This is a genomic window from Novipirellula aureliae, from assembly GCF_007860185.1.
In the GTDB taxonomy this organism is placed as follows: domain Bacteria; phylum Planctomycetota; class Planctomycetia; order Pirellulales; family Pirellulaceae; genus Novipirellula_A; species Novipirellula_A aureliae.
Genome location: NZ_SJPY01000002.1, coordinates 807,475 through 865,145 on the forward strand (window position 1 = coordinate 807,475; position 57,671 = coordinate 865,145).

General features: G+C 52.8%; 33 protein-coding genes (2 of these 33 only partly in view). 26 read left to right on the forward strand and 7 right to left on the reverse strand.

Features of this window, described 5'->3' with window-relative positions; genetic code table 11:
• The 5 genes from Q31b_RS08700 to galB form a co-directional block, all read left to right on the forward strand.
• Positions 1 to 3,426 carry the 3' portion of a redoxin domain-containing protein gene (locus tag Q31b_RS08700; RefSeq protein ID WP_146599264.1) on the forward strand. 1,452 nt of this gene lie to the left of the window's left edge, so only the last 3,426 of its 4,878 coding nucleotides appear in the window; its start codon lies off the left edge, out of view; its stop codon occupies positions 3,424 to 3,426.
• 364 nt (positions 3,427 to 3,790) lie between these two features.
• The gene (locus Q31b_RS08705; RefSeq protein WP_146599265.1) at positions 3,791 to 5,161 is read left to right on the forward strand and encodes an alpha-L-fucosidase; all 1,371 of its coding nucleotides are present in this window, start codon (positions 3,791 to 3,793) and stop codon (positions 5,159 to 5,161) included.
• 50 nt (positions 5,162 to 5,211) lie between these two features.
• The gene (locus Q31b_RS08710) at positions 5,212 to 7,698 is read left to right on the forward strand and encodes a glycoside hydrolase family 95 protein (RefSeq protein ID WP_390622314.1); all 2,487 of its coding nucleotides are present in this window, start codon (positions 5,212 to 5,214) and stop codon (positions 7,696 to 7,698) included.
• A gap of 61 nt (positions 7,699 to 7,759) precedes the next feature.
• Complete coding sequence (locus Q31b_RS08715; RefSeq protein ID WP_146599267.1) at positions 7,760 to 9,118, forward strand: hypothetical protein; 1,359 nt, start codon at positions 7,760 to 7,762, stop codon at positions 9,116 to 9,118.
• Between the two features lie 268 nt (positions 9,119 to 9,386).
• Positions 9,387 to 13,211 (forward strand): beta-galactosidase GalB, encoded by a 3,825-nt coding sequence (galB, locus tag Q31b_RS08720; RefSeq protein ID WP_197171199.1) that lies wholly within the window; start codon positions 9,387 to 9,389, stop codon positions 13,209 to 13,211.
• 26 nt (positions 13,212 to 13,237) lie between these two features.
• Here the strand turns inward: galB and Q31b_RS08725 are convergent, their stop codons facing one another.
• Positions 13,238 to 14,695, reverse strand: a complete 1,458-nt coding sequence (locus Q31b_RS08725; RefSeq protein ID WP_146599268.1) for a sulfatase family protein — start codon at positions 14,693 to 14,695, stop codon at positions 13,238 to 13,240.
• Positions 14,696 to 15,482: 787 nt separating this feature from the next.
• On the opposite strand from Q31b_RS08725, the gene Q31b_RS08730 reads away from it, so the two are divergent.
• A complete protein-coding gene (locus Q31b_RS08730; RefSeq protein ID WP_146599269.1) occupies positions 15,483 to 15,950 on the forward strand; it encodes a PA2169 family four-helix-bundle protein in 468 nt (155 codons plus the stop codon).
• Positions 15,951 to 16,109: 159 nt separating this feature from the next.
• The gene (locus tag Q31b_RS08735; RefSeq protein WP_146599270.1) at positions 16,110 to 18,113 is read left to right on the forward strand and encodes an AI-2E family transporter; all 2,004 of its coding nucleotides are present in this window, start codon (positions 16,110 to 16,112) and stop codon (positions 18,111 to 18,113) included.
• A gap of 129 nt (positions 18,114 to 18,242) precedes the next feature.
• Here Q31b_RS08735 and Q31b_RS08740 read toward each other — a convergent pair whose 3' ends face one another.
• Positions 18,243 to 18,683, reverse strand: coding sequence for a CsbD family protein (locus Q31b_RS08740; protein ID WP_146599271.1), 441 nt, complete (start codon positions 18,681 to 18,683; stop codon positions 18,243 to 18,245).
• Between the two features lie 518 nt (positions 18,684 to 19,201).
• Between Q31b_RS08740 and Q31b_RS08745 the strand changes: the two genes are divergently transcribed.
• The 6 genes from Q31b_RS08745 to Q31b_RS08770 all read left to right on the forward strand — a co-directional run bounded on the left by Q31b_RS08745 (position 19,202) and on the right by Q31b_RS08770 (position 29,060).
• Positions 19,202 to 19,438 carry a hypothetical protein gene (locus Q31b_RS08745; protein WP_146599272.1) on the forward strand — a complete coding sequence of 79 codons (237 nt, stop codon included), beginning with the start codon at positions 19,202 to 19,204 and terminating at the stop codon, positions 19,436 to 19,438.
• Positions 19,439 to 19,496: 58 nt separating this feature from the next.
• The gene (locus tag Q31b_RS08750; protein ID WP_146599273.1) at positions 19,497 to 19,904 is read left to right on the forward strand and encodes a hypothetical protein; all 408 of its coding nucleotides are present in this window, start codon (positions 19,497 to 19,499) and stop codon (positions 19,902 to 19,904) included.
• Positions 19,905 to 20,277: 373 nt separating this feature from the next.
• The gene (locus Q31b_RS08755; RefSeq protein WP_146599274.1) at positions 20,278 to 25,506 is read left to right on the forward strand and encodes a PAS domain S-box protein; all 5,229 of its coding nucleotides are present in this window, start codon (positions 20,278 to 20,280) and stop codon (positions 25,504 to 25,506) included.
• A gap of 209 nt (positions 25,507 to 25,715) precedes the next feature.
• Positions 25,716 to 26,438: a proteasome-type protease gene (locus Q31b_RS08760; RefSeq protein WP_146599275.1), complete on the forward strand. Its 723-nt coding sequence runs from the start codon at positions 25,716 to 25,718 to the stop codon at positions 26,436 to 26,438.
• A 78-nt stretch (positions 26,439 to 26,516) separates the two neighbouring features.
• A complete protein-coding gene (locus Q31b_RS08765; protein ID WP_146599276.1) occupies positions 26,517 to 27,347 on the forward strand; it encodes a transglutaminase-like domain-containing protein in 831 nt (276 codons plus the stop codon).
• 165 nt (positions 27,348 to 27,512) lie between these two features.
• Complete coding sequence (locus Q31b_RS08770) at positions 27,513 to 29,060, forward strand: sulfatase family protein (protein WP_146599277.1); 1,548 nt, start codon at positions 27,513 to 27,515, stop codon at positions 29,058 to 29,060.
• A 45-nt stretch (positions 29,061 to 29,105) separates the two neighbouring features.
• On the opposite strand, the gene Q31b_RS08775 is transcribed toward Q31b_RS08770, so the two are convergent.
• The 4 genes from Q31b_RS08775 to Q31b_RS08790 all read right to left on the reverse strand — a co-directional run bounded on the left by Q31b_RS08775 (position 29,106) and on the right by Q31b_RS08790 (position 36,726).
• Positions 29,106 to 30,086 (reverse strand): 3-keto-disaccharide hydrolase, encoded by a 981-nt coding sequence (locus Q31b_RS08775; RefSeq protein ID WP_146599278.1) that lies wholly within the window; start codon positions 30,084 to 30,086, stop codon positions 29,106 to 29,108.
• 51 nt (positions 30,087 to 30,137) lie between these two features.
• On the reverse strand, positions 30,138 to 33,587 hold the full coding sequence (locus tag Q31b_RS08780; protein ID WP_146599434.1) for a PVC-type heme-binding CxxCH protein: 3,450 nt from the start codon (positions 33,585 to 33,587) through the stop codon (positions 30,138 to 30,140).
• A gap of 449 nt (positions 33,588 to 34,036) precedes the next feature.
• Positions 34,037 to 34,696 carry a response regulator gene (locus tag Q31b_RS08785; protein ID WP_146599279.1) on the reverse strand — a complete coding sequence of 220 codons (660 nt, stop codon included), beginning with the start codon at positions 34,694 to 34,696 and terminating at the stop codon, positions 34,037 to 34,039.
• Between the two features lie 32 nt (positions 34,697 to 34,728).
• Positions 34,729 to 36,726 carry a histidine kinase gene (locus Q31b_RS08790; protein ID WP_146599280.1) on the reverse strand — a complete coding sequence of 666 codons (1,998 nt, stop codon included), beginning with the start codon at positions 36,724 to 36,726 and terminating at the stop codon, positions 34,729 to 34,731.
• Positions 36,727 to 37,509: 783 nt separating this feature from the next.
• Here Q31b_RS08790 and Q31b_RS08795 point away from each other — a divergent pair.
• The 10 genes from Q31b_RS08795 to Q31b_RS08840 all read left to right on the forward strand — a co-directional run bounded on the left by Q31b_RS08795 (position 37,510) and on the right by Q31b_RS08840 (position 49,506).
• Complete coding sequence (locus tag Q31b_RS08795) at positions 37,510 to 38,718, forward strand: DUF1559 domain-containing protein (RefSeq protein WP_146599281.1); 1,209 nt, start codon at positions 37,510 to 37,512, stop codon at positions 38,716 to 38,718.
• A 160-nt stretch (positions 38,719 to 38,878) separates the two neighbouring features.
• Entirely contained in the window at positions 38,879 to 39,037 is a 159-nt protein-coding gene (locus Q31b_RS28070; RefSeq protein ID WP_197171203.1) for a hypothetical protein, read from the forward strand.
• Positions 39,038 to 39,434: 397 nt separating this feature from the next.
• Positions 39,435 to 40,652 carry a DUF1559 domain-containing protein gene (locus tag Q31b_RS08800; RefSeq protein ID WP_146599282.1) on the forward strand — a complete coding sequence of 406 codons (1,218 nt, stop codon included), beginning with the start codon at positions 39,435 to 39,437 and terminating at the stop codon, positions 40,650 to 40,652.
• A 162-nt stretch (positions 40,653 to 40,814) separates the two neighbouring features.
• Positions 40,815 to 41,000, forward strand: coding sequence for a hypothetical protein (locus Q31b_RS08805; protein ID WP_146599283.1), 186 nt, complete (start codon positions 40,815 to 40,817; stop codon positions 40,998 to 41,000).
• Between the two features lie 466 nt (positions 41,001 to 41,466).
• A complete protein-coding gene (locus Q31b_RS28925; protein WP_231617408.1) occupies positions 41,467 to 44,085 on the forward strand; it encodes an alpha-L-fucosidase in 2,619 nt (872 codons plus the stop codon).
• Positions 44,086 to 44,370: 285 nt separating this feature from the next.
• Positions 44,371 to 45,411: a glycoside hydrolase family protein gene (locus Q31b_RS08820; protein WP_146599284.1), complete on the forward strand. Its 1,041-nt coding sequence runs from the start codon at positions 44,371 to 44,373 to the stop codon at positions 45,409 to 45,411.
• Between the two features lie 145 nt (positions 45,412 to 45,556).
• The gene (locus Q31b_RS08825) at positions 45,557 to 47,035 is read left to right on the forward strand and encodes an arylsulfatase (RefSeq protein WP_146599285.1); all 1,479 of its coding nucleotides are present in this window, start codon (positions 45,557 to 45,559) and stop codon (positions 47,033 to 47,035) included.
• 142 nt (positions 47,036 to 47,177) lie between these two features.
• Positions 47,178 to 48,056, forward strand: coding sequence for a damage-control phosphatase ARMT1 family protein (locus Q31b_RS08830; RefSeq protein ID WP_146599286.1), 879 nt, complete (start codon positions 47,178 to 47,180; stop codon positions 48,054 to 48,056).
• A gap of 236 nt (positions 48,057 to 48,292) precedes the next feature.
• Positions 48,293 to 48,730: a DUF134 domain-containing protein gene (locus tag Q31b_RS08835; protein WP_231617409.1), complete on the forward strand. Its 438-nt coding sequence runs from the start codon at positions 48,293 to 48,295 to the stop codon at positions 48,728 to 48,730.
• Positions 48,731 to 49,116: 386 nt separating this feature from the next.
• Positions 49,117 to 49,506: a NifB/NifX family molybdenum-iron cluster-binding protein gene (locus tag Q31b_RS08840; RefSeq protein ID WP_146599288.1), complete on the forward strand. Its 390-nt coding sequence runs from the start codon at positions 49,117 to 49,119 to the stop codon at positions 49,504 to 49,506.
• A 439-nt stretch (positions 49,507 to 49,945) separates the two neighbouring features.
• Here Q31b_RS08840 and Q31b_RS08845 read toward each other — a convergent pair whose 3' ends face one another.
• Positions 49,946 to 50,152: a hypothetical protein gene (locus Q31b_RS08845; RefSeq protein ID WP_146599289.1), complete on the reverse strand. Its 207-nt coding sequence runs from the start codon at positions 50,150 to 50,152 to the stop codon at positions 49,946 to 49,948.
• A 610-nt stretch (positions 50,153 to 50,762) separates the two neighbouring features.
• On the opposite strand from Q31b_RS08845, the gene Q31b_RS08850 reads away from it, so the two are divergent.
• The 3 genes from Q31b_RS08850 to Q31b_RS08860 form a co-directional block, all read left to right on the forward strand.
• Positions 50,763 to 51,839 carry an exosortase/archaeosortase family protein gene (locus Q31b_RS08850; RefSeq protein ID WP_146599290.1) on the forward strand — a complete coding sequence of 359 codons (1,077 nt, stop codon included), beginning with the start codon at positions 50,763 to 50,765 and terminating at the stop codon, positions 51,837 to 51,839.
• A gap of 125 nt (positions 51,840 to 51,964) precedes the next feature.
• Positions 51,965 to 54,241, forward strand: coding sequence for a polysaccharide biosynthesis tyrosine autokinase (locus tag Q31b_RS08855; RefSeq protein ID WP_231617410.1), 2,277 nt, complete (start codon positions 51,965 to 51,967; stop codon positions 54,239 to 54,241).
• 141 nt (positions 54,242 to 54,382) lie between these two features.
• A protein-coding gene (locus Q31b_RS08860; RefSeq protein ID WP_146599291.1) for a hypothetical protein crosses the window boundary here: on the forward strand, positions 54,383 to 57,671 show its 5' portion. The gene runs 1,628 nt beyond the window's last position; the window shows 3,289 of its 4,917 coding nt (coding positions 1-3,289); the start codon lies at positions 54,383 to 54,385; its stop codon lies off the right edge, out of view.

Below are 57,671 nucleotides of genomic sequence, written 5' to 3' on the forward strand. Positions count from 1 at the left end.
AAAAAACGCGGTGCGTTCACGGTTATCCCATGGACCGATCAAGAAAAGACGGAAAATCCAAATCGACGCGGTATTGTTCGGGTCGCTGCCGGCGGCCGTACGCTGGAGTACCCGGACGGAACACCTTTTTTTCTTACCGCGGACACATGCTATTCCGCATTGACAAAGATCTACCCCTGGTCCTCGGCCACCGGAAAATCCGGACTTTCGCTGCAAGACTTTGTTGCCCAACGAAAGGCCCAGGGATTCAATAGTCTTTCGATTATCTCCTGTTTCCCTTCCGATACGAAAGTGAACCTTTGGCAGGCGAGCTTGCGTGGGGAAAAGATTGCCGAAGATGACTCGACCCCCTTTGAAATGCACGATGATTCGATCAACCCGGCAAATTTTCTGCGCATCAATCCTGCTTACTTTCAACTTGCGGATCGTAAGATGCAGTTTCTGTCGGACAACGGATTTGTCCCCTTGTTGGAGACCGTCCGACGCCACGAGAAGTGGTATGAGGAGGACGATGAAGAGAAAGCTGCCTTCACGAACTTTGTGCGATATTTGTGGGCACGCTGGGGTTGCTATAACATGATTTTCGATTGGCTGCACTGGGACAACGACCCGAGTGTCTATGCATCCTGGCTACCCATGCTAAGAGAGGCTCACGAGACCCTGGGGAGCATGCCTTACGGGACGCCCAAAACGGCGATGAGCTATATCACCTGTTTAACGAGTTGGCACAAAGATATCCCGCAGGCGCTGGACATCAATAATGTCAGTAACTGGCCGCGGACCACCGAACAGTTCGACCACCAAATCGATCTGTTCAACGTCACACCACCGGTGCCTACCCTGAATATTGAGCCATTTTATCCTGGCTGGAATCATCCGCCCTCGGGTGGTCTAACCCATACCGAGTTTGCCATGCTCATTGCCTATGGATCTGTCTTGAATGGCGGTCTGGCCGGTCATGTATGGGGAGATATCTATTGGGGCGGTGTCGCTACAAGAACCTACTCCGATGAGGACGTCCGTATCAAAGCCGCTGAACCACATGCCCTTGGCATGAACAAATTCAAGGCGGCCCGCATGGGCAATCTGAAAGCATTTATGCTGGATACGGGCCACGATTACCGCAAACTCAAACCCGCCACGTTTACTCATCTAAAGAACCACCAAGAAAAGACCATTGCTCTGGCTATCAACGATTCGGCGGATGAAGCCCTAGGATTCGTAGCCGCGCGCAGACCCCAAAGTGTCATTCTTGATCATTTTCCTGCGAACAAGGACTACACATTACAGTGGTGGGATATTGATAAAGGCCAGTGGCAGGGAAAAACCGTCGTCACCACCAGTGCTGCGGGGACAGCGGAACTTCCCGCGACACCCGATCCCAATCGATCATGGGCATTCCGATTGCTTCAGAATGCAGAAGACTCTACGGTAACCATTGCAATAAACACTTCGTCCGCCCCGGAACGGTTCGGGGCAGAGAGGCTCAGTGAGTCCCTTCGTCGTTTGCAATTGGAACCTGTGGCGGTTAACAGGTCTGTTGATGCAACAGAAGACATCCGGGTAGAGATTGTTCAACCAAGCGACTTTCCTCTGATTAAAAAAGAGGGGTTCCGCTTGGGGAATGCTTCCGGCCGAATGGTGGTTAGCGCGATCGACAGTACGGGTGCAATGTATGGCTTGATGGAACTAGCCGAACAGATCGATCTGAAAAAGGACCTGTCGAAGGTGGAACCGGATCTGCAAAATCCACGTTTCCCTTTCCGAGCCATCAAATTCAACCTTCCGTGGTCTTCCTATCGCAGATTCTCTGCCCTGCAGGTGAACGAACCTTTGTGCAGAGACTTGGAAATGTGGGAATCCTTTTTGGACATGATGGCTGAAAACAGATTCAACACATTAACGCTTTGGAACATGCACCCCTTTCCCTATCTGATCAGGGCAAAAAACTTTCCCAAAGCGACTCCATTTTCCGATCAGGAACTGGCCGAATGGAAGACGTTCTGGACCACTCTGTTCAAGATGGCAAAAGATCGAGGTATTGAGACTTACCTTGTCAATTGGAACGTTTTTGTCTCCGAGGAATTCAAGAAACACTATGACGCCGCCGGCATCTCTGATATGGAAAGATTCCTGGGCAACATCAAGGACACCGAAACCATTCGTCAATACACCCGCGAAAGTATCACTCAGGTTATCAATGAGTATCCCGATCTTGCGGGGCTGGGAGTTACTCTTGGCGAAAGAATGCAGAACCTGGATTCCGAACAGCAAACCGACTGGGTGGAAGATGTATTCTTTCGCGGCATCAAAGAAGCCGACCGGCCGATCAAATTCATTTACCGCGCGGCCTTAAAAGGGGACCATGCCGTCCATCGAGCCACGATCGATCATTCCGGATTGCCGCATCCAATCTGGGTCGAGCTAAAATTCAATTGGTCCCATGGCCATTCCACGCCTACTTTGGTGAAAGCGCACGGAGGAGGTACTGGCGAAGAATACTGGACCAATCCAGCGCCCAGCAAACACAAGATGTGTTGGATGATACGCAATGAAGATTTCTTCAGACTCCGATGGGGCGAACCTGATTTTATCCGGGCACATATCAAACAGAACGGCCAGAACTTTGTCGGCGGTTACTTCGTCGGTTCCGAAACCATGATCCCCGCTAAGGACATCTTCCATCAACCTGATCACGATCACGTCAACTGGAAATATGCCTTTGAACGTCAATGGTTGTTCTACAAAGAATGGGGGCGATTACTTTACAATCCCGAGACTCCCGATGCGGCTTTTTCGAATGCTTTCGATGTCCGATATGAAGGCTCGCACGGCAAGGAGATGGTGGAAGCATTCAAGCTCTCCACGCGAACCAATCAGCGTATTCTCAGTTTCTTTCCAGTGGCCCAGGATGCGACCAACTATGCGGAAGGATTTCTGGGGCTACGGAAGTTCCTTACCGTTCGCGACGTGATTAATTCGATCCCCACCGATCCCAACTATGTCGGAGTGGAAGAGTATGGAGATGGATCGAGAGGTTTTGGCGAGAGGCTAACGCCCATTGAATTGGCTGCAGCCTTGGAGGCGGATGTGGAAAAGGCGATGGCGATTGCAAACGGCATTTCGACCGAGAATCCCACTTTGGAGTGTGAAATCGAGGACGTCAAAGCATGGAGTCATCTAGGATTGCATTTCGCTAAAAAGCTTCGCGCTGCCGTGGCCATCAACCAGAAGAAAAAAACGGATGCCGTTCAGTACATCACCGAGGCACAACAGCACTGGGCCGATCTGGTAAGCGTTACCGAAACGCATATTGTACCCGGCTTTGTTTACGGCGAGAAACGCGGCGAACAAGGACATTGGCATTGGAGCGCTTATCAGGACGAAGTGGATGCCGATGTGGAATGGGTCCAAGATGCGATGTGAGCCGTGATCGATGATGAGTGATCGCAACCCTCAATAAACAACGAAATTGCAAATGGTTGTTTTGGGGGAACACCAATCGTCGCCAATCACCAATCGTCGCCAATCAAAACGTATCTTCACGAATCGTATTCCCCTTCTTCTTACTTATTGGTGAGAATTCGTGAAGAGGAGTGGTTAAAAACAAAACCGCTTCGTGGATGCACGGAAGTTCCCAGGTTTTGGTATAAAGAAAACGGTTAGTCAATGCGACCCTCACCACTTATACCATCCAAAGCTGGTAATTCGAATTGCCAGAGCTAGAATGCAGTGAGTCCAATTCCATCCCGCGTTTTCATCTTCGTTCCTCGTTTGACCTATCAATAGCATGCTCAAAAACACCTGCCTATTTTTATTGATTGTTTCGTTTGCCAACATCACGCTCGGGCAAAGTTCCTCCACAAGCGGCACAGCGATCGACCAGAAAAGTCGCTTGCAATGGTTTCGCGATGCCAAATTTGGAATGTTCATTCATTGGGGAGTCTATTCCCAGGCTGGGGGCGAGTGGAACGGAGAAACCAATCACCATGAGTGGCTGCAACTGACAGCCAAGATCCCCCTGGCGGAATACACCGAGTTTGCCAAGTCGTTTAATCCAACGAAGTTCGACGCCGACGAGTGGGTCAAGACTGCCAAAGATGCAGGGATGGAGTACTTGGTGATTACGTCCAAGCATCACGATGGTTTTGCGATCTACGATTCGGCTAGTAGTGGTCACGACATCGCGGACGTTTCCAAGTTCGATCGTGATCCGTTGAAAGAGCTGGCGGACGCTTGCCAGAAACATGGCATTCGCTTTTGCGTCTATTATTCGTTGGGACGAGACTGGGAGGATCCCGATGTGGCTACCGGACGCGGTGACAAAGTCGGATTCCGCAGCAACCTGATCGACTTTCCCAACGAAAGCGAAAAGGTCTTTGAGCGATACTTTGAACGCAAGGTGAAACCACAAATTCGTGAACTGCTAACCGGCTATGGCCCCATCGGAATCCTCTGGTTCGATACCTACGAATTGATCAGCAAAGAACAGAGCGTTGAGTTGAAGGCGTTGATTCGTGAGCTGCAACCGGAGTGCATTATCAACGAGCGGATCGGTCACAACCTTGGCGACTACAAGGTGTCTGAACAGACGATCCCCGAAGATGGTTCCTATGATCCATGGGAATCCTGTATCACGATGAATGGTCACTGGGCCTACAATAAAGCGGACTCCAATTGGAAGAGCCCCAAATCAATGATTGAAAGTCTGGTCGACATCGTCAGCAAGGGAGGAAACCTTTTGCTCAATGTTGGTCCGACGGGCGAAGGCGTCATCCCGCCGCCCAGCGTCGAGCGACTGTCATTGATCGGAGATTGGATGGATGTCAACGGCGAAGCAATCAAAGGTTGTGATCCAACTCCCTTCGGCGAAGAACTGGGCCGGAAGGAAAAGGACAAAAACGGCAAGCAGAAGGTCGTTGGTAAACTCCCATGGCGAGCAACGACCAAGGGCGACAAGATCTATATCCACCTCTTTGAATGGCCTACGGGAGAGTTGGTCCTTCCGACGATTGATAAGAAGATTCAAAATGCCTACTTCCTTGGCCACCCCTCCGACTCGCTGAACGTGAAGCAGTCGGACGGACGTTCAACTATCACGATGCCAGCGTCACCCGTGAAATCACTCGTTCCCGTCATTTGCCTGGAGCTGGCTCGTTAGAAGTCGCTGAAAACAATCCAAGCCAACACCAAGGAAAGACTCCCGGAATGATGATTAGAAGATCGGCAGCCCTACTCGTGATCCTCATGGCGTTTGCAACGGTCACCGTTGCCGATGAACGTTATGTCCTGCAATACGATGCACCAGCCAAAGACAATCTGCTGGGCGCGCGAACCGGAAAGCCCAAGGGGATTGGCTACATCCAAACCGCGCTGCCGCTGGGCAACGGGCGACTCGGAGCGATGTTTTCCGGTGGTATCGATATCGAGCATCTGCTGATCAATGACATCACGTTGTGGATGAATAGCAAACGAGGTTTGGACGCTGTGGCTCAGTCCGGAACGCGAATGGTTGCAAGTACTGATTTCGAGACCGTTCGAAAAGCGTACCGGGACGACAAATACGGCACCAAGGAGGGCAGCATGGAAAGCCTGTCCACGAAATATTTGAGCAGTACCGAGCCGCTGGGGAACTACGCGCCGTTTACCGATCTGTTGATTTCCAGCGGACACGATCCGGCATCGGTTCGCGACTACCGTCGCTCACTCGATTCACGCAACGGCCTCGGAACCGTCAGCTATTCGATCGGCAATGGGAAATACAAACGAGAATTCTTCTGTAGTTATCCTCACGATGTGGTGGTGGCCCGTTATATTGCCGAAGATGCGACGCTGGACTTGACGATTCAAACCACCACTCAGCACACGGGGGCGAAAGTAAAGGCAGCGGGCAACCGGATCGTCCTGAGCGGTAAAGCGAAGATGGTTCAGGACGATGTCGAGTTCATGCAGATCGTGCAGGTCGATGCTGGCGACGCAGACGTTGCGTCGCAGGCTGATGGCTCGATCAAGATTTCAAACGCCAGAAAAGTGACAATCTTTTTGGCGGGCTATTGTGATTACCTGCCGGTCTACCCGACGTTCAAAGGTCGGGACTATCGAGGGGATTGCGAACATGCGATTGACGCCGCTGCCAAGCTTGGGTTTGAGAACCTCAAAAGATCGCATGTCGACGATGTTTCGGCCGTGATGAACCGTTGTCGGCTGGAACTCGATTTCCAGCCGTCTGGATTGACCACCGACAAGCTCGTGGCCGGCGATGGAAGTCTGGAACTGGAAAACCTGTACTTCCACTACAGTCGCTATCTGCAACTGAGCTGCTCGCGTGGGGCACCGGTTCCCTCCAACCTTCAAGGACTCTGGAACGCGGACCTGAAACCGGCGTGGAACTGCGATTATCACACCGACATCAACGTCGAGATGAATTACTGGATGGTGGACCCGGCAAACCTGTCGGAATCATTCCGTCCCTTCACGGAGTGGACGAAAATCCTTGCTGAATCAGGCGTCCATACGGCACGCGAAACCTTTGGTGTCCACAAGGGCTGGAGTATGGGGCTGAACGGCAATGTCTTCGGCTTCACCGCCCAGAATGTCCATGGGCGTCGCAACCAGCAATCTGGGCATTGGCTTTGCCAGAACCTGTTCGATCACTATGCCTTCAATCAAGATCGGGCATATCTCGAAGAGATCTATCCGATCCTAAAGGGTGCGGCGGAGTTCTTCGTCGAGTTTCTCGCTCCATGGAAGGACGGCACCCTCGTCGTCTATCCCACCTGGTCTCCGGAGAATAGTTACCTTGTCAAACCGCATGGCAAACTGAACAAGCAGGTCTACGGCGCTTCGTGGGATCAACAACTGGTGCTAAATCTATTCACAGATTGTATTGAAGCCTCCACGGTTCTCGGACGCGATGAGGACTTTCGAACAACCCTACAAAAGATGATCCCGAAACTCTGCCCCCAGAAGATCGGCCAGCATGGCCAGCTGCAGGAGTGGCCCGAGGACTGGGACAGCCCAACGGACACGCATCGCCATATCTCGCATTTGATTGCGTTACATCCAGGCCGTGACATCTCGCCTCTGACAACGAAAGAGTTGTACGAGGCTGCTCTGGTGACGATGAGGCACCGGGGCGACGAATCCACCGGCTGGAGTACCGGGTGGAAAACCTGTTTCTGGTCGCGTCTGCACAACGGCGACCGGGCGCACAAGATCTATGAATTCCTGACCTCCAAACGTGCGTACCCGAACCTGTTCGATTTTCATCCGCCGTTCCAGATCGACGGCAACTTTGGCGGGGCGGCGGGAGTGTGTGAAATGCTGCTACAGAGCCACCTCCGCAGCGTGAATTCCGATGCGAAAACGATCGAGGAAGCCGCGTTTGTGGCCTACCAAATGGATCCAAAGCAATCGAGGCATTTTGTGCCAGTCGTTCCAGACGAATCGCTGGCCGACGCACCCTATATTCTGCACCTGCTTCCGGCGCTGCCGTCGGCTTGGCCCAACGGAAAAATCAACGGACTCAAGGCACGCGGCGGAATGGAAGTCGACATCGAATGGAAGAACGGACAGCTGGCTCAGGCAACGATTCACGCAGGCCGGGATGGGGCATTCCGCATTTACGCCCAAGACCAACTGAGCGAGCTGATTTCGCTAAAGAAGGGCCAATCGACGGTCTGGCCGCCGACGAAATAGCCCATAAATGAAGTAGACAACGCGGTCATCGACTACGTACCGGCAGTCAGGAAACATCCCTATGAAAAAGACACTCATCCTACTGGCGATGCTTGCTTGGCTACCGGCTGCACGGGCCGAATACAGCGAAGTCATGAATCCGAAAGCTCCAACGAAAAACCTTGCAACGGACGGTGGGCTGATCGACGACAATGCCCAAAGCGACCAGAGCGAGAAATTTCAGAAAGCGATTGATGAGCTTTCCTCCGCGGGTGGTGGAAACCTCACCATCCCGAGAGGAACGTATCGGTTTAATGGAATCGAAATCAAGTCGAACGTGCATATTCTGATAGAGGCCGGAACGGTCATCAAGCCGATTGTGACTCCCGGTTCAAAATCGGGTGTGTTCAGTATCGATGATAAAGCAAAAGAGAAGTTTGTTGAAAATGTCAGCATTCGAGGTGTGGGCGGCAGATACACGATCGACTATTCCAATGCAGGACTGGTCGCCGGCCCGCGTTTCATCCGTTTTGGAAAGGTTCGCAACTTCCTCGTCGCCGATGCGAATATTCTCGACAGCCGTACGCCTTATAGCGCGATGACCTTCACCGTTGCCAAAGAGGATGGTGCGAATAAGTGGGAAGTCTTCCGTCCGACAAACGGAACCGTTCGCGATTGCAGCGCATTCGATTCAAGCCACGGTTATGGATTGGTCCAGGCTCACGGCGGGGAAAACCTGCTGTTTGAAAACCTCTATTCTCGTGGCGGTGTGACTTTGCGTTTCGAAACCGGCGCTGGGGGCCAGTACGCTGGAGTGCATGAAATCTACGGAAAGAACATTGTCAATGAGAATGGATCCGAGGCCGTCGTGCTGTTCCCTCATGCCGTGCAGAATGGAAATGTATACATTGATGGTGTGAAATCGATCAGCAGTAAATGGGCGGTGGCAATTGGCGGTGGTGGCCCGCCAGCGAAGAAAGACATTGCAAATGACCCGAATGCGAAACCGGGCATCTTTGGCAGTGAAAGCTACGTGAAAAACGTCCACGCTGTCTTTGGGACGACAGCGCAGATTAGTAAGAAGTCGGCCCACGAAACGCCTGAGGAGTACATCAAAGAGCTGAAAGTGATGCCGGGGGCGGCCTACTTTGTCGGACCATCGGTTGGCGTCTTTCGTCTCGCGATACAAAACGATGCCTATAAAGTAACCATTGAGAACGTGACGTCCGAAGGGTTTAAGTACAACGATGGAATCGTCACCTCCGACGGAACTGAATTGCAGGGATCCGCAAGATGGGAGTTTGCAAAGAAACTACCTGGCCATGACGAGCTCGCAGACAAGAAAGCGATGAAGAACTATCAAAAAGGGGACAAGACCGAACAGGGCACTGAGCAAAGAGAAGAGAAGAAGAACGAGCGGGTCAAGAAGAAAGATCGTTAAGGAGCGAACCTAGGCCGGAGGCCGAAACATTCCCTGCCGGTGGCGTGAGCTACCGGAATGGATCGGATCGCCTTTGATCCGGTGGTTTATGCCAGCGGCAAGGCGATGTCGGCCTCCGGCCTGAAAGAAATGCTACGACTTCAGCAGTCTCCTTCGGGGTCGAAAAACACTTTAACATTCATTGACTGTGGGAGCGCTACGCGACCCACGGCTAGTGGCTTGGAATCCCTATCGGGATAGAGAAATTCGTGAGTAAATGATTATCAATATGAAAAACCTTCTCCTCCTACTGGCCACGCTCGCCTGGATTCCCACGGCAAACGCTTCGTATACCGAAACCATGGATCCACACGGGTTGACTAAAAACCTCGTAACGGAACTTGGAATGGTGGATGACAATGGCCAAAGCAATCAGAGTGACAAACTGCAGAAGGCGATTGATACGGAATCGGCTGGCGGTGGCGGAATCTTGTTTTTGCCCAAGGGGACTTATTCCTTCGGAGGGATCACGATGAAGTCCAATGTGCATCTGCTGATTGAAAATGATACCGTGATCAAACCGTATTGGCCGACCGGTACAAAGACGGTCGTCTTTTCTCTTGATGGCGATGAAGGGCATATCGAAAACGTCAGCATCCGTGGAGTGGGCGGTAAATTCATCGTCGACTATTCGGATCGCGGCAGTCATCCAGGAGAAGGAATACGAACAATCAATTGCAGGGGCGTCCGAAATTTCTTAATTTCCGACCTGCTCGTGAAAGACAGCTTCACGACCTACTGCGCAGTCATCTTTACTCCTGTGAAAACGAGCGGGACGGACAAACCAGAGGTGTCGGGACCAACCGACGGCTTGGTGATGGACCTAATCAGTACCGACTCCAGTCCTGGTTACGGTTTGGTTCAAATGCATGGTGGAGAAAGAATTCACTTTATGAACCTCGCTGCCTACGGTGGTGGTGTTACTTTCCGATTAGAGACGGGTGCCGGAGGAGAATACGCAGGTATCCGGGACATTACCGCCAAGAACATTTACTGCGAAAACGGCTTGACCGCTGTCATGCTCGGCCCACATACGGCTCAAAATGGCATGGTAAAGATTGACGGTGTTAAAGCAAAAAGTTGTGCTTGGGCTGTCAAGATGGGTAGTGGTTTTGTGGAAAAGAAACATGAGGGTGATCCCAAGTTCCGTCCAGGGCGGTTTGCAGATGGAACGACGGTGAAAAACATCCACGCCATTTTTGGAACCAACGCAGCGATATCGACGAAGGGGTTGGGCAGCGTTCCTAAACCCTACCTGAAAAATCTCAGGTTTGATGAAAACGATCGGAAACAAAAACGGGTCAGAGGTCCATCGATCGGCGTTGTCAGGGACGGTACCGAGGGCAGCTGGGTTCCAGTCATCGAGAACGTTTCTTGCGAAGGATTTGAATACAACCAAGGCGTTGTGAAAGGAGGCAAGGAGGGCCGTGTCAACTGGAAAGAATGGATGGCCGGAACACCACTGCTCAAGCAGATGGAAGCGTTCCTGGCAAAACAAGCCGAGACGAGTGACAGCAACGCAAAGGAGAGAAAGGGGAAGAACCGCACGAGGGACAAGGCAAACACCGCACCCGCTTCGACCGTGGAGGAGGCCCCCCCCGTCAGCCCGTCGGTTTCGGTTGCCGAGAGCGGACGGGAAACGATCGTCTTCAACGAAGGTTGGCGATTCGAACGCTTTGGTTGGATGCCAGACGGTTCCCTACGAGCGGAACCACAGGATCTGCAAGTGCCCTCGTTTGATGATTCCTCATGGCGAGTTTTGAACCTCCCTCACGATTGGGGAATCGAAGGTCCGTTCCGGGATGACCTCCCTAACCGAACCGGAAAACTGCCATGGGCTGGCATCGGTTGGTATCGAAAGAGCTTTCCGTCTCATGAATCGGACGCAAGCAAACGCATCTTTATTGAGTTCGATGGAGCCATGTCTGGCACTTCCGTTTGGCTAAACGGCGAGTTTATTGGTGAGTGGCCGTACGGATATTCTTCTTTTCGTTTTGAGTTAACCGATCACCTCCATCCCGGCGAACGGAACACAATCGCCGTACGATTGGACAATAAACCCGAATCATCGCGATGGTATCCAGGCGGCGGAATTTACCGAAACGTTCGAATCGTCAAGTGTCACCCGGTACACATTGGCCAATGGGGTGTCGCAGTCACGACGCCAACCGTCACTCATCAAGTCGCAACGGTTCAGATCAGTACCGAAGTGGAAGGTGCTGATGAATCCACCAAAGTACAGCATGAAGTTCGTTTGATGGCCACGTCCGAGGTTGTGGCGAACCAACCCGGTGCCAATTGCACCATCCAGATCGACGCGCCGAAGCTTTGGGACTTGGCAACACCCAACCTTTATGTTCTCAAGACCACGATCAACCAGGATGACATGGTCGTTGATGTGGTCGAGACGACGTTTGGCATCCGCAGCATCGAATTTGATGCCGACCGAGGGTTCCTGCTAAACGGAAAGGTTGTGCGAATGAACGGAGTCTGCCAGCACCACGATCTCGGGCCATTGGGATCGGCGGTTAACACGCGGGCAATGGAGCGGCAGATCGAAATCTTGCAATCGATGGGCTGCAATGCCATTCGGACTTCCCATAATCCGCCAGCGCCTGAATTATTGGATCTTTGTGACCGTATGGGAATGTTGGTGCAGGTCGAGGCGTTTGACTGTTGGAAAACGGGCAAGATTCCGAATGACTACAGCCTTCATTTCCCGCAGTGGCACGAAAAGGACTTGCGCGCCATGGTGCGTCGAGACCGCAATCATCCCTGCGTCGTGATGTGGAGCACCGGGAACGAGATTCGCGAACAAAACCACGAAGCCGGTCACGCGATTTCGCAACGTCTGACTGACATTGTCCGCACCGAGGACCCAACCCGTCCCGTAACCGCCGGTTGCAATATGCCTGCAGCCGGCTTCAACGGTTTTGAGAAAACCATCGATCTGTTCGGCTACAACTACAAGCCTCAGCTTTACGGAAAGTTCCGCCAGACGCATCCAGACCAGCCGCTCTACGGCAGCGAAACGGCGTCGACGGTCAGTTCTCGTGGCGAATACTTCTTCCCGGTCTCAAACAACAAGAGCAAAGGATCAGGCGGCTGGTTCCAAGTCAGCAGCTACGACCTTTCTGCGCCGCCATGGGCCAACAATCCGGACATTGAATTCACTGCACAAGATAGATTCCCGGGTGTGTTCGGTGAGTTTGTCTGGACCGGGTTTGACTACTTGGGTGAGCCGACCCCCTACAACAACGATGCCACCAACCTACTGAATTTCTCGGATCCTGAAGCGCGCCAGCGGATGGAGACAGAGCTCAAGCGACTCGGTGACCATATTCCCCCACGCAGTTCCTATTTTGGAATGATCGACCTTTGCGGATTTCCCAAAGACCGATTCTATCTCTACCAGGCGCGCTGGCGACCGGAGCTACCGATGGCTCACATCTTGCCTCACTGGAATTGGCCAAACCGTATAGGCAAGGTAACGCCAGTGCATGTCTACACCTCCGGCGACGAAGCAGAACTGTTCCTCAATGGAAAATCGCTAGGCCGAAGGAAGAAGGGCGAGTACGAATACCGTTTGCGTTGGGACGAGATCGTCTACGAGCCTGGTGAGTTGAAAGTGGTCACGTACAATCAGGGGAAACCATGGGCGGAATCGAGTGTAAAAACGACAGACGACGCGGCCAAGATCGAACTCGTGGCCGATCGTACGGTGATCACTGCTGACGGAAGGGACCTGTCGTTTGTCCGCGTTCAAGTTTCGGATATTGAGGGACTGCTCGTGCCACGATCCGACAACCGAGTTCGGTTCACCCTTGAAGGCCCCGGAGAAATCATTGCGGTGGGCAACGGCGATCCCACCAGTCATGAATCCTTTCAAGCCGTGAACCATAAGGTCTTCAATGGTCTTTGTCTTGTGGTTGTTCGTTCGAAAAAAAACAAACCGGGTGACATCAGTCTGACCGCCGAATCAGACGGCCTGCGAGGCCATCAAATCAAACTGAAATCGACAAAGAAGCGGAAAGGATTAAACCGAGCACTCTAATGTGGGCGGTTCATGATGACGTTATTTTATTGTTTGCCATCTTCAACATCATAGAGTTGTCTCAGTTGGCTCAGCTCGTTCTTCAATTTCTCAACGGTGGCTGAATATTCTGGATTGCCGTAGACATTATTCATCTCGGACGGATCGTATTTTAGGTCGTACAATTCCCACTCTTCACCTTCAGGCACATCCCTGCCGTAAAAGCGGATTAGCTTGTAACGTTTATCGAAGACCCCTTCATGGCGGCGGACACTGTGTGTTGCTGGATATTCGTAGTAGTGGTAGTAGAGCGAGTCTCGCCAGTCATTCGGCGTTTCTCCTTTCAGCAGCGGAACGAGCGATTCTCCCTGCATATCATCAGGAATCGAAGCACCGGCTAGATCGAGAAAGGTCTCCGCGAAGTCAATGTTCTGTACCAAATCGGTATTGACCGATCCTGGCTTGATCTTACCAGGCCAGCGTGCCAACAGGGGAGTACGAAACGATTCCTCATACATGAAGCGTTTGTCGAACCAGCCGTGCTCACCCATATAGAAACCCTGGTCGGACGAATACATCACAATGGTGTTTTCAAGCAGCCCCTGATCTTCCAATGCCTGAAGAACTTTTCCGACGCTTTCATCGACCGCCCAGGTGCAGCGAAGGTAATCCTTCATGTAGGTTTGGTATTTCCATTGAACCAGTTCTCGGCCTTCCGGCTTGTTTTCCGCAAACCAATCATTCCGTTTCTTGTAGCGTGGGGTTTTGTTTCCGATCTTCAAGTCCCCCTTCATGCTCATGGTTTTCTCGATCGTCATATCCTGCTTGTGGGCGGCCGTTCCACGGGTGGCATAATCATCGAAGAGATTGGCCGGTTCCGGAATCGTGATGTCTTCATAGAGGTCCATGTGGCGGTCGGCGGGATGCCAGTTTCGATGTGGCGCCTTGTGGTGCACCATCAACATGAACGGTTTGTCTTTCTCACGCTCGTTTTCTAACCAGTTCAACGTGCGTTCGGTGATGACGTCGGTCACATAACGCCCCGGGTACGTCGTTTTTCCGTTTTCGGTGACAAAATCGGGGCTGTAATATTTCCCCTGACCCGGGAGCACTTCCCAGTAGTCGAAACCCTGCATCTTTCCGCTCAGGTGAATTTTGCCAACCATCGCGGTCTGATAGCCGTTCTTCTGTAGGATTTTCTGGAACTGCTGCTGGTCATGGTCAAACGAGCCTTGGTTACCGTATTTCCCATTCCTATGGCTGTGCTTACCGGTCAGCAGCGTGGCGCGACTCGGTGCACAGATTGAATTGCCCACGTAAGCGTGATCAAAACGCATGCCCTCACGTGCAAGCCGGTCAATGTTCGGCGATGGATCCAAAGATGCAAGAGGGCCGTCATAGGCTCCAATCGTTTGGTAGGAATGGTCGTCCGAAAAGATCCAGACAATATTGGGGGGGGTCTGGGCTGCAGCTTGAATCGCTGCCATGCCCAATACGAAGGCCATCGCAAACCCTATTGAAAATCGACGCTGGTACGAGCTCATCCACGTGCTTCCAAAATATTTCATAAGTCCTTGTTCCATAATCTTTTTTTGCTGCATGATATAAAAAGTACCGCGAACCTCTCAACGGCAACCTGATTCGCCCAATCGACCTATCACGGACCCGTGGAATAAACATTCCGTTTATTTCTAAATGGACGTCCCACCAGTCTATTTTTTGCGTCTTCGAGTTTTGAGTTTAGCAGGCTTGCTATTCATTCTAGGGCATCGGATTGAAGCCGTGCGTTGACTTTCTCATTTTACGCAGCGAACTCCGCAGCGGTAGCCAGACGCATCCAAACCAACCGCTAAACGGAAGCAAAACAGCGTCGACGGTGCGTTTTCGTGACGAAGACTCCTTCCCGGTCTGCCCCAGTTATCCGTAGGGAAGTCGCTCCTTACCTCCGTTTGACAGGGCGTTTCGATTTTACCCGGACAAACTTACTCTGACAAACCACCAGGGAGTTGCAAATCCTAAAGGAAAATTATTTCCATGCCTCAAAAACAACTTCCTCAACTTCCTACTAACCCACAAATGCTTCGAAAGAGCCTTGCTTTTAGGCTTAGCCGTTCGGTGGTCGTTTTGAACTCAGTTCGATCAATGAGCAAACAGTCCTACGACTCGAAAGGGCCCAAACCGTGGGACGCTAGCGGCCAACTGCATGCGGCACGGTGTTTGCGTTCAGTAATAACCAGCGCCGCAACGTCGCGAGTGCTTTTTAAAACATCTCTATTTTACCCGGAATAAACCATGGCACTCGAAACAAAAACCGACCTCAATGAAAACACCATTCAAAAGCTTCAAAAGTTGATTCGCGCCAACATCGACTCTTACAACGGTTTTCACGAATCTGCAGAGGAGATTGATGACTCTAGACTGAAGGTACTCTTCAAAGAACTCGGTGACGAACGATCCGCGATGGCCAGCGAATTACAAAATTACGTCGACTTCAACGGCGATGATGCCGAAGACGATGGCAGCGTTGCCGCCAAGACCCACCGCATTTGGATCAATATCCGAAGCAAGATCAACGGTGGCGATCCCTACGTGATCCTGATCGAAGCCGAGCGTGGCGAAGACCACATCAAAGAAGCGTACGAGGATGTGCTGAAGGAAACGGCTGGAAGTGCAATGAACGATGTTCTAACGGAACAGTACGCAAAGGTGAAAGCTGGTCACGACAAAGTTCGAGACCTACGCGATGCCTACAAGAAATAAGTAGGCTGCTTATCATTGCCATCGAAAAGGCGAGCCCTCTCGCTCGCTTTGACGGTCGCGACGAACCGGCGAAAGGATCAATCCGCCGTCTCGTCGCCGGAGGCGTTCTTGCATCCATGCCGTAAGCAACGAGGAATCTTTCCATCCACGAAACATTGAATGACGAACCCTAAATCGGATCTTGCGACCATCGCCGCCGTCGCACAATTGCTGGCAGTCATCTTGACGGTCGCCGCGTTGTACTTCGCTCGTGATGTGTTTATCCCGCTAGCACTCGGATTGTTGTTGTCATTCCTGCTAAGCCCCATTGTCAATCGATTGCAACGATGGGGCATTCCGAACGTGATGGCAGTTGTTTCTACAGCTGTATTAGCATTCCTGTTTTTGGCGGGTGGATTCACATTGATCGGTCGTGAGCTGACGACACTGGTCAGTGACCTGCCAAAACACAAAGGTGAACTCGTCTCAAAAGCTCGAAGCGTGGCTGGGATGACCTCTGGGGTTGGTGGGTCACTGGGAGAACTTGCAGAGGAGGTCTCCGACGCGATGGGTGGGACGGAAGAGCTAAAAACGGAAATAGAGGAAGACAGGTCATTCCTACAGAGATGGACCGATGAGTTATTACCCACTCCGACAGGATCGGTTGACAAGGCAACCGATGGCAAGTCCATCGCTTCACCCATTTACGTTCAAGAGGTAAACGACAGCAATTCGCTTGCAAGTTGGGCAACGACGGCTGGCACCGTTCTAGGTCCACTTGCAACAGCGGGTTTGGTAAGCGTGTTCGCTCTGTTCATGCTCGTCCATCGTGAAGATTTGCGAGACCGAACCATTTCGATTGTCAGTCACGGTAACTATGTGACGACGACGGATGCGTTGGATGAGGCCGCCGGTCGAATCAGCCGGTATCTAATCGCGCAATCCATCGTGAATACGTCTTATGGTTTTGTCCTCTCAGTTGGTCTGCTCATCATCGGCGGAACGTTGACCGAGGACGGCATCTTTCCCAATGCGATCCTATGGGGTGTGTTGGCAACGTGCCTGCGTTTCGTGCCGTACATCGGCCCCACCACTGCAGCCGTCTTTCCAATGGCGATTGCCTTGTCGGTCTTCCCCGGCTACAGCGTAGCACTCGCCGTACTGACCCTCATTATCACAATGGAATTGTTGAGCAACAACGTTCTCGAACCTTGGCTCTACGGGGCCAGCACAGGCATCTCGGCCGTCGCCGTGATTGTCGCAGCGGTGTTTTGGGGCTGGCTCTGGGGACCCGTCGGTCTACTGCTGTCGACCCCACTGACGGTTTGTCTGGTGGTCTTGGGTCGGTATGTGCCTCGTTTTAAAGTGCTATCCACCCTGTTTGGTGAAGAAGTCGAGATCAAAGCGGCTATGCGTTTCTATCAAAGACTGCTTGCGAGCGACCATCATCGCGCTAAGCAGATGCTATTCCAGCATGTGAACGAGAACGACTTTGATGCTACATGCGATGAAGTTATCATCCCGGCGCTGAAACGCATCCGACTTGATCACAACAACGAGCATCTCAGCAGCGCTGACGCCGATCGCTTGTTAGCATTGGCTGGCGGGCTTATTTCGCAACTTAAAGAACACGTCCACTCTACCGCTGAAGTGCCCAAAGAAGTGCCCAAAGAAGTGCCCAAAGAAGTGCCCCAAGAAATACCCGTAGAAATACCCGTAGAAATGCCCGTAGAGAAGCTCGAAGATAAGCCTGGGTCTAGCGTTTACGACGATCCATCGATTCCGACGATCATCGGTTGTACTTCCCATCACTTCAGCGAAACATTGCTATTGAACCTACTACGCATCGGTGGCGTCGGACATTACCAGCTCGACCACATCGAAGACGACATGCTTCCTCAAGAGATTGGACAACAGATTGTGCAACGCGAACCTGCCGCCGTTGTGATTATCGTCTTACCGAAAGGCGGATTTGCGCAAGCCCGCTATCTTTGCAAATCGATTCGTGGTGAAGGATACGTCGGCCCCATCCTTGTCTCTTGTCTCGGCAAATTCAAGAACCATGACAAGCTTTTCGTCAAGTTTCGCAAAGCGGGTGCAACCAGCATGACCACGTCTTACTCGAAAACACGATCCAAAATCGATTCCATCCTCAAACGACGCGCCCCCACCCCCGTGGCGTAGGCTTCCAGCCTGCGGATAGTCCGGCAGTTGCACGTGCTTGGTCGAGCCGTTGTTCGGCTCGCTCAGGCTTCCAGCCTGCGGATAGTCCGGCAGTTGCACGGCCCCAGGCTGGAATCCCACGTGCACCGACTAGCGACTCCAGCGTTCTCGCCATGACAATTCGCGTTCACGTCGGGCTCCGATAGAAATGCCTACCATGACACCGAGCAACACACCAACTCCTGCCGCGGCAACAATCGATTCAATCGGTCGCCGTGACAACGCTTTGACGGAGTGATCATATCCATGTCGTGCAGTCTCGGTAACGTGTTGATAGCCTTCACGTATCGTTTCACTTGCGTTCTCGGCCATGGCGTTCACTTGATCGACGAACGATCCTTCGCAGCACTCGTCCAAAAATGCTTCGACCTGTTCACGGGACTGGCCGGCCTTTTGCTGGATCAATCCGGAGAGTTGGTTGAGATCGCCTTCAACTTGTGCCAATTCCTCGTCGGTGATCTGTCCATACCTCTTCTTGACCGATCCTACGATCGAATCCCATTTGCCGCTCATTTCTCTTTTCGTAATCAATTTCCTGCATCCTGTGTTTGTGGGGACATGTGTCTAAAGACATCCAGTCTTGACCAAGATTGCAAAACATGTGCCGATGAAGTGCGAGAGCGTATGAGTCGTAAAAAGCGTTGTGGATCACGAGACACGAATGGGATGTTCATCTGGAATGTTCATCCTAGCTGAGCGTTATTCATTCATGCTGCCTCGATTGCAGCCAGCGAATAGCAGGCCTCCAGCTGATGCACGCCCAAATACGCATGCGAATTTTAATGGCATGGGCTTTGCTTTGGCATTGCGTTGGATTGGACAACGCAGGACACGCAAAGCAACGCTTAATAAGCAACGCTCAATCATCCAATCAAAAAAACAACCTGATCTTCGTGGCGTAGGCTTCCAGCCTGCGTTCAAAATACGGAATTCTTCGTGGCGTAGGCTTCCAGCCTGCGTTCAAAATACGGAATTCTTCGTGGCGTAGGCTTCCAGCCTGCGTTCAAAATACGGAATCTCTATCTCTACCCCCAAAAAGGAATGACGGAATGTCTGAAACGACCAAATCAACCGAACACGTTAAAGGTGTGGCTCGCGAACTTGTCAACGATGCGACAGACAGTCTTGCGACCGGTGCACGCGAATTCAAAGACCATTACGTTTCCGAGCCAGCGAAAGACTTGTTCGGCCTAGCAAAAGACTACGCAAAAGAAAAACCTGAAGTTGCCGCCGTTTGGGCGTTCGGCTTGGGATTGATCGTGGGCTGGAAGATCAAACCTTGGTAGGGTCATCCGGCAGAAGAAGTCATGGTCAAATAATATAATTCAGTAAAGGGAACGATCGGTGATAAAATCGAAACAGCTCATACCTCGATTCGCAGAGGCGATTTCGCGACTGGGTGGAGACGAGGGCTTACTTCGTGAAATGGCTGCGATTACATCGGCAGACCTTCCTGAAGTTATCAACGAGACCGATCAAGCGTTGTGTGCTGGGAAGTCCGACCAAGCTGCTTCCGGCCTACACAAACTCAAGGGAATGCTCAGCACTTTTGAAACGGGTGGAGCAACAATCGAGATTGAAGAAATGTTGAGTTTTGCCCGGCATCGAGAAGTTGCCAAGGCAAAGACTAAGTTCGATCATCACCGATCGGAGATCGACGAACTCGTCGCGGAAATCGCCTTGATCGCAACTGAATCGTTTTGTGGGTCTGGCTTCCAACCAGCCCTTCCCATCCGGTTTCGCAAACCTTGAGGCGTCGGCCATGGGAGGTCTCATGATTTTACCGGCTATCAGCGAGTGGTGACGAAGCATCTTCTGTGAATTTGCCAAGTCGTGTTCAATTCGTTCGGATCAATCGTGCGACTGTACGGTAAACAACCATCGTGGTTAACGATCCTCCAACCGGCCGCTTTTTCAATCGGCCGCAATCGCTCGGAGCGTGCAGAAGCCGTCCGCTCCCTGCGAATTCGTCTTGGGCACGCGAGTTGCGTGGCGGCCATTACCATTCCGCAAATACGATTTGCCAGCTCGTCCATGATTTTTTGTCCACACGCCAGCAGCGAGTGATTATGGACACGCGGGCTTGAGGCCAACGCCACGTTGCATCGATCCAGACAAGTCCCTGATGAACCAACCCTCCAAGAATACGAAAACATTTCACCGTGACATCACGAAGACCCCGCGTTGCATTATCGGTATCGGTGCGTCCGCGGGTGGTCTGACGGCACTAGAATGTCTATTTGAGCAGGTGGCCGAAAACACGGGTGCCGCTTTTGTCGTGATTCAGCATCTATCGCCAGATTATCAAAGCCACATGGCCGAATTATTAGGCCGCAGAACGAATATGACCACGGTCCAGATGACGGAGGGCACAACGTTAAAGCCCAACACCGTGTACTTGATGCCACCTGGAAAGCACGTCGAACTGGACGATGATCGGCTGAAGTTGTTGGAGCGATTCGACGATGGCGAGTTGAACCTGCCCATTGATCGGTTCTTCCATTCCCTTGCAAAGCAATCCGATCGGCCGATCGCTTCGGTCATCCTTTCGGGGACCGGCAGCGACGGCAGTCACGGTATTCTGGACGTCCGGCAAGCGGGCGGTTTGGTGCTGTGTCAGGACGAGGACTCGGCTCAGTTCAATGGCATGCCACTCAACGCCATCAAAACTCAGTCCGTACACATTGTCGCGCCCGTCCCCGAAATCGCCGAGGCATTGACTGCCTTTGCGGAAGGAACGTCACTTGAGGAGGTTGTTGCGCGCCGAGCGCCGTCGATCGAACGCAACGATCTCGATCCGATCTACAAAAGATTAGAAGGATGCTGTGGCGTTGATTTTGGACGTTACAAACACGGAACGTTTTCCAGACGACTGTCGCGTCGGATGATGTTGAGCAAGACAGACGAGTTGGACCGTTATGTCGCTTTGCTTGACAATGATCCCAGAGAATTATCGCGATTGGCCGACGATTTGATGATCGGCGTGACTCGTTTTTTTCGCGATCCAGACGGATACCAACGGCTGTCTGGACGTTGTCTCCGTACGCTTGTCTCATCGAAAAAGGAGGACGATGAATTGCGAGTATGGATCGCCGGTTGTGCGACCGGTCAGGAGGCGTACAGCATCGCAATGCTGATCCAGGAGGAGAAGCAGAGACGGGGGGCAAAATTTGCCACAAAGATATTTGCGACTGACGTGCATCCCGACGCGATCCGATATGCACAGCAAGGCGTCTACCCCGCCGAGTCGATCACGGAAATTCCGAAACACCTCCGGGATCAGTTTGTCACGCAGCACCCCGATGGCTTCGAAATCATCAAAAGTGTCCGTGATTCGATCGTTTTCGCACGCCACGATGTGCTGCAAGACGCTCCGTTCACGAACATGGACCTGGTCACCTGTCGGAATCTGTTGATCTATCTGCTGGAAGACGCGCAGGAAAGTGTGCTTTCTGCATTCACACATGCCTTGAGGACGCGAGGCGTGCTGTGGCTCGGTCCGAGCGAAACACCTGGGAACGTGGAAGAGCAGTTCGCGACACTCGACAAACACTGGCGGCTATTCCAAAAAGAACGCGAATCGCGATTACCGCTGGATTTGAAACTTCGCAAACGTCCACCGACCAACGCCGCTCTTTCGATTCGTCCAAGACCATCTCGTGCACCATCTCCAGCGCTCGTGATGTCCTACGACCGAATACTGGAAGAATACGCGCCGCCCGGAATCTTGTTCGACCACTCGTTGCAACCGCTGCAAGTCTTTGGGGATGTCTCCCGATTCACCGTTCGGCAAGCGGGACGATTGAGCGGGACCGTCGAGGATATGCTCGCCGAACCGTTGCGTTTGCCTTTGATGGTTCTTCTGCAACGCATGCATACCAGCCAAAAAGTTGTCGAGACCGAATCGGCCATCTTACAGGGTGAGCGAGTTGAGTTACGGGTCGAAGCGTTTCATCATTCCAATATTTCTGAAACCCACTATTTGCTCCGCATCAACTCGACATCTTCGTCAACGGAAAACTCGCTTTTCTTGCCGTCGGCGGTTGATCCGCAAAACAACGCAGCCAATCGAGAGATTTCGTTGGTACCTCCGAAGCTAGCGGCAATGGATGGCAACGAAGCGTCGGAGATCGCATTGCTTCAAGAGCAAGTGCGAATGCTCGAACTGGAACTCGACTACACGCGAGAGAACTTGCAAGCAACGATCGAAGAAGTCGAGACGACGAATGAGGAACTACAATCGAGCAACGAAGAGCTAACCAGCAGCAACGAGGAACTGCAAAGCACGAACGAAGAGCTGCACAGCGTCAACGAAGAATTACATACGACCCACTCGGAAAGTTCGCGTCGGCTCCAATTGCTGACCGAACTGACGACCGACCTGGAAAGCGTCATGCGTGAAAGTGACGTTGGAATGGTCCTCGTCGATCGGGAGATGAGTATCCGTCGGGTCACACCTGCTGCAGAAGATATTTTGTTGCTCCGAGGCAAAGGCGTAAAAGGGGAATCCTTGACAAACTATGCGCATGCCCTCGAAGGCGCCGACCTCATCGAGATCGCTCAGCGCGTCCGCGACACGAATCAACCGGTCGAGGTCGAGGCGACCGATCGAAGAGCGGATCCGGTGCTCTTGAGAGCGACACCCTATCGTGATCGCTCCGGCGTCCTGTTGACCATCACCAACCTGAAATCCGTCAAAGACACCGCGGACAAGATCCGCAAGCTGAACTCAATCGTTTCGGATAGTACGGACGCGATCATCGGTGTTGAGTTGACGGGTCGTGTGACAAGTTGGAATCGGGGTGCCACAAAGCTTTTCGGCAACGCTTTGGATGTCTCCAAAAACGTTGAGCTTGCCGATGTATTGCCTGATTCGGTATTTGATCCCTGTGATGTCTTGGTTCGCGAACTGTCGCGTAAGGGAGAAGTCGCTCCAAAAGAAATCTCTGCGACCATTCTCGGCAAGAAGCTCACATTGTTAATTCGTGTCACCCCGGTGCTAGACGACTACGAACGTGTTTCCGCTGCGGCGATCACACTCTATGACGTCACATTGATGCGTGCGGCCGAAGAGCAACTGCGATTGCGGACGCGAGCGATCGACGCAGCGAGCACTGGCTTCATCATTGTCGACGCGTTAGCCGAAAACCTACCGATCGTTTACGCCAACAAAGGTTTTTATAGTCTGACGGGCTTCCAACCAAACGACATCATCGGCCGCAATTGCCGATTTTTGCAAGGGCCACGTACGGACCCCGCTGACGTTCAAAAGATCCGTGATGCAATTGCCGCGCGTCGAGAGTGCCGCGTGACATTGCTGAACTATCGCCGTGATGGCACCGAGTTCTACAACGATCTCATCATCACACCCATTACCGATGACGAAGGACGCGTCACGCACTTTATTGGCGCACAGAATGATGTGTCCGCCGTTGTCCAAGCAAAGCGAATTCTCGAGTGTAGCGAAGCGGAATATCGCAGCACCTTTGAGAACGCAGCGATCGGAATCGCGCATGTCGGGTTGGATGGCGAATGGCTTCGCGTCAATGAAAAACTGTGTGAGATCGTTGGATACTCGCGTGAAGAATTGCTCTCCAAGACGTTCCAAGAGATCACGCATCCCGATGACTTGGACATTGACTTGGTCCAATTTGCTCAAATGAAACGCGGCGAAATCCCCGGCTACTCGATGGAAAAACGCTATCTCCATCGCGATGGCCACGTTGTTTGGATCAATCTGACGACCTCACTGCGGTTGGATGTGGATGGGAATCCCGAATGCTGCATCTCATTGATCAACGATATCTCCGCTCGGAAAGAAACGGAGCAGAGACTTTCCGCTTCACGCGCCATCATTTCCGAAGTGATCCAACGAAGTGACGATCCGTTTGTGAGTTTCAACCAGGAAGGCGTGATCCAGGTTGCCAATCGGGCCGCACACCATTTGACCAAGCTATCGGAGAACTTAGTGGGTCGGTCTTATGAAGAATTGTTTGCGAACGAACTAGAATCTCCGCTGCTGTCGGTACTCGACCGCGTGCGTCGCTCGCAGCGAGGCGAAACAACCGAATACTTCTCCCAAACACGCAATCGCTGGTACGATGCCCGTGTCTTTCCGGTCGAAGGAGGCGCGGCTCTTTACATGACGGATGTGACCGGACGCAAAGAAACCGAGAATTACCTAGAAACGGCTCGTGCAGCGGCGGAAGAAGCCAGTTTGGCCAAGAGTAAGTTCCTGACCAATATGAGTCACGAAATTCGGTCGCCAATGTCGGCCATCATCGGATTCAGCGACATCGCGCTTCGAGACGTGCGTGAAGGGAAAGAGGTACAAGCCGAACACCTCGAAACCGTTATCCGAAACGGCCGATTCTTGCTCGGTATCATCAACGATATCCTGGACTTGTCCAAAGTGGAAGCCGGCAAACTGGAAGTCCGCAAGGCACGCTTTAGCCTCGTGCCAATGTTGGCCGACATCAGCGAATTGATGCGGCATCGTAGCGATTCAAATGGTATTCCGTTGACGTTTGAGTTTGCAAGCCCCGTCGTCGAACGAATTCACAGCGATCGTTCACGGGTCGAGCAAATCCTGGTCAATTTGATTGGCAATGCAATCAAGTTCACTCCCAAAGGCAGCGTGAGAGTTGTGGTGGACATGACTTCGCCCGACCGAGACCATCTACGCTTTCGAATCATCGACACAGGAATCGGAATCTCTCGAGATAATCTGTCCCGACTATTTCAAACGTTCAGCCAAGTGCACGATGAAAAGATCGTCGGCGTCGAAGGAACGGGATTGGGATTGGTCATCAGCAAACGTCTCGCCAAAATCCTTGGTGGTGACATTACGGTCGAGAGCTTTAAAGGGAAAGGAAGTTGCTTCACGTTGCTGTTGCCAGTGGAAAGCTCTGGCAACTTGGTGATGCCAAACGCAGCAGACTTGAAGCCAGAGTCGACCAGTTCTGGAAAGCTAGAGCAACTCCGTTGTCGTGTTCTCGTTGCTGACGATGCCCGCGATGTGCGAATGGTCACCACTCGAATTCTATCTCGTGCGGGGGCCGAGGTAGCCGAAGCGGTGAACGGTGCCGATGCGGTAAAAGCTGTTATCAAGGCGGAAAGTGAAGAACGTCCATTCGCATGCATTTTGATGGACATGCAAATGCCGGTTTTGGACGGGCGAGCAGCCACGGAACGACTTCGCGACCAGGGTTTCACGATGCCGATCATCGCGTTAACGGCCGGAGCAACGTCGGATGAAGTCCAAAAAGCCATTGCGGTCGGCTGCACCGAGTTCATGGCGAAACCTGTCGACTCGGCAAATCTGATCCAACGCGTCGCGGTGCTCACGAAGTAATGCCATGGCGTAGCCGTCCAAACTGCGTTACGTTCCTCGTAAGTAGGGCAAAATCCTACCCCACGGTTTGGCGCAGCCTACCCCACGGTTTGGCGCAGCCTACCCCACGGTTTGGCGCAGCCTACCCCGCGGTTTGGCGCAGGATGTGCAGTACACCGTCTTCCTACCGTCTTCTCTAGCAACCACTCAACTCGTAAATCGAATTTAGTATGACGTTCTGTGTCGGAATCAAAGTCAACGATGGCATTGTCGCGCTCGCCGACACCCGGATCGTTCGCGGTAGCGAGCAGGTCAACAAGCGGAAACTTGCGGAGTTCCAGCATGCGGGGCAAGCACTCTTTACGATGACCAGTGGGCTACGATCGGTTCGCGACAAAACGTTGACCTATGTTGATGAAGCACTCCGAGGCGAGGATGTCGTTCGCGATCGCTTGTACCAATTCACCAACCTGTTTGGCGACCAATTGCGGCGAGTGAAAGCGGAAGATGGGCCGGCACTCGCCGCCACCCATCACGCCTTCAACCTGCACGCAATCATCGGTGGTAGATTACCAGCCGACGAGAGCCCGCAACTCTTTTACGTCTATCCCGAAGGCAATTGGGTCGAAGTCGCAATGGATTCTCCCTACTTCATTATCGGGCGCACCTATTACGGAAAGCCGATTCTCGACCGGTTACTGACGACCGATACGCCGCTGCCATCAGCCATCACTCTTGCGCTTTTGGCCTTCGATGCAACTCGCACAAGTGTGACGGATGTGGATTATCCGATCGACGTGGCGGTGCTTGTCAACGGCGATTCGGCTCCGCGTTTTCATCGCTACACGGAAGTCGATTTGATGGATACGATTTCGCACTGGACCCGAGCTCTTTCTGATTCCGTTCACAACCTGCCGATGCAATGGGCTTCCCCCCTTCTCCCTACCACCTAACAATGAACGTGGCAATGGCTTCCCGCCTGCGATAGATAGACGCAGACGAGAAACCCATGCCGCATGAAAGGACAGCGAATGACGCAAATACAGATCGGCAGCAAACTCGTCTATGAGGTTCGTCAACCAACGATCTTTCTGCTCAAGATCACGGCGGCGACGACGCCGCACCAAGTGGTGAGCAACGAAACGTTGACCTTCGATCCAGCGATCAACGTCGAGAACTGCCAAATCGGCTTCGATGGCAACCGCCTTCAGCGAATGGTTGTTCAACCGTGTCAAATGTCGATCACTTATCAGGCGACCGTGGATTTGACATCGGAGATTGAACAACCAAGTAACGTTAGCGAATCCCAGGCCTCGCAAATGCCGCCTGAAGTTTTGACCTACATGAATCCAAGCCGATATTGTGAAAGCGATGTTTTGGCGAAGTTTGCATTCGAGGAGTTCGGTCAATTGAGTCCAGGCTTCGGGCGTGTCCAAGCAATTTGCGATTGGGTCAACAGCCACCTCGAATACGTTCCCGGCACCACGACCGCGACGACGACCGCGTCCGATGTTTTGTTGCAACGGACAGGTGTTTGCCGTGACTACGCACATCTAGCAATCAGTCTGTGCCGAGGAGTCGGCATTCCAACCCGCTATGTATCTGGGTATGCGGTCAATCTGCAGCCGCCCGACTATCATGGATTCATCGAAGCGTTCTTGGATGGCCATTGGTACTTGTTCGATCCGACACGCTTGGCATCCACTCTCGGTCTCGTACGCATCGGCGTCGGACGCGATGCGGCCGATGTTGCATTCTGCACGCTAACGGGTAGTGCAGCAATGCTGGAGAAGAATGTATGGGCAAAATCGTCCGACGGTGGCCTTCCGTCGGTGCCGGACCCAGCGGTTTCGACGGCGTGAAGTACCAACACGGGTTTGTATCAGCCAAGTTTGACCCCGCAGCCACAACCTGTAATTTTGCACACCGTAGCTGATAACAAGCCAGTGCTTGAGAAGGCTCAAATAGGATATAATTTCAGACGTTTTCCTACGACCGCCAAGCGAATCACCAAGAGTAAAACGAAGATGAAGACCAACCGGTTGCCACGTTCCCGAATGCTTACCCTGTTCGTCTTTCTGCTGGTCACGGTATCGGCCCGGGCAGAAAAACCGAACGTCATCGTCATCATCGCAGACGATCTCGGGTACGGCGATCTTTCCTGCTACGGCGCGAAGTCGCTTACGACGCCCAATATTGATCGGCTTAGCGACGAAGGCTTGCGATTCACCAGCGGTTACTGCTCAGCATCCACCTGTACGCCAACGCGGTACTCACTATTGACGGGGACCTATGCTTTTCGTGGCGACCGCACCGGCATTGCACCGCCCAATGCGCCAGCGATCATCAAGCCGGGAACGGAAACCGTCGCGTCACTGCTTCAGCGGGCCGGTTATGCCACGGCAGTGATCGGCAAATGGCACCTTGGACTCGGTGGAGAAAATGGCCCTGATTGGAATGGCGACCTGAAACCAGGTCCGCTGGAAATCGGATTCGACACTTGCTTTCTGTTGCCAACGACAAACGATCGCGTACCCCAGGTTTATGTTCATGATCACCGAGTTCCTAATCTCGACCCAGCCGACCCACTGTGGGTGGGCAACAAAAGGCCAAGCCCGGAACATCCCACCGGCATCTCGCACCGTAGCACACTGAAAATGGATTGGTCACATGGTCACAATTCAACAATCCACAACGGCATCAGTCGGATCGGCTTTTACACTGGCGGTCATGCCGCACGTTTTCGCGATGAAGATCTTGCCGATAAATGGATTGAAAAGTCCGTCGAGTTTATGGAACAGCATAAGGCCGAGCCGTTCTTTCTGTTCTTTGCTGCTCACGACATCCACGTGCCTCGCATGCCGCACGAACGGTTTCAAGGAAAGACATCGCTTGGCTTCCGTGGTGACGCAATCATCGAACTCGACTGGTGCGTTGGCGAATTGATGAAGACCCTCGATCGACTGAAACTAGCCGAAAACACACTCGTCGTCTTTTGCAGCGATAATGGCCCAGTGCTAGACGATGGCTACAAGGATGAGGCGATCGAGAAGATCGGCAATCACCGCGCCGCCGGTCCCTACTCGGGTGGCAAATACAGCATCTATGAAGGCGGAACGCGAACACCGCTGATCACACGCTGGAAAGGTCGCATCCAGCCGGGTGTGAGTGACGAACTGGTTTGCACGATCGATCTCGCGGCCAGTCTTTCCGCTCTCGCCGAGCAGCCACTTCCCGACGACGCTTGTCTAGACAGCTTCAATGTCCTCGGCGCACTCTTAGGTGAAAGGGATGCCAAAGGCCGCGACCACCTCGTCCAACAGGACAACGGCAGCAGCGGGACGTATGGTTTCCGTGCCGGGCCATGGAAGTTGCACCGATACGACAAGAAGAAAGCTCGCAATATCGTTGTCGAGACGGAGCTTACCAACACGAAGGTACCTCGGTTCCAACTGTTCAACCTGAACGATGATCCGGCCGAAACGAAGGACGTGATCCAAGACCACCCCAAGGTTGCCGATCGCCTCAAACAACAACTTGCCGAAATCATCGAACAGGGACACAGTCGCCCGTGATCGCCCGTGATCGCCCGTGATCGCACAGAGTCCGCAGGAATGAAGTTACTTCGCCGCTTTCGCTTCCGAGCGAGGATTCAGGAAGGTTTCTGCAGGCACGCTCTCGTCGAATTCCTTGATCCGAATGTCTCGGTAGAGGATTTCTGCCGTTTCGGACTGAAACCCAATGATCCCTTCACCGGGCTTAAGGTTAAAAGCCATATTGACGACTTCACCGTTCAGCTTATGAATCGCATACTCTCCGCCCATCACGATGATTTCGCAGGAATTCCATTGGTCATTGAGGGCGTTAAAGTTGCGAGTTACTTTTGCGTTATATAGCCAACTTCTTCCTACGTAAGACTTTTGCTTCGTGAACAGGATCCCCCCATCATCGGGATGCAAATACTGGCTGTTTTCCGGATTAAAATACCAGTCATACTCCTGCCCGGGAACCTTGATGAGATCTCCTGTACGATTTCGATCGTCCTTGGGTAAGTATTGAATCTGAAATTCTATCCCGGTAGGGTAAACCTTGTCATCGGAGATGTGATAGTAAACCCCAGCGTCCCACGGCCACTTGTCAAAATAATTGGCCTTCTTGCGGCCCCATTTGTAGTCGAATTTGAGATGGTACCTGGAGTAACTTTTCTTGGTGTAAATCATCCCGATCGTTCCATCGGTTCCCTTATTGAGATCAATTTCATCGGGCCAACTATCATCGAAGACATGAATCATCCCATCATCAATCGCGAAGACCTTCTGACCTAACGCTTCGTCACCCTCCTTCAGCTTGATATACCAGCCGTCGTAATTCTCACCGTTGAAAATGGTGGTAAACCCAACTTCCGCCGCCTTTTGTTCCTGGGTCTCAGGGGTAGCGGACGCCTGTTCTGCCTGTGCGGATAACGTCCCTATCAGGAGCCCCACGAATATGCTGCCTTGAAATATTCTCGAAAATTGCGTCATGCGTTCCAATGTCTCGTTACGAAGAGTGATTAAATTGATTGCGAACTCAATCCCGGTGAAGGGATCCAGTGTCGCCACGATCGTCCAGGCCGGTGGCCTAGACGATTCCCATGTCTGCTCGGTTGCCGATCAACGCTCGCGGATCTCGATGATGTACTTCATCAAGTCATCAAACTCGCTGCGGTCTTTGAGTTGTCGTGCCAAGTTCTCAGGCATCAACGAGACCTTCGATTCGATGACCTCTTCCACATCATCCTGAGGGATCTTGATCGGATCGGGAGCCGCCAGGTTTCGCAAGACAATTTCGTCATCGTTGTCTGCGACGCGGACACCGGTAAGCAGTTTGCCGTCTACGGTCAACACGCTCACCTGCGCGAAATCCTTGTCGATCAAAGCGGATGGACGGAGAATGGCGTCCACCAATTGTTCGGCAGTCAGTGGGGTCATGACCGTGGTCAAATCAGGCCCCAGCCGTGCCGCGCCACCCGGTGGATCGTGACAGGCATAGCAGGCCGCCGAGGATTGGTAGAAGACCAGTTTGCCCCGCTGAGCGTTCCCACGTTCAATCGCGATTCTAGCAAGCTCAGATGGCGTCGATGAAAGCAGCCCCGCCTCCAAGGCCTCATTGGAGAACTCTTCGACCGCCACCGCGTTGGCTGCATCCATGAACTCCGGTGCGAACGGATGTTCGCTGAGCAACTCATCGGGCGTGTAGAAAGTCGAACGACTGCTGGTTTCTGCGCGAATACGTTCGACGGTCTGGGCACTGATCGGTGAGGCCTCGTTGCCCCACGTGTTACGGACAAAAGTGAGTACCGCGGCCAACTCCTCGTCCGTGAGCAGTGATTGGAATGCGGTCATCGGAGGGACGCCGCGAGCGGGATCAAATGTCTTTCCGTGCAGCGACAGTTTCCCCCAAAGACCGTGCATCGATAGCTTGACCAATCGTTCTTCGTCGCCGGTCACCCAAGGGCTATCGACCAGGGACGGGTAAACGTTCGCGTTCCCTTGTCCGTGTGTCAGATGGCAGGTCGCACAGTGCGACTCACGTTGATAGATCTGAGAACCTAGTAGGTACGTCCTGCGATCTCTACGGTCAAGATGTCTTGGAGCAGAGAACTCCACGAACTCCGATTCCGCTTCGGAGGCGAACCCCTGTGCCCCGGTCGTGTCCACGTTCTCCCAAAAGTGTTTGACCGTCTTCGCTGCAACCACCGCATGTTGGACATTCGATTCGAGTAGCAAGTTGAGTAGGTCTTCATTGCGGAAACCGTGTTGTTGATGCAACCAGAGGGCTTCGAGCAAATGGTGGGCTTCCGTTTCGTCGTTCGGATCGAAGTCCTTGTACCACTGGTGAGCGGCCGCGATGACGGCATTGGAATCGCGTGCGCTCAGCTCGACACGCGTGCGATGTCGAACACCGTTGGTAGGATGCTTCAGATTTTCGAGCAATGCCTCGATCGGCTCCCCGGCGATCTTGACCGGTTCCTGCAACGGCCGATCTTTCACAGTCAAACGTAGGATGCGCCCATGGGCATGATCGCGATTAGGGTCACGAATGTTATGTTGCATGTGACCGATGATTGCATTATGCCAATCCGAAACGTACAACGCACCATCTTCGCCGACAACCGCATCGGTGGGCCGGAAATTGCGGTCTTGGCTGTTGATCAGTTCGAGCCCCGGAGTACCCCAAACCTGTCCGAATTCTCGCGATTTGCCATCGCCCTCGCGGTCGAGCGAATACTGTTTGACGCCGAGAAATCCAATCGTGTTGCAAATCAGAAAGTCGTTCTGCAGCTCATCAGGAAAGTGTTGCGAGGACAAAATCGCGTTTGCTGCGACCGGGCGGAACTCCTTCGTCAACAAGGTGTGCATCTTGAACCCTTTGCCTTCGGGCCGCACTTGATAGGACTTGCCGCCCGTACCATCATTGGCGTAGCAATAACCCCAGTAATCAAAACTGGTCCCGTGAGGGTTGGGGCTATTGGCGGCGTGCGGCGTGATCGCAAACGTACGTGGATCAAACCGGTACATACCCGAGGCACCGATATTCAGATTCTGTTTCCACGGCGTTTCGTGGTTGTGAACCAAGAAAATACCGCTTTGCCAATAGATCCCGCCATCCGGGCCGTAGATCAAATTGTTGGCCGCATGGTGCGTATCCGAGGTGCCTAGCCCCTGCAGCAACGGGTAACGCACGTCCGCTATGTCGTCCCCGTCAGTGTCTTTTAAAAACAATAAGTCGGGGCCGGAAGTAACGATGACTCCACCGCCCCAGAACTCAAATCCCAACGGGTTGTGGACCGTCGCGAAGATCTTCCGCGAGTCCGCTTTGCCATCACGGTCGGTGTCCTCGAGAATCATCAGACTGTCTTTGAGTTCCGTTCCTGGTTCCCATTTCGGGTACGAATTCCAACTTGCCACCCACAACCGACCCTGCCCGTCGACCTGCATCTGGACCGGGTTGGCCAAGTCGGGAAACTGGACTTCGGATGCAAAGACATTCAGTTCATAGCCGTCGGGCACGTCCATCTTTGCGATCGACTCCTCGGGCGATAGATAGTCGATGTTTCCTTCTTTCATGGGATTGGAACTTCTGCTGCCCCCGCCAATGTTGGAGATGACTTTGACCGGCGGCGGCACGTTGCTGTCATCGATCACATATTCCTTCCCGGCAACCGCTGCCCAGATCGCTTCATCACGATTGGCCGTCATCACGTCGAGCATCTCAAGTTCATGTTTGAGAACATCCCCATTGCTTTGACCATCAACAAACCTCAGCGTCGAACGTGAGCCCCAGATGTCGTTACCGTCCGTGGCTCGGTATCGATTGTGCCAATGCCAGTTCTTGTCCTTAACCGCCGCGTAGATATCGCTCAAAGACTCTTTGTTTTGAGGTTTTTGGTCAAGCAGTGCTGCGGAAATGATTTCGGCGAGCTTTTCATATCCTCGCTCGTTGAGATGGATGCCGTTGAGCGTGTACGGCTGCGTCGTGCTCGCAAACAGTTTCCGTGTTGGCGAGAACAGATCAACAAACGACACCCCCGCCTCCTCGGCAGCCTTGGACGTTGCGTCGGTATAGATCGCCAGATTGGTGTTCAATTCCGTGCCTTCTGGCAAATGCGGGTCATCCAGATTCTGGTAAGCGATCGGACTGAACAAGACAAATCGAACTTGCTCGCCTTTCTCCGCCATCAACTTACGATAACGCTGGACCAGTGCGACCAACTCACCCCGATACGCATCCGCACCTTCGGGCCCTGCGAAGGATTCGTTGTACCCGTAAAACGTGAACACAACACTCGGCGAAACATGCTGCAAATACTCCTCGTCGTTGGTGAATCCTTTACTGCGAGGCTTCTTGTTGACCATGTCACCCGAGAAACTCATGTTTCGGAAACGAACATTTTGTCCCTCGAGTTGACTTTGTAAGTACGTCTCAATCCAGGGATCATGCTGCATCCGATCAGCGAGGCCATTGCCATAAACGGCAACGACATCGCCTTCTTGAAATTCAAAGGTCTCGGCAGCAATTGGCTGGGAGGACATCCAAAAGACGGAGAAACCGGAAATCATCCAAACGAAAAAAGCACGTATTGAATGCAAGGAAAGACAGGTTCGGGGCATATTCGAAACACCGGGTATTGGAGGATAGGGGGACAAACGACAGGAGGACTGGACCGCAACACAGCACTTGCGGGCGGTAGGAACGGGGGAAGGAACCTTCGATGAAACAAAGGCATCATCAAGTATAGCCGACAACTGATTATGTATCATCCTATTTCAGTTTGAAAGCCAATTCTGCAAATTGTATCACTATCGGAGGTAGAATGCGCTCGTGCAAACGAGGTGAACCGCGTTCCCGGTGGTGCGAATAACTGCGACTTTAACAAACCGTCCCCTCTCTCTATCCAGGTCGTGCCGCTTTTGAGTGCTTGTTTTACAAGCGTTTACGCTTGGTGTACCTCCCCCGGCGCAGCCGGGGAAGCGTCAAAGAATGAAGGCCTCGGATAGATCTCTGAAAGTTAGTTGGAAAAAAGTCCCAGTCGATGAGCTTGGTCGACCGCCGAAGGCGCATTGCTGACCTCGAGCTTTCGATAGATATGCGCGACGTGTGTGTCAACGGTTGAATATCCAATTCCCAACGTTGCGGCAATTTCCTTCTTAACCAACCCTTCGGAAAGTAGCTTCATGATTTCGAACTCTCGTTCCGAAAGCAGGGATTGCTCTTCCGCCTGCGACGGTTTTGGTTGCAAGGCGTTCACCAAATACTTTGCGACGCTTTTGTCCAAGGGGGCACCGCCATTGATGACGCTTGCAATGCTTTCCGTGATCTCATCGAGCGTTGCGGACTTCACGAGATAGCCCGCCGCTCCCAAGGAAATCGCGTGCAACACGTCCTGCTCTCGATCGGATTGAGACAGCACGATGATTTTCGTCTCCGGTGCGGCCTCGCGAATCACCGGGATCGCCGCAATGCCATCCATCCCCGGAAGTCGCAAGTCTAGCAGGATCAATTCCGGATGCTCTTCGTCGGCAGCCTGTTGTAGTGTACGAAGCGCGATTTCGGCAGTACCGAAATGGCTCATCAGTTGCACCCCCGGCTCTTGCTCGAGCGCGAGTCGGATAACATCCCGGTACTCCGAATTGTCTTCGATCAGCATGATTCGGATGATTTTATTCATAGGGTTCTCACTTAGGGCGGCAATCGTTGTCTTCAAATCACGGTAATTCGGTTTAGCCGCAGATGAAGCGTTACCGTTGTTCCACTATCAGCAGACTCAATCGCAGAGACCTTCGCGCCAAGTAGATGGGCTCTCCGACGAAGAGACTTTGGTATTTGCTCAGGTTGAGATTCGGAAAGGCCACAACCGTTGTCCGTCACCATCAGACGCAACTCATTTGAGTCCGTTTTCAGACAGGTGGATACTCTTGTCGCGTGGGCGTGCCTCAGGATATTCGTCAAGCACTCTTTGTAAAAGAGGAGCAGTCCGACGCGAATCGGAGGTTTCAAACGCCGCAATAGGTCTTCGCCTTCAAAAGTAAGTTGATGATCCATATCCGCCAGGAATCGTGCCGAAGTGCGTTGCATGTCGTCAACAAGGTCTCCAAAAAGACCTTCCGATTCGAGCATGTTGGTGCAGTACCTGGCCGCCGCACCACTTCGTTGAGTCAACTCACGGATACGTATCAGCATCTCTTTCAATCGCTCAGGTGACTCGGTTGCCGTTTGCGCCAGATCGCCGAGCAATCCAATCGCGTGCAAATTGGCGCCGAGTTCATCATGCAGATCGGCGGCGATCTGTTCCCGCGTTTTTATCAAGGCTCGCCGCCGCATCACTCGTTCCACCCCGATCGTGCAAGCGACGACAAAGACAAGCAATCCAACCATCCAACGCAAGCGATTCAGATTTGCTTTCTGAAGCTGATAACGCTGCTTCAGTTCGGCAGCGATCCGTGGGCGTTCTGTTTCCAGGTCATGGCGTCTTGCCAATTCTCCGAACCATTGACGAATCGGCAAGATCCTCCCATACAGGTTGTATCCATCGGTGAGGGTGGTCAAGGAACGCAACCGGCTCATCGGCAAAAAATTGGCACTCGACGTCTTGCCCATCGCCAGGTTCCATCCGTCGCAAAGGATCTCGATTTCTGCGAAACCGATCGCCGTCTCCTGCGGAGAGGCTGCGGACGAAATGTCGTACGGCTCGGTGGCGACGAAACGCACGTATCGACATTTCACGTCAGGAAAACGCCGCATGATGATCGGGCCTGCATCGAAAGCCGATTCGACACGATACTCCATCAACGGCTTCGCATCGGAAAAATCGGCCCGGTTCGCCCCCTCAACAATCATTCGGCGGGGAATTCCAAAATCTTCTGGTTTGGCTTGTGGCACGGTATCGCTGAGATCAATCGCGTGCAACCGAATGCCATTGAGACGACGAGTCGATTCAAGGTCGATGGTGATCGTGGGAGATTCACCGCTCCCGGCCTTGCCAACAAAGGCCAGGCTCTGCTCGCCATCGGATGCGTCCATCAAATAGGGGACGAACCCGTCGACAAGGTAATTTTTATGTCTCGGCGTCCCCAAGGAGTCCGGATCGCACGACGAAACGTAAACGCGTTGATGCAGTGCCACGTTCTGCTGACCACTAAAAACAAAAATCTCTGCCATCTGCAAAATGTGCTTCCCGTCCCAACCGCGTGTCGAGAGTACCGAGGCTTCGACACGTACCCATCTGGCCACAATCGCTGGAAACGAAACCACCACCGGCGCAACACGAGGCAGCAGCGAATCGTTCGCCGAATAGCTGGCGACGATTGTACCTTCCGCTTCTTCATCGTTATCGCTACCCACTCGGACGATAAATTCGAGCGGGAATCCATCGGCGCGAAAACCTCCATTGGAATCACGCCAAATCGCAGGAACAAGAACGATTTGGTCGATGACAACCTCCTCAGCCAGTTCAATCTTAATCCATTGGGCTTGATTCTGATCGGACTGCGGAAGGGATCGATAGCCAACGGCACCAACGCCAGTTCTCATGCTCGGCTTTGCCAACGAATGCAGATTTCCGTCAATCGTCGTCAGCCGTCGTTCCAGGGACGAGACCGATTGCTGACCTAAATTCGAAGAGGCGCTCTCTCCATCACGCGAGACCCCGCCAATCGCAAAAGCAATCGCTATGATCGCAATCGCTGCGACAGCGATCATTGTAGGTATCGGACGAAAGGATGTAGGAATCAAAGGTGGTTATGTTTTGGTTTGGTTTGGTTCGAATCAGGCGTGTGCTAACGATTGGATGATCATAACTTGTGATGCGGATTGATCACACACCGAAACGAATTATCGAGTGCTTTGTTTCTTGATCGGAGCCTGTGATGCCAGCCGCACGGGATGCCGATTTTATTGCTGCGCGTTTTAATCGTAGCGTAAGTCGTCAAAAATTTCCCTTTCCAGCGTGGACGAAACCTTTGGCGTTTTTTTCAGCTACCTCAATAGTTTAGCCGCCATTCCACGCAGCTAGCCCGGATGATTCTTTAGCCGTTTTGGCGATAGCGGGCTGCTGATTTAATCGTTTAACGCTTAGCCGAAGGCGTCAGTTCTTCCGTAAGCGGTCGCCTATGGCTTGGCGTTAAACAATAAGTGGAGTCAAACCGATTAAATCAGCAGGCCGCTAACGCCAAAACGGCTAATACGCAGACTGTTTTTTGAGCAATGAACGTAAACGCTTGAAGGCGTAGACGTTAGCAAAACAATTTGCAAGCCCATGAATCATCCGGGCTAGCTCACAGAAGGGGAAGGAACCTACGATTCCTGGCCCTCTCGTTCCCCGCGAAACGCGGAAAAAAATCCCTCTATCCTGTGAATACGGGATGTTCCACGAGCTTCACAACGCCCACAATGCGATCTTTAAGGCTCTTCTATGTCTCGACAACCTCCCTTAGCAAGGTCCGGGACTAAATTCCTTTCCTCATCATCAATCAAGGTTTTCGTATGAAGCGTTCCAAAGTCAAAAGTGGCTTTACACTCGTCGAGTTGCTCGTGGTGATTGCGATCATCGGGGTGCTCGTTGGACTGCTCTTGCCGGCGGTCCAGGCGGCTCGGGAAGCGGCCCGCCGAATGAGCTGCAGTAACAATTTCAAGCAGATCGGGCTTGGATTTCACAATTACCATTCGGCCTTCAATCAACTACCGGAGCACAAAGGTGGCACGTGGATACCAGGCAACAATAACACCTGGGCATCGAGAGCGACCCACAACGGCGGACGACTGAGTGTTTTTGTCGGATTGATGCCGTTCATCGAGCAGCAAGCCGCTTGGGAGTTTATCTCCACCGCGCCCGATATCGCCTTTCGTCCAAACCCGATGGGGCCAACGCCTGACAAGGATTATTACATACCTTGGGCGACTGATTTCGCAACCCTTCGATGCCCAAGTGACCCCGGATTTGGACTGCCCTCGCTTGGGCGATCCAACTATGCCGCCTGCTTAGGTGACAGTCCCTTCCGTGGATCTCATGGAAAATTCGACCGTTATTTTAGCGTGTCTTCGGAACGTGCTGAGCAGACTCAGGCGGCGCAGCGTGGCGTGTTTGTCCCGCATCGTGCGATGACGTTTCGCGACATCCTTGATGGCTTGTCGAATACGATCATGGCCGGAGAGATCGCGACCGATCTGGGTGATCTCTCGACCAAAACGAGGGCCGTCAACAATTTAGCGATGAAAGGAGAAGCGACCAATCCCCACACAGGATCGCCAAGTCTGTGTGCGAATCACGCGGACATTGACCCCAATCGGCCACTGTTTTGGATAAGTGATGCGAACACGTTGGGAGCGGATGATGGTCGAGGGTATCGCTGGGCATCGGGTAATCCTGTTCACACGGTGATGAACACCATGCTGCCGCCCAACTCGCCTGTTTGTTTGCTCAACGATCGTGAGGTGGGTGATCAAAACGGCGCAAGTAAAGCCAATGCCCAAACTCGTTCCGGCGTCTTGCCGCCGAGCAGTCAACATCAAGGTGGTTGCCATATTTTGATGAGTGACGGAGCCATTAAATTCATCGCCGACTCCATTGATGCTGGAAATCAAACTGCTGTTCCGATCGGGATCAACAATCAACCCGGATCGGCAAGCCCGTACGGGCTGTGGGGGAAACTGGGAACACGTGCATCCAGGGAAGTGATTGACGAAGAAATCTAAAATCTCGTCTGGAAAATTCACAAGCGCCGGCAAAGCAACTGCTGGCGCTTGGGCGGACGATAGGATCCGACGGTCCTCGGATTCCGTATTACTCGAGGGCACACTGCTGCCACACCTTTTTTCAAAAACAAGAAATTTCCTCAAAACAAGAAGAACACCGATGAAACTCTTTTACGCTTTCGTTCTGTTGACCTTGATGGTGCATGTGGTTGGTTGTGGAAAACCCGCCTCACGGGCTGTCACCGATGGTGCGGACCAAGCCGAACTCGACGCTTACCATGAATTGCAAAGAATCAAGGCGGAAGGCGCGGATGATTGATACAGCGGTCCGGTTCGCTGCGTCGGATGTTGTGGTCGCAAGGGCCGCGCCAAGTTGGCCCCGTACTCAAACATGCAGACGTTTCCAGGCTCAAAAGATTTCGCCCCCCCTCCCCCTGAATCCACTCGCCACCCCCTGGACTCGCTCGGCTGCCGTGACGGAGAAAAGGCTGCAAATCCTGCGCAAAGCAAGCTCATATGCGTTTTGCCGAAGCCAATAAAATGATCAAAACATTTCCCTCGAAACGCGAAAAAAATCTCTTTATCCTGTGAATGCGGGATGTTTCGCGAGTTCCGCAACGACCACAATACACTCCTTAAGGTGTTATGACGTTCGGGGTCACTCCATTATCGAGATTCAGACTCCATTCCCCCCCTCTTCCATCAAAGGTTTTCATATGAAGCGTTCCAAAGTCAAAAGTGGCTTTACACTCGTCGAGTTGCTCGTGGTGATTGCGATCATCGGAGTGCTCGTTGGACTGCTCTTGCCGGCGGTCCAGGCGGCTCGGGAAGCGGCCCGCCGCATGAGCTGCAGTAACAATTTCAAGCAGATCGGGCTTGGAATCCACAACTACCACGCAAGTTTTTCCCAGGTTCCTACTCACGGGTCGGGCTCTCATCCCGACACAACCGCTGGTAATTGGTATTGGGCATCGAGCGAGAAATCCTCTCGAATTCGGTTGAGTATGCTTGTTGGCATCTTGCCCTTCATCGAGCAGCAAGCCCTGTGGGAGACCATCAGTAATCCGAATCAGCAACGAACCGACGAAACGGTTCAGTCTCCGCCCTGGCCTCCAATGGGGCCGACACCAGAGAACATTCAGTACATCCCATGGACCACTGACGTTTCGACCTTCCGCTGCCCCAGTGACCCTGGTTTTGGGCTTCCAGCGTTAGGTCGGACCAACTACGCCGCATGCCTGGGCGACTCGATCAGAGACCTCCACAAAGGGCCTTACACAAACGCAACAGGCCCGTCCCGAATTGCGATGACTGAGGAGAGTGCTGAAAATGCACGCGCTTACCACCGTGGTTTCTTCAAGCCTCGCGACGTTGTCAAGTTTAGGGATATCCTGGACGGCCTATCAAATACGATCGCGATGGGAGAAACCGTGACTTACCTCGGCGACCAAGACACCCGAGGGATCCCTCCTGAAAAGGCGACGGACCAGAACTGGGCATACCTTGGCAATGTGTATGGCAATCCATCTTACTGCCTCGATACGGGCGCAATCGATCCGGAGCGTCCGCAATTTTGGGGTCCCGATGCGATTCAAGTCACCCGGGCTACCCAAGGCCGCGGCTACCAGTGGGCAAACCAGGGTGCACTTTACTCAGGCTGCTCGACAATACTCCCGCCCAATCGAGAGTTGTGCGGACCTAGGAACTCCGATGCGGTCACATTGTCTGCGACCGTATCGAGCCAACACCAAGGCGGTGCCCATGTCTTGATGGGCGACGGCGCAGTGAAGTTCATCACGGATTCCATTGATGCGGGCGACTCTAGAGCTCGCATGGTTTCAGCGCTTAGCCATGCAGGCATGCCGAGTCCGTACGGGCTTTGGGGTGCATTGGGAACGCGTGCGATGAAAGAAGTCATCAATGAAGAGTTCTAGTTTGCCTCTCCGTAGCCCGTGAATGGTGATCACTGAAGCAGGCGCTCGTTGCACTGAGTCGCCTTGACGTCACCAAAAAAAAATAGAGCGGCCTCAACTGGGGTCGCTCTATTCATTCCTTAATTTGAACTACCTCATCCATTTTTTACCCCTGAATTATCTATGAAGATCGTATTTACTTTTAGCATTCTGCTCACCGCTATGATCCTTTCGGGCTGCGGCAAGCCCTCGTCTCAAAAGGTTACCGATGGTATTGAACTTTCTGATATCCAAGCTTACGAAGAAAACCAAAAGAGGCTGGAAGGGTTAATGGAAGGCCCGGAAGCCGAGATGCCGCCGGGGAATTGAACGGCTGTCATCGTTTCTGCCAGGACTCGCATCCAACGATGCTTCGTGGCACGATCTATTTCCGATTCCAACTTCATCTTTCGATTCTTGTGCTTTCGTTCTGCTGACCTTAATGGTGAATGTGGTTGGTTGTGGAAAACCCGCCGCACGGACTGTAACGGATGGTGCGAACCAAGCCGAACTCGACGCTTACGGGCTGTCGGTTTAGCCGTTTAACGCTTAGACGAAAGCGTCAGATTTCCCACAAGCGGTCGCCTATGGCTTGGCGCTTAACAATAAGTCGAGTCAAACCGATTAAATCGGCAGCCCGCTTGCCATGAATTGCAAAGAATCAAGGCGGAAGACGCGGATGATTGATACAGCGGTCCGGTTCGCTGCGTCGGATGTTGTGGTCGCAAGGGCCAGCGAGTGATCGGTGGATGAATAACATGAGCAATAAAGAAACCAAAGTGGAATGTTGAATCGTATGAATAAGCTGAACATGAGAAGCATCGCATGCCTGTTTTTGAGCCTGGGGTGGGCAAGTATCTGCGTCGGGCAGATTGAGCCAAACTGGGAATCGATGGCGGAGAACTATCGGCCACCCGAATGGCTTCAGGATGGCAAAATTGGCGTGTGGACCCATTGGGGCGTTCCTTCGGCGACCGATGAAAATCGACCGAACGATGGTTCGCACTACGGACGCAGAATGTACGGAACCGATGGCTGGGCAGCGGGCGGACAGCGGGAAATGACGCGTGCACTCACGGAGTTTCATACCCAGCGTTACGGCCACCCCTCCGAGTTTGGCTATGAAGATCTTGTTCCGCTCTTCAAGGCCGAGAACTGGGATCCGGAAGGATTGGTCAAGTTCTTCAAGGACAACGGTGCCCGCTTTATCATGCCGGTGGCCTGCCATCATGATAATTTTGACATGTATGATTCTTCCCATCCCTGGAACTCCGTGGACATGGGGCCCAAACGTGATACCCTGCAAGAATGGAAGGATGCAGCCACCAAGCATGGAATGAAATTCGGTGTATCAACCCACCTCTATTGGTCGCCTCGTTTTTTCAATAACGCCCGTCAATACCAGAAGAAAGGCACGCTGGCTTGGAAGCTGTTCAATATGGATTACGATCCTAAGGGCTATGCCAACCAAGAATCCTGGAACCGGCACTGGTTCGAACGCTGCTGGGAAATCATCGACAAATATGATCCCGACATGTTCAATAACGATTCGCCTTATCCGGCGGACAAGTTTGGTGAAGTTTCCGGGGTGAAGCTGTTCAGCGATTTTATTAACCGCGACCTCAAGGAGAATGGCGGAAAACAAACCACGGTTCTGTCGTTTAAAAACAGCAACATGAACCGCAAAGCGTTTACGTACAATCTGGAGCGTGGCAGTGCCGCCGACATAAAACCCGAACCTTGGATGTGGGCAACGGATCTCTCCGGCGGTTGGTACTACCGCAAAGGTGCAGTCAACCCTATGAGCATCCCGGTCATGGTCGGCAATGCCGTTGATGCCATCAGTAAAAATGGAGTCGTCATGCTCAACGTCGCCTTGCGTGGCGATGGCACCTTGCCGGAAAACCAAGCTGCGTACCTGACCACCTTTGGTGCATTTCTGAAAACCTGTGGCGAGGGCATCTATGGCACCCGCCCTTGGAAGGTCTTCGGAGAGGGCCCTCTGAAGATGAAAGACGGTCGTCAGGGAGAAAACAAGGCGTCTTTCTCTCAGAACGATATACGCTTCACCACCAAGGGCGATACACTCTATGCCTTTGTCTTGGCCAAACCCACTGCTGACATCGTAATCAAGACACTCGGTCAAGGCGGCTTGTACGAGGAGGAAATCGGTGCGATCCGTCTGCTGGGAAGTGATGAGAAGCTGACCTGGACGCGCAATGGCGAAGCATTGACCATCCAGTTGCCCAAAACATTGCCGGATCAGCCGGTCACAGGTTTTCGCATCAGCCCCGCCCCTAAGGCAAAGAGCGTTGATCACTATCCTCCGTTTCGTTGGGATACGATCCCCTTGTATATGCACATGCGGAAGTCCGTGGCCTTTACGCCAGAAGAGATTGACTACCTGGCTACATTTCCCATCGTCACCCTCGAGAAGACCACAGGTAGCAAGACCTATGGATCCTCCGAAGCTGGCTCACGTGAGGCGGCCAAGGCCATCAAGGCCGTCAATCCAGAAACCAAGGTGTTATACTACCGCAACGTCATGTGCAATTATGGCAGCTATAACGTGAATGACGGACTGAGGGACATTCCCAATGCCTTTCTTGTGGCACGCAATGGAAACAAGAAGTTGCATCGCGGTGTTAGGGAAGTCTATGACCTTTCCGATCCTACTTTGCGCAAATGGTGGGTGGACCATTGCGTGGAAATGGCTGGCCATGATGAGATTGACGGCATCTTCTTGGATGGAAATATCAAGGCCCTAGAGCCGGCCTTTCTTGGCAGCGAACTCGGCGCCCAACGGAAGCAGGAGGTGGCTGACGGCTACGCTGTCATGATGAAGGATCTGCAAGACAGGACTCCGCCGAACAAGATGTTAATCGCGAATATTATCCGTGCCAGACTGACAGATTCCGGATTGAACTACATGCAGTACTTTGACGGATCCTACCTTGAGGGCATCGAAAGTGAAGCCGGCGGATTCACACGTCTAGAGTATTTAGCAAGAGGCATTGACGCCGTGCAGCAAGCCGCACGTCAGGGGAAAATCATTTGCATGTCGATGGGACTGGGCAACGCCGCGTCAGGAGGACTTAGGATCGATGACTCCCGGAAGAAGTTGTCGCAGGGGGCCGATACGCGGCCGCGTCTGGAGTACTGCCTGGCGCTCTTTTTGATTTGTGCCGAGAAGTATAGCTATGTCTATCCGCATGATGGATACAGTGCGAACAATAACGACAGTTCTGTTTGGCTAAAACGGTTTGCAGAATACGATAAACCTCTGGGCCCGCCCAAGGGACCGGCGGTCCAAGATGGGTACACTTACACCCGGGAATTTAAACATGCGAGTGTGTTTCTAGACATTGAGAAGAAACAGGGACGCATTACTTGGAAAGACGTTGAAACTCCCTAGTGCTTAGCCAAGCGAAGAATGAGAATAACAATCTTTCCTGGTAGTGGCTTCCAGCCGCAGCTTACCGGGACAAGATGCCTCAGCCACTCTTTTGCCAAGCCCAAAATCGAACTGCGGCAAACCACGAGTGTAGCGGTCGATCCGATTTGCACCGTGGTTTGCCTGGAGGTTGCAGAAGCGAAAGCTGAAGAATAGTGCGTGGTGCCTCATGGAGCGGGGACGGAATGTTTTCTGATACAAGTTGAAAATGGATAAAGTGTAAGTAATTTAAAAAAAGGTAGCTTGATGAAGATAATGACAATGACGTTAGCGGTGTTCTCTTTTCTGGTTCTGTCATCGGAAAGGGTGCTGGCCATCGAGGAATCCTCCTTTTGTGAGTCTCATGTTCCCGGAAGTTACATCCTTCCGTCGGATGGGGATTCCTGGACCTGGGGGATGGCGCCGATCTACGACGAAGCCGGGAAACTGCACATCTTTAATTCCGTCATTCCCAACAAAGGCAGCTGGATAAAAGACAGCAAGATCGTTCATTGGACGGCGGATTCCGTCGAAGGGCCGTATACATTAGAGGGCGATTTGCTTTCAAGTGACGAGGCGTCCTATCACAACCCGCAGATTTCCAAAGTGGACGATACCTATGTCCTCGTTTACCTCTACAACAAACATAACGACGAAAACGGCTCGATGCAGGAGGTCGGCATTGCCACAGCAAAGTCGTTGGATGGCCCCTGGCAAGAGAGTCCGCACAATCCGATTATTCCGGCCTCCGGAGAAATGGGCGGCGCGACGATTAACCATGCATCGAACCCGACCTTTGTTGCGGCTCCCGACGGGAAATTCCGGGTCTATTACAAATCGATGACGACAAAGCATAAGTTCAGGGAAATCTCGTTGGCGATGAGTGATCAGATTGAAGGCCCGTATGAAAATCATACGGGGAACCCAGTGCTTAGTTATGCCGACAAGCAACTCGATATCGAAGATCCCTATGCCTTCTACTACAAGGATAGGTACTGGATGATTGTTGAAGATCGTCGGGGAGTGAAGGATATGCTGGAAGGGAACCCGCTGCCCGCGAACCATAAAAACTCGGGCGGCTTACGTCCCGGACTTATCTATACATCCAAGGATGGGCTCGATTGGGGACTTCCAGAAGTCGGCTATTTGACCAACGAGATGTATTTCGGTGAAAAACTGGCACGCAGTGAAAGGCCCCACATTTTATGGAAGGACGGACGGCCTGAATATCTCTTCCTAGCCTGTCATGACAAGGATCCAACGGCCGGCTATTATGTGAAAATTGACCAATGGAATGAGGAAGAATAAAAATAGACGCTATGTTGCCTATTGTGGTGCTTGCTGTTCTTTTGATCGCCAAATAAAAGAGCAGGCCTTACCAAACAATCATTAGGCTGCTCAGGAACGACGACGTATTTTCCACCATATACGAACCAACGCCAAGGAACAAACAATGAAGTTATCGATTGGATTGAGCGTGGGGATCCTCCTGACGCTCGTCTGTTCTCACGTCGCGGAAGCCCAAACCATCAAGGGCAGTCGCCCGAATATCGTGCTGGTTATGACCGACGATCAAGGGATGGGCGATCTGTCGTGTATGGGAAACGAGGTCGTCAGGACTCCGCACATCGATCGGTTCTATGAGCAGTCAACTCGTTTCACCGATTTTCAAGTCAGCCCTACCTGCGCACCAACCCGCGCTGCGTTGATGAGCGGCCGCGCTCCGTTTAAGAACGGTGTCACGCATACGATTCTGCAGCGAGAGCGGATGGCGTTGAGTACGTTCACGATGCCGCAGGCATTGCAGAACGCCGGTTACAAGACCGGGATTTTCGGCAAGTGGCACCTTGGTGACGAGGACGAATACCTGCCTGGTAGCCGTGGTTTTGACGAAGTGCTGATCCATGGCTCCGGCGGGATCGGACAGGTTTCACTTGGTGATTTCCCGCCCAACAAAGAAAACGTCTACTTCGACAACGTGCTGCTGCACAACGACACCATTGTAAAGACCCAAGGCTTTTGCACGGATCTGTTCTTTCAATCGGGTTTGGCTTGGATCAAGGACCAGCATGAATCGGGCAAGCCCTACTTCGCCTACATCGCACTCAACGCGCCGCATGCACCACTGGTCGCACCAGAGAAATACACGAAGCGATTTTTGGATCTAGGCTGGGACAAAGGAACGGCGGGCCGCTACGGCATGATCGAAAATATCGACGACAACTTTGGTCGCTTGATGGAAAAGTTGAACCAGTGGGACGCGCTCGACAACACACTTGTCATTTTCATGACGGACAACGGGGCAACGCACATGAGCGGAACGTTGAACGGCGAAAGGGTCAGGCACTTCAACGCCAATTTAAAGGGCGGTAAGAACTCGCCCAATGAAGGCGGATCCCACGTCCCGGCGTTCTGGTACTGGAAAGGGGTGCTGGGCGAAGGTGTTGATATCGACGCACTGACGGCGCATATCGATCTGTATCCGACCTTTTGTGATTTGGCTGGCGTCGCGCTTCCTGACAACGCCCAAGCGTTTGATGGTCGATCACTGCTGCCGCTGCTAAAAAATCCCGAAGCGGTTTGGCCAGATCGGGAACTGTTCTTTCATTGTGGACGTTGGCCAAAGGGAAAACGAGACGACTTCAAGTTTCAGAAGTGCGCGGTCAGGACCGATCGCTGGCGTTTCGTCAACAACAAACAGCTCTACGACATTTCTGCGGATCCGGGTGAGACGACCGATGTTGCCGAGGCCAATCCCGAAGTGGTCGCCACCCTACGAGAAGCATACGACCGCTGGTGGGCGTCATCGCTCCCGCTAATGGTCAACGAAGACTTGCCCAGGGTATCGCCAAACGATCAACCATTGGCGATCCGCTACCGAAAGCAGCTTGAGGAAAATGGACTCCCTGCATGGACTCCCGACGAACTGTAAGGCTACGTCGCTGAGACGGGAATGCTGCGTCGCTGAGACGGGAATGCCCCCCCGCGAAATTCCTGAAGCCATTGAGATGAGAAGACCCGCATGGTTTGGGCCATCGACAAGCGAAAAACGTAAGAGTGGAGCGTAAAAACCGATGAAAAGCAGCTTGGATTGCCTACCTTGCTTTGTGTCGCAAGGGCTCAATGTCGCACGCATGGCGACTTCGGATCCGCGCGTTCAGGAAGAGATCGTACGTGAAATTCTGCGTCGCGCCAGCCAAGCGGATCTGACCCAGTCACCGCCGCTGTTTGGCGGGAATTTGCGCCGATGGGTACGTGAACTCACCGGACAAGACGATCCGTATCTCGACGTCAAGCAGGAATCCAACCGGCTCGCATTGGCGCTGTTGCCCGACTGGCAAGAACGGCTGCGGAGAGCAGCAAACCCACAACTGACTGCCGTGAAAATGGCCATTGCCGGCAATGTCATTGACTATGGCGTGAACGGTAATCTAACCGCGGAAACCATTCCTGCCGAACTGGAAAGGTCCGTTGCCGGTCCGTTCCATGGCGATGTGGCCGAATTCTTCGCTGCGGTGGAACGCGCGACCGAGATTCTGTTTCTAGCAGACAACGCGGGGGAACTGGTCTTTGACCGACTGCTCCTCGAATGCTTGCCGCGAGAAAAAATCACCGTCGTGGTCAAAGGCGGCCCTGCCATCAATGACGCGCTGCGCGCAGATGCTACGGAGGCTGGCCTCGACGGCTGGGTAGCAGTCACCGACACCGGTTGTGATGATGCCGGCATTGAACTGACTGCGTGTAGCCCCGAGTTTCAAGAGCGGTTTTCTCGTGCCGATCTGATCATCGCCAAAGGCCAAGCGAATTTTGAGTCGCTAGACGGCAGCAAGCAAAACATTTTTTTTCTGTTTAAAGTCAAATGCGCCGTCGTGGGTCAGCATATCGGCCAACCGGTCGGAACCTTGGTCTTGCACCACAATCACCCCGAGGCGTCTGCTGGCGATTCAATTTAAGCTGCGCTGACTCCGCCAACTTCATCCACTCTATGCATCACGGTTCTATGCATCACGGTTCTATGCATCCCGGTTCTATGCATCACGGTCAAATCCGCGATTTCGGCAAAGTGACCCGCCGTGCGGATTGTGATGAAATTCAGGATGGCCGCATGGCGACAACTCTCACCAAAAATCCCAAACGTCCTGGCAAACAGCCAGGTTGACAGGTAACGCCCCTATGCGCACAATGGGTAATGTTTGACCTTGGAGCAGCCGACATGCCGCGACCGAAGCAATGCCGACGAGTCGGCCTTTCACCCGATTGCACTTACTTCAAGCCAGCCGGTGTCCCGACCAGGGATTTGGAAGAGATCGTTCTTGAGATCGACGAACTCGAAGCGATGCGGCTAGCGGATATCGAAGAGCTGTACCAAGTCCAAGCGGCGAAACAGATGGGCGTCTCGCGACGAACGTTCGGTCGAATGATTGACTCGGCACGAAAGAAGGTCACGCAAGCGTTGATTAACGGGATGGCTCTGCGAATTGAAGGCGGTGCGATCGAAATCGTCCCAGAGCGAACGTTCGTCTGTGGCGATTGTCGAAATGTTTGGAAACTGCCATTTGGAACCGGAAGCCCCGATACATGTCCAGAGTGTCAAAGCCGGAGCTTTCAACGTGACGACACATTATGAATAACGATCTAGCGCATTGCCACCGCTTGATATTAGGCTTGGCAAAAGAGTGTCTGGAACATCTTGCCCCAGTAAACTGCGGCTGGAAGCCACAGCACCCCAGTAACTGCGGCTGGAAGCCACAGCACCCCAGTAACTGCGACTGGAAGCCACAGCACCCCAGTAACTGCGGCTGGAAGCCACAGTCACGGAAGATTCTTACCCTCATTCTTTGTTGTGACAAAGCACGAGCACTGCGTCAAAATAATAATCGGGTTGGTCGTAGTGGACGAGGCTACGAGTCCCTGACTGCACAGCGGTCCAAAAGGACTCGTTGCCTCGTCCACCACCCTAAAACGAGACCTTGACACACCACTAGCACCATACCTTTATTAAGGAGTCTCTTTATGAAGATTGCAGTAGCCTCAAACGATGGGGTTTCAATTTCACAGCACTTCGGCCGCTCGAAGTGCTTCATCGTTTTTGATGTCCAAAACAAAAACGTTGAAAACGAAACGGTGCGGTCCAACACACATACTGCGCATGCGAAAGGCGAATGCGACGGTCACCACAATCATGAACACAATCATGAACATAGCCACGCGGATATCGCGGCGGCGCTATCGGATTGCACAGCCGTCCTTTGCTACGGCATGGGCTGGCGTGCAGCAGAGGCACTTCGCGATTCCGGCACCGAGCCGTTCGTCATTGATGGCCAAATCACACCACGGGAAGCGGTCGAGCAGTACGTCACAGGGCATTTGAAACCGGCCAGTGATTTTTGTCGCTGCCACTAAACCTTCATAAAGTCACTTTCGTCGAGATGGTTCCTGCGGTGATTAACGGGCCATTGCCCCTTGATTGCGACCAATTGAGAATTTCAATCGAACCTGATCAACTGTATCGTTCAAGCATACCAGGCTTGTCGACACATTGAAAAACGCAGGCAACGGGTAGGCGGTCAGACAGAACGCAGCGGCGGCACCGAATTCTCACAGCCATTTCATCACGACTTCCTTGCCGCAAACGAAATACATAGTGGCTGGCAACATTGGCCTGCAAACAGATGCGATGGGATTGTCTATTCGCGATACTCGAATTATCCTATCGCACAGCCTTTCGTCAATTAGGATATCAGCATCCTAAAGGCACTCGAAGATTTCGCGACTCCGTAAATATTTGAGAATAGATGAAGGAAAAAAGAAACAGAAGTACGCCCACAAAGATGAACATTCCTTAAGCCGAAACGGGCGGATCGTGATAGTCCTCACTCCGTTTCCCGAATTCCAAGGTTAGGAGATCATGGCTAGACGAAGCGGTTTGCGTCTTTGGTAGCTCTTCCTCCTCCTCCTCGACGACAGGAGCACGCGACATCAAAAAGACGACAGCTAAACTGGTGAAAACCAGCACACTAACGACGATGCAAAGAAAAAAGGCCATCATTTTCTTTCACGGATTGTATCGCTCGATTTGCAAATTTCTCATCGGAATAAGCAGAAAACGGAACGCCGAACGGAGATAACGGTGTGTACATTAAACGCTCGTGTTTTGTCACAACGAAGAATGAGGGTAAGAATCTTCCGTGGCTGTGGCTTCCAGCCGCAGTTTACTGGGGTGCTGTGGCTTCCAGCCGCAGTTTACTGGGGCAAGGTGCCCCAGCCACTCTTTTACCAAGCCTAAAAATCAAGCTGTGACAAAGCATTAGCGTTCAATCATAATCTTAGCGATCAATTTACAACGAAGCACACACTATTTAGTCTACATCGGAATCAACGTAAGCCCAATGTAAGCTTGATTATTGTTTTCACTGAATTCCTAAAGAAAATCATAATTTCACGAAGCATATTGACGCGGGCCAAACTTGCCTCACCAGTAAAAACTAGTTGACCACCACCCCGTCAGCGGGTATACTAATTTCCAGATCGAACAGGGGTGGAAGCATCGCATCGTTGTGGAGCGGGACCGATTTGCTGATGTTGCGAATAACCCTTTCCACCACAAAGCCTAACCGGAATATATCTCGTGGCTTAACATTATCTGACTGAACAACATCATGAAAAAGCGGCGTAGAAAAAGTCGGCAACCGCGTAAATCCGCACCTGATCGCTCGTCAAAGCCCCAGTCGAGGGCATCCGCCGAGCAGTCGTTTCCGACGAGTCTCGGCCGAACCTCAAAGAGCGAAAACGATTTAGCGGAAACGCTTACGTACCCCGATCGCTCCGAATGGACCTCGCGTTACTTGCCCGCGTTGGGTCTGCTGCTATTGTTCATGCTTTACGCCTACTGGCCGACCTTGGTGTGGATGGAGGATTCGTGGCGGAATGAGCCGGACTACTCTCATGGATACTTGGTCTTGCCGCTAGCGTTGTTTTTGCTTTGGCATCGGCGTGAGACGATGCCGGGAATACGTCGTTCGGGGAGTTTCATGGGCATTGTACTGATTTTGGTTGCAATCGCGATGCGCATGGTTAGCCGCTTGGTCTATGCGGATTTCTTGGACGGCTGGTCCATTTTGGTGCTCGTTGCGGGTGCGACTTGGTTTTTATTTGGATGGCGTTTCCTTCGCTGGGCCGCGCCAGCGATCGCTTTTTTGATCTTCATGGTTCCGCTTCCTTTTCAGGCCGAGAGCATGCTGAGTTGGAAACTGCAGGGAGTCGCCACCGAGTGCAGCACGGTGATGCTGCGGGTACTCGGCCAGCCAGCGGTTTCCGAGGCCCATGTCGTCTGGGTCAATGACGAACGATTATTGATTGAAGAAGCTTGCTCGGGGCTGCGAATCTTCGTCGGCGTTGCCGCTTTGGCGTTCTTTTGGGCTTCGATGGCGAGTCGCAATTGGATGGATCGGATCATCATTTTGCTCGCCACGTTGCCGCTAGCCGTTTTTGTCAATGCACTACGGATTACGTTTATTGGGTTGTTTTACTCCGTCGCCGAGGACGCAGCGATCAGGCATCGGATTCACGACATCTCTGGGTACGTGATGATCCCGGTCGCGTTTGTGTTACTGTGGCTCTTGAAGACATATTGGGAGCATCTCTATCGGCCAGTCGAGCGGATGACGGCCAAGGACTTCTTGCCCACCAAGTCACCCCGAACGGATGACCCAACGGTCAATACCGCCGCTACTTAAATTAATCCTCCAGCATAATCCTCTCCAACCCAACACTGGTTTGAGAGCAAAAACGGAGCCGCCATCGATGGATGGCCTCCCGAATTTGTTTGGTATTAGCGAATCACATAATTGGTATTTATAGAATGAACGACACGCAACAGCTAACCAAAACGAGTCCTCACGCTCGTGAAGAAACGACAAAAGCGGTTCCGTCTCGAACGGTTTCGACGCCACCGAAGGATGCAGCGGCAGCATTTGATCCGTGGATTCTTTGGGTCACGTTTCGGCGTTGTTGGTTTTGGGCGTTGCCGCTTGGAATTCTGCTAGGTGGTTTCTCGGTGTACTATGTCAATCGGACGTTCGTGCCGACTTACCGCGCCAGTCATCTACTGGAAGCCAATGAAGATTTTGTTGTATTCAAAGGCGTAATGCCGACAATTAACGATCTGGCAAGGACCGAGAAGCCTCTCTTTTTCAATCCGATTATTCTTGATCCTGTGTTATCGGACCCCGAATTTCGAATTGCCCCGAGTTTGTCGGATCCGGGGAAAGCCGAAGCGGCGATGCGAAAAAACTTGACCGTGGCGAGCGCTGGGACAGCAGCCCGCTTGATCGTTAGCTATGAAGACACCGACCCGGAAGCGGCTGCGTTGATCTGTAACGCCATTGTCGAATCCTACCTCCGACAGCGAGATTCGTTTGATAATAGCCGGGTCAATAATCTAGAACGCTGGCTTGAACCGGAGATCCAACGTTGGAAGCAAGAGGTGACCGAGCGTCAGCGTTTGGTCCAATCGCTCAGCAAGCAGACACTCGGTTACGCACCGGGCGAGAACGCGGCTTCGTTGGAAAGTGATTCCAACCTTTCTTTGATGGCTCGATTACGAGACGAGATCGCGGATTTGAACGTCCAATTGGCGGTCATGGACGCCCAATTGGCGATGCATGATAAGGAGGGATCAGACTTTGAGCCCGAAGCAGAAATCCTCGCCGAGACTGCCCTCTCGGCGGCGCGTAAGCCTTCCGAAGCGAATATCATGGCTTTGGTCAACGCCGACCCCGAAGTTCTTGAAGCCAAAAGTCGGATTGCTCGATACAAGAAGATCAGCCTCGACATGGAACAAAACGATCTCGTTCGAATTCGCCGCGAATATTACAACGAGAACCTCGCCAGGATATCGGAGTGGGAAGAGGTACTCAAGAAAGCCCAGGAGGTTGCCCGAGAAGCCGCAACGGCAAAACTTGAGCAACTTGCCGCCGATGAACTGAAGTTTGCTCAGAGTGAACAGATACGTCAAAAAGAAATTGGCGTCCGGCTGAAAAAAGTATCTGAGAAAAAAAACCGCCAACAGCTACAATCGAGACTATCGGTCCTACAAAATCAATACGAAGCAGAACGGATGCGGTTGGAACAGTTCGGCGGGGCAACCGCTGAATTGCAATTCGCGCAGGAGGAACTATCGGTTGCCAATGACGTGCTCCGAAAACTTCGTGATCGCGTTGCGGCGATCCGAACCGAGCGTCGCCAGGATGGTGCCGTCCGCTCGATCGCGAAAGCCACCCCCCCGCGAACGCCAGTGGAGCCGATACCTCTGAAAAAGATGGCCGTCTTTGGGCTCGGGGCCATGATGATTCCTTTTCTATTCGGGCTGCTCTGGGAAGTTCGTGTCCACCGGGTTACGCATAGCACGGCGGTCGGGCATCTTGACGTGATGGGTGAGGTCGCCAAACTCCCCACAGGCAATAAAAATTCGAAAGCTCGGCGAGTTTTCGAGGAAAGCGTCGACTCGTTGCGAGCCAATCTGTTGCTTTCGACCGATTGGAAGCACGTTCGCAGCATCGCCGTGGTCAGTAGCGTATCGGGGGAAGGAAAAAGCAGCGTGGCTTCACAATTGGCATTGTCGATTGCCAATGCGACTGCGGAAACGGTCTTATTGGTCGATGCCGATCTGCGATGCCCTGACCAACATCGCTTATTCGGACTTGAAATGGGGCCTGGATTGTGCTCGGTGCTCGACGGAACGACATCGTTGTCGGATGCCGTCGACACCAGCCTCGGAGAGCGTTTCCATTTGTTGCCAGCCGGACTGCTGAAGACGAGTCCGCACCGAACCATTGGCCCTGAGGCATTCAATCGTTTTATGAACGAAGCTTGCAAGCGTTATCGCTACGTCGTCATCGATACCGCTCCAGTCCTTTCGGCTGCGGAAACGCTAACGGTCGGGGCCGCTGCGGATGCAACTCTGCTGTGCGTGATGCGGGATGTCAGTCGCCAAGACGCAACGCAGTTGACCGCTCGACGATTACAAGCCGCCGGTGCCACCGTCACAGGAACCGTTTTTAGCGGTGTTGCGACTCAGGAATATTCAAGTCGTTACGGAGATTACAACTACTTCATGAATGCAGGAGTGCGAAGCTAGGTCGAAGAGGCAGCGAATTCTTATAGGCAACCTTGTAGGCAACAACGCCAAGAGGATCGACAGCCGTCGACAAAATGCCGAAAGTCTTGGCGACTACCGCTACGACACTGGTTCATCGCCACTCTAGCCACGCTTATTATTATGAACAGCGACACCGATTCATCACAACGTGCCGAAACAGCCGAGGCAAACACAGCCTACCCAACGGGCGAGAGCCCGCAGGGCGCTGGACGGTTGAGCTATCAAGCCAAAATCGAAACCCGCCAATATGAGTGGCGAGTGAATCGACCGTTGCTGTGGACGAGCATTGTCCTATCAGCCATCCTGGTTTTCAGTGCCGGTTGGTCATACTGGTATCATTCGCGTCAAGCGGCCCAGGTCTACAAGACACGAGCCGAGGCAGCATCCGATGCTGGAAATTTCGAAGGCTATTCGAAATGGGTGCAGCGTTATCTGCTAATGCAGCCGAACGATAAAGAGGCGGTTTACGAACTGGCGATCGCTGCCGACGATGCTGTAGACGATGCAGCCCACCCTGGAGGGTCCGAGCATTACAAAGCTACCGACCTCGCGCGAAAACATCTTAGCTCGGCGATTGGTCAACTTCGAGAATACGATGTTGCGAAGGTGCATGATCTGCGTCGGCGGTTGATTGAGCGACTACTCGACCTTGGCGGTACGTGGTATCGCGAAGCAGAACGCCAAATCATCATTCTCGATGCCGATCCCGAAGATGTCTTGATGAATCAAGCCATGGCCAGAGCGTTGGTCGGACAATGGGACCCAACTGCCATTGGCGCGAAGACAACTGAGCCATCGCGGTCCGATGAAAGTCATTGGAATTGGCTTGCCAAGCAAAAGCCTGGCGAAGTGCTCCTGCATGTGCTTCCCATGAACCAAGAGAACATTGACCTTATTGCGTTGCTCGTAGAACTTGCCGGTAAATCGACCGACGCCTTCGATCTGGTGGGTGATACGAACGATCATAAAAAACGATCACTCGCAAAGCGAATGCAGCCATACATCGAGATCCTTTCGAACAACATCGATAGCCGTTCAAGGTTGATTCAGTATAAATTCGAACTGGAATGTGGCGATTCGCAAAACGCCGACGAACTGCTTGCATCCAGTGCCGACGAGACGTCCGCACGCTTGGCCCGCTACACGGCTGGGTCGGGCGATTCGTCCGCCGAAGACGCTTTTTGGGACTTCTCGTTACTGCTAGAAGCTGCGCGATGGGCAACCGAAGCGAATCCTCCATTGGCTCGCTCTTATTATGATCAATTGCTCGCGTCCGATGTCGAATTGGTTCCACGTTCGACAATGGAAACGCTCTACTTACTAGCCGGCGCGCAAGCCGAAGCGTCTGGAAACCCAGACCGAGGTTTACAGATTTGGAAGCTAGGGCTGGAATCCGTCAATCCAAATAGCCTTGATCTTCTCGGTGCAGTTGCCCATCAATATAGTCGCCGCGCAAACACCCGTTTGGTAAACACGACCGATTCGGTCTCGTTGTCGGACGACCAAGCCATAAAAGATGCCAGTGAATCACTGAAGCAATTTCGAGAGGCGATTGAACAGTACTCTCAGAAGCTAATCAGTGCTCCCGAGACGGAACTGAATCGCGAGGCGAGAAGCCAACTCGGACGGAAAATCGAGATCGCTCGTTGGCGACAATGGGTTCTACGCGCATCGCTCGATCGAATCCAAGGCAACATGCTCGCAGCGACCGATGGTCTGCGGCGAGTCGTCGCAAGCTCAGTCAACGTGCCCAACGATGAAAAACTGCTCGCCACAGTCCAATTGGCGTCCTTGTACCAATCACAAGCAGTTTGGGACCAGGCCGCGTTGGCGTTGGAGCAAGCCACGCAGTTAGATCCGCAAAACGCCTCGCTGCGGGTACAGGCGGCCCAGGCCTGGGGGCGTGCCGGAGATAGAGAACGCCAAGCGATGCATTGGTCAATGGTTGCAAATTCCGACCAGATGGAGCTCCAGCTCGCAGCGATTGAAGCGGAGTTGGACCAACAGCAACGATTGCCTAAATCACAAAGGGATTTCAGCGGTATCCGCGCGAAGTTTAGACGGATTAGCGAACAACATGGCGCACCGACCCCTTCTCAGGATGAACCGAAAAACGTGGAAACGTTTCGGCGTTTGCAACTTGTGGAATTGATGCTGCCGCCCTCGGGAACCGATATTGACGAGCACTTGCGTTCGCCCTCGTTTGCCGACGCCTTGCTTCAGCTCGCCGAGCAGTACCCCGAGGACGCGAGTATCCAAGCGGTTGCGGCACAGAGGCTGGCTGCGGCTGCGAGAAGCGATGCGGCAAGTGAAGCTGCCGACCGACTCGATGCGATTTTAGGAAGTGACGATTACCGGGCAGTCAGTGTGCGAGCAAGAATGATGGGCGCCGCTGGAAAGCTCATTGAAGCAGCGCAGTTTTTGTTGGCGGCTATCGATACCAATGCCACCGACGCGGAGTCTGCCGATGCACAATTCAGCGAACTGGAACTTCGTAGACTCGCCGCAGCGTTTGCCATCGCCGCAAAAGAGACCGAGTTAGCTTATCAAGCTCTCGCGGACACCCCCGACGACCAGAAATCGATTGCAACGCTATTCTCGCTCGCACAACTTTCATTGCAATTGCCCAATGACTCAAAGTTCCTCCATCGGGCGGAACCAGCAAGCGGCCCTAAACCGATTGCGATGAATCAGCCTCAAGCGAATCCGTTGTACCAAGGTTGGTTCGAAAAGTTGAAGGCAGCGGAGGGAGCGGAGGGAACCTATTGGCGATTCTTGGCAGCCGTTGAGCGGATCGATCAACTACGGAACGATCGCCAGGAAATCGAGAGGGATGACCCACGGATTGCTGAAGCACGCCAATGGACTCAAGAGATTTTGGCGGTTCGTCCTCGCTGGGGTGAAGCGATTTCCTTGGAAGGATGGCTGTTGGCAATCGAAGGCAAATCGTCACAGGCGGTGTCGATTCTGCAACAAGGGATTGCCGCAGGAGACGAGCGAATGGCGACCCGGCTGCGGCTTTGGGAGCAACTCGTTCTGCTAGGCCGCGAATCGGAAGTCGAAGAAGACATTCAGCGAGTTGCTGCAGCAAGCGGCCAATCGATCGGAGAATTCGCGTCGACGCGGGTCGAGTTGGCACAGCGGCAAGGAGAGTTCCAACGTAGTTTGGAAGTGGCTCGAGAAAATGTCCTTGATCAACCCAACAACTACCTCAGCCATCTGATCCTGGCTCGAGCTGCCGCGGCAGCCGCCGCAGTGATGTCGTCAACCGACGCTTCCCCATCGGAGGCTGATCGACGCAGTCAACTGCTTGCCGAAGCTCGCAATGCGGTTCAATCGGCGAGTCAGTTTGAAGATGCAAAGCCGGAGTCGATCGCCTCCACCGAGCTCTCCATCGCTTTGGCAACGA

Excerpts from the sequence above, each read along its gene's own strand:
- Q31b_RS08705 (WP_146599265.1), top strand. The coding sequence starts at position 3,791 with ATGCTCAAAAACACCTGCCTATTTTTATTGATTGTTTCGTTTGCCAAC.
- Q31b_RS08780 (WP_146599434.1), bottom strand. The coding sequence starts at position 33,587 with ATGATTTCCGGTTTCTCCGTCTTTTGGATGTCCTCCCAGCCAATTGCT.
- Q31b_RS08725 (WP_146599268.1), bottom strand. The coding sequence starts at position 14,695 with ATGGCCTTCGTATTGGGCATGGCAGCGATTCAAGCTGCAGCCCAGACC.
- Q31b_RS08785 (WP_146599279.1), bottom strand. The coding sequence starts at position 34,696 with ATGAATAAAATCATCCGAATCATGCTGATCGAAGACAATTCGGAGTAC.
- Q31b_RS28925 (WP_231617408.1), top strand. The coding sequence starts at position 41,467 with ATGAATAAGCTGAACATGAGAAGCATCGCATGCCTGTTTTTGAGCCTG.
- Q31b_RS08760 (WP_146599275.1), top strand. The coding sequence starts at position 25,716 with ATGACGTTCTGTGTCGGAATCAAAGTCAACGATGGCATTGTCGCGCTC.
- Q31b_RS08770 (WP_146599277.1), top strand. The coding sequence starts at position 27,513 with ATGAAGACCAACCGGTTGCCACGTTCCCGAATGCTTACCCTGTTCGTC.
- Q31b_RS08850 (WP_146599290.1), top strand. The coding sequence starts at position 50,763 with ATGAAAAAGCGGCGTAGAAAAAGTCGGCAACCGCGTAAATCCGCACCT.
- Q31b_RS08735 (WP_146599270.1), top strand. The coding sequence starts at position 16,110 with ATGACGAACCCTAAATCGGATCTTGCGACCATCGCCGCCGTCGCACAA.
- Q31b_RS08825 (WP_146599285.1), top strand. The coding sequence starts at position 45,557 with ATGAAGTTATCGATTGGATTGAGCGTGGGGATCCTCCTGACGCTCGTC.
- Q31b_RS08845 (WP_146599289.1), bottom strand. The coding sequence starts at position 50,152 with ATGATGGCCTTTTTTCTTTGCATCGTCGTTAGTGTGCTGGTTTTCACC.
- Q31b_RS08790 (WP_146599280.1), bottom strand. The coding sequence starts at position 36,726 with ATGATCGCTGTCGCAGCGATTGCGATCATAGCGATTGCTTTTGCGATT.
- Q31b_RS08710 (WP_390622314.1), top strand. The coding sequence starts at position 5,212 with ATGATTAGAAGATCGGCAGCCCTACTCGTGATCCTCATGGCGTTTGCA.
- Q31b_RS08795 (WP_146599281.1), top strand. The coding sequence starts at position 37,510 with ATGAAGCGTTCCAAAGTCAAAAGTGGCTTTACACTCGTCGAGTTGCTC.
- Q31b_RS08715 (WP_146599267.1), top strand. The coding sequence starts at position 7,760 with ATGAAAAAGACACTCATCCTACTGGCGATGCTTGCTTGGCTACCGGCT.
- Q31b_RS08835 (WP_231617409.1), top strand. The coding sequence starts at position 48,293 with ATGTTTGACCTTGGAGCAGCCGACATGCCGCGACCGAAGCAATGCCGA.
- Q31b_RS08820 (WP_146599284.1), top strand. The coding sequence starts at position 44,371 with ATGAAGATAATGACAATGACGTTAGCGGTGTTCTCTTTTCTGGTTCTG.
- Q31b_RS08800 (WP_146599282.1), top strand. The coding sequence starts at position 39,435 with ATGAAGCGTTCCAAAGTCAAAAGTGGCTTTACACTCGTCGAGTTGCTC.
- Q31b_RS08855 (WP_231617410.1), top strand. The coding sequence starts at position 51,965 with ATGAACGACACGCAACAGCTAACCAAAACGAGTCCTCACGCTCGTGAA.
- Q31b_RS08745 (WP_146599272.1), top strand. The coding sequence starts at position 19,202 with ATGTCTGAAACGACCAAATCAACCGAACACGTTAAAGGTGTGGCTCGC.
- galB (WP_197171199.1), top strand. The coding sequence starts at position 9,387 with ATGAAAAACCTTCTCCTCCTACTGGCCACGCTCGCCTGGATTCCCACG.
- Q31b_RS28070 (WP_197171203.1), top strand. The coding sequence starts at position 38,879 with ATGAAACTCTTTTACGCTTTCGTTCTGTTGACCTTGATGGTGCATGTG.
- Q31b_RS08755 (WP_146599274.1), top strand. The coding sequence starts at position 20,278 with ATGAACCAACCCTCCAAGAATACGAAAACATTTCACCGTGACATCACG.
- Q31b_RS08805 (WP_146599283.1), top strand. The coding sequence starts at position 40,815 with ATGAAGATCGTATTTACTTTTAGCATTCTGCTCACCGCTATGATCCTT.
- Q31b_RS08730 (WP_146599269.1), top strand. The coding sequence starts at position 15,483 with ATGGCACTCGAAACAAAAACCGACCTCAATGAAAACACCATTCAAAAG.
- Q31b_RS08830 (WP_146599286.1), top strand. The coding sequence starts at position 47,178 with ATGAAAAGCAGCTTGGATTGCCTACCTTGCTTTGTGTCGCAAGGGCTC.
- Q31b_RS08765 (WP_146599276.1), top strand. The coding sequence starts at position 26,517 with ATGACGCAAATACAGATCGGCAGCAAACTCGTCTATGAGGTTCGTCAA.
- Q31b_RS08840 (WP_146599288.1), top strand. The coding sequence starts at position 49,117 with ATGAAGATTGCAGTAGCCTCAAACGATGGGGTTTCAATTTCACAGCAC.